The organism is Shewanella basaltis, assembly GCF_023283885.1.
Taxonomy (GTDB): domain Bacteria; phylum Pseudomonadota; class Gammaproteobacteria; order Enterobacterales; family Shewanellaceae; genus Shewanella; species Shewanella basaltis.
Map to the genome: position 1 here is coordinate 1 of NZ_JAKILA010000027.1, position 57,671 is coordinate 57,671.

At 42.6% G+C, this 57,671-nt stretch carries 55 protein-coding genes (1 of these 55 running past the window's edge); 36 read left to right on the forward strand and 19 right to left on the reverse strand.

What is annotated here, in order from left to right; genetic code table 11:
- Window positions 1–107: 107 nt before the first annotated feature.
- Complete coding sequence (locus L2703_RS16565) at window positions 108–305, reverse strand: hypothetical protein (protein ID WP_248972179.1); 198 nt, start codon at window positions 303–305, stop codon at window positions 108–110.
- 92 nt (window positions 306–397) lie between these two features.
- Between L2703_RS16565 and L2703_RS16570 the strand changes: the two genes are divergently transcribed.
- Window positions 398–604 carry a hypothetical protein gene (locus L2703_RS16570; protein WP_188920142.1) on the forward strand — a complete coding sequence of 69 codons (207 nt, stop codon included), beginning with the start codon at window positions 398–400 and terminating at the stop codon, window positions 602–604.
- Window positions 605–650: 46 nt separating this feature from the next.
- Here L2703_RS16570 and L2703_RS16575 read toward each other — a convergent pair whose 3' ends face one another.
- Entirely contained in the window at window positions 651–1,328 is a 678-nt protein-coding gene (locus tag L2703_RS16575) for an SDR family NAD(P)-dependent oxidoreductase (protein ID WP_248972180.1), read from the reverse strand.
- A 402-nt stretch (window positions 1,329–1,730) separates the two neighbouring features.
- Between L2703_RS16575 and L2703_RS16580 the strand changes: the two genes are divergently transcribed.
- The 4 genes from L2703_RS16580 (at window position 1,731) to L2703_RS16595 (ending at window position 9,160) form a co-directional block, all read left to right on the forward strand.
- A complete protein-coding gene (locus L2703_RS16580; protein ID WP_248972181.1) occupies window positions 1,731–2,492 on the forward strand; it encodes a TSUP family transporter in 762 nt (253 codons plus the stop codon).
- Window positions 2,493–2,552: 60 nt separating this feature from the next.
- Window positions 2,553–3,872, forward strand: coding sequence for an exonuclease subunit SbcD (gene sbcD / locus L2703_RS16585; protein WP_248972182.1), 1,320 nt, complete (start codon window positions 2,553–2,555; stop codon window positions 3,870–3,872).
- The gene (locus tag L2703_RS16590) at window positions 3,869–7,567 is read left to right on the forward strand and encodes an AAA family ATPase (protein WP_248972183.1); all 3,699 of its coding nucleotides are present in this window, start codon (window positions 3,869–3,871) and stop codon (window positions 7,565–7,567) included. Before sbcD ends, L2703_RS16590 begins: the two co-directional genes overlap by 4 nt.
- Before the next feature lie 318 nt (window positions 7,568–7,885).
- Entirely contained in the window at window positions 7,886–9,160 is a 1,275-nt protein-coding gene (locus L2703_RS16595; protein WP_248972184.1) for a peptidoglycan DD-metalloendopeptidase family protein, read from the forward strand.
- 244 nt (window positions 9,161–9,404) lie between these two features.
- Here L2703_RS16595 and L2703_RS16600 read toward each other — a convergent pair whose 3' ends face one another.
- Entirely contained in the window at window positions 9,405–10,670 is a 1,266-nt protein-coding gene (locus L2703_RS16600; RefSeq protein ID WP_248972185.1) for an MFS transporter, read from the reverse strand.
- 660 nt (window positions 10,671–11,330) lie between these two features.
- Here L2703_RS16600 and L2703_RS16605 point away from each other — a divergent pair.
- Both L2703_RS16605 and L2703_RS16610 read left to right on the forward strand, forming a co-directional pair.
- On the forward strand, window positions 11,331–11,768 hold the full coding sequence (locus L2703_RS16605) for a GNAT family N-acetyltransferase (protein WP_248972186.1): 438 nt from the start codon (window positions 11,331–11,333) through the stop codon (window positions 11,766–11,768).
- On the forward strand, window positions 11,769–12,143 hold the full coding sequence (locus L2703_RS16610; protein ID WP_248972187.1) for a VOC family protein: 375 nt from the start codon (window positions 11,769–11,771) through the stop codon (window positions 12,141–12,143). It abuts the gene before it with no gap.
- A 78-nt stretch (window positions 12,144–12,221) separates the two neighbouring features.
- Here L2703_RS16610 and L2703_RS16615 read toward each other — a convergent pair whose 3' ends face one another.
- The 3 genes from L2703_RS16615 to L2703_RS16625 all read right to left on the reverse strand — a co-directional run bounded on the left by L2703_RS16615 (window position 12,222) and on the right by L2703_RS16625 (window position 14,851).
- On the reverse strand, window positions 12,222–12,821 hold the full coding sequence (locus tag L2703_RS16615) for a M48 metallopeptidase family protein (protein ID WP_248972231.1): 600 nt from the start codon (window positions 12,819–12,821) through the stop codon (window positions 12,222–12,224).
- 131 nt (window positions 12,822–12,952) lie between these two features.
- Window positions 12,953–13,390: a DUF3010 family protein gene (locus L2703_RS16620; RefSeq protein ID WP_248972188.1), complete on the reverse strand. Its 438-nt coding sequence runs from the start codon at window positions 13,388–13,390 to the stop codon at window positions 12,953–12,955.
- Window positions 13,391–13,495: 105 nt separating this feature from the next.
- Entirely contained in the window at window positions 13,496–14,851 is a 1,356-nt protein-coding gene (locus L2703_RS16625; RefSeq protein WP_248972189.1) for a DEAD/DEAH box helicase, read from the reverse strand.
- A gap of 170 nt (window positions 14,852–15,021) precedes the next feature.
- Here L2703_RS16625 and rssA point away from each other — a divergent pair, with 170 nt between their 5' ends.
- The 3 genes from rssA (at window position 15,022) to nrdG (ending at window position 18,832) form a co-directional block, all read left to right on the forward strand.
- A complete protein-coding gene (gene rssA, locus L2703_RS16630) occupies window positions 15,022–15,978 on the forward strand; it encodes a patatin-like phospholipase RssA (protein ID WP_248972190.1) in 957 nt (318 codons plus the stop codon).
- 266 nt (window positions 15,979–16,244) lie between these two features.
- Window positions 16,245–18,362, forward strand: coding sequence for an anaerobic ribonucleoside-triphosphate reductase (gene nrdD / locus L2703_RS16635; protein WP_248972191.1), 2,118 nt, complete (start codon window positions 16,245–16,247; stop codon window positions 18,360–18,362).
- The gene (nrdG, locus tag L2703_RS16640; RefSeq protein WP_248972192.1) at window positions 18,362–18,832 is read left to right on the forward strand and encodes an anaerobic ribonucleoside-triphosphate reductase-activating protein; all 471 of its coding nucleotides are present in this window, start codon (window positions 18,362–18,364) and stop codon (window positions 18,830–18,832) included. Before nrdD ends, nrdG begins: the two co-directional genes overlap by 1 nt.
- Here nrdG and L2703_RS16645 read toward each other — a convergent pair.
- Together L2703_RS16645 and L2703_RS16650 are read right to left on the reverse strand one after the other, a co-directional pair.
- Entirely contained in the window at window positions 18,819–20,057 is a 1,239-nt protein-coding gene (locus L2703_RS16645) for an NADH:flavin oxidoreductase/NADH oxidase family protein (RefSeq protein ID WP_248972193.1), read from the reverse strand. The two genes, nrdG and L2703_RS16645, sit on opposite strands and share 14 nt — an antisense overlap.
- A 637-nt stretch (window positions 20,058–20,694) precedes the next feature.
- Entirely contained in the window at window positions 20,695–23,142 is a 2,448-nt protein-coding gene (locus L2703_RS16650; protein ID WP_248972194.1) for a TonB-dependent receptor, read from the reverse strand.
- Between the two features lie 400 nt (window positions 23,143–23,542).
- Here L2703_RS16650 and L2703_RS16655 point away from each other — a divergent pair, with 400 nt between their 5' ends.
- The 3 genes from L2703_RS16655 to L2703_RS16665 all read left to right on the forward strand — a co-directional run bounded on the left by L2703_RS16655 (window position 23,543) and on the right by L2703_RS16665 (window position 25,468).
- On the forward strand, window positions 23,543–23,899 hold the full coding sequence (locus L2703_RS16655) for a YibL family ribosome-associated protein (RefSeq protein WP_248972195.1): 357 nt from the start codon (window positions 23,543–23,545) through the stop codon (window positions 23,897–23,899).
- Between the two features lie 37 nt (window positions 23,900–23,936).
- Window positions 23,937–24,545 (forward strand): GTP cyclohydrolase II, encoded by a 609-nt coding sequence (gene ribA, locus L2703_RS16660; RefSeq protein ID WP_248972196.1) that lies wholly within the window; start codon window positions 23,937–23,939, stop codon window positions 24,543–24,545.
- A gap of 110 nt (window positions 24,546–24,655) precedes the next feature.
- The gene (locus L2703_RS16665) at window positions 24,656–25,468 is read left to right on the forward strand and encodes a hypothetical protein (protein WP_248972197.1); all 813 of its coding nucleotides are present in this window, start codon (window positions 24,656–24,658) and stop codon (window positions 25,466–25,468) included.
- Between the two features lie 110 nt (window positions 25,469–25,578).
- Here the strand turns inward: L2703_RS16665 and L2703_RS16670 are convergent, their stop codons facing one another.
- The 9 genes from L2703_RS16670 to suhB all read right to left on the reverse strand — a co-directional run bounded on the left by L2703_RS16670 (window position 25,579) and on the right by suhB (window position 33,195).
- Window positions 25,579–25,941 carry a VF530 family protein gene (locus tag L2703_RS16670; protein ID WP_248972198.1) on the reverse strand — a complete coding sequence of 121 codons (363 nt, stop codon included), beginning with the start codon at window positions 25,939–25,941 and terminating at the stop codon, window positions 25,579–25,581.
- 265 nt (window positions 25,942–26,206) lie between these two features.
- Entirely contained in the window at window positions 26,207–27,667 is a 1,461-nt protein-coding gene (locus tag L2703_RS16675) for a carbon starvation CstA family protein (RefSeq protein ID WP_248972199.1), read from the reverse strand.
- A 165-nt stretch (window positions 27,668–27,832) separates the two neighbouring features.
- Window positions 27,833–28,543: a two-component system response regulator BtsR gene (gene btsR / locus L2703_RS16680; protein WP_248972200.1), complete on the reverse strand. Its 711-nt coding sequence runs from the start codon at window positions 28,541–28,543 to the stop codon at window positions 27,833–27,835.
- Entirely contained in the window at window positions 28,540–30,216 is a 1,677-nt protein-coding gene (locus L2703_RS16685) for a sensor histidine kinase (protein ID WP_248972201.1), read from the reverse strand. Before L2703_RS16685 ends, btsR begins: the two co-directional genes overlap by 4 nt.
- A 59-nt stretch (window positions 30,217–30,275) precedes the next feature.
- The gene (locus L2703_RS16690) at window positions 30,276–30,620 is read right to left on the reverse strand and encodes a ribbon-helix-helix domain-containing protein (RefSeq protein ID WP_248972202.1); all 345 of its coding nucleotides are present in this window, start codon (window positions 30,618–30,620) and stop codon (window positions 30,276–30,278) included.
- Window positions 30,607–31,275 carry an AAA family ATPase gene (locus L2703_RS16695; protein ID WP_248972203.1) on the reverse strand — a complete coding sequence of 223 codons (669 nt, stop codon included), beginning with the start codon at window positions 31,273–31,275 and terminating at the stop codon, window positions 30,607–30,609. The genes L2703_RS16690 and L2703_RS16695 overlap by 14 nt, the downstream gene beginning before the upstream one ends.
- Window positions 31,276–31,377: 102 nt before the next feature.
- Window positions 31,378–31,680 carry a PilZ domain-containing protein gene (locus L2703_RS16700; protein WP_248972204.1) on the reverse strand — a complete coding sequence of 101 codons (303 nt, stop codon included), beginning with the start codon at window positions 31,678–31,680 and terminating at the stop codon, window positions 31,378–31,380.
- 141 nt (window positions 31,681–31,821) lie between these two features.
- Window positions 31,822–32,232, reverse strand: coding sequence for a phosphate-starvation-inducible protein PsiE (locus tag L2703_RS16705; RefSeq protein ID WP_248972205.1), 411 nt, complete (start codon window positions 32,230–32,232; stop codon window positions 31,822–31,824).
- 159 nt (window positions 32,233–32,391) lie between these two features.
- Complete coding sequence (suhB, locus tag L2703_RS16710) at window positions 32,392–33,195, reverse strand: inositol-1-monophosphatase (RefSeq protein WP_248972206.1); 804 nt, start codon at window positions 33,193–33,195, stop codon at window positions 32,392–32,394.
- 150 nt (window positions 33,196–33,345) lie between these two features.
- Here suhB and trmJ point away from each other — a divergent pair, with 150 nt between their 5' ends.
- From trmJ to L2703_RS16770, 12 genes are all read left to right on the forward strand, one after another.
- Window positions 33,346–34,068, forward strand: coding sequence for a tRNA (cytosine(32)/uridine(32)-2'-O)-methyltransferase TrmJ (gene trmJ / locus L2703_RS16715; RefSeq protein WP_248972207.1), 723 nt, complete (start codon window positions 33,346–33,348; stop codon window positions 34,066–34,068).
- Between the two features lie 17 nt (window positions 34,069–34,085).
- Entirely contained in the window at window positions 34,086–34,907 is an 822-nt protein-coding gene (gene cysE / locus L2703_RS16720; RefSeq protein WP_248972208.1) for a serine O-acetyltransferase, read from the forward strand.
- A gap of 230 nt (window positions 34,908–35,137) precedes the next feature.
- Window positions 35,138–35,599 carry a Fe-S cluster assembly transcriptional regulator IscR gene (gene iscR / locus L2703_RS16725; RefSeq protein WP_160054303.1) on the forward strand — a complete coding sequence of 154 codons (462 nt, stop codon included), beginning with the start codon at window positions 35,138–35,140 and terminating at the stop codon, window positions 35,597–35,599.
- Window positions 35,600–35,681: 82 nt separating this feature from the next.
- The gene (locus L2703_RS16730) at window positions 35,682–36,896 is read left to right on the forward strand and encodes an IscS subfamily cysteine desulfurase (RefSeq protein WP_248972209.1); all 1,215 of its coding nucleotides are present in this window, start codon (window positions 35,682–35,684) and stop codon (window positions 36,894–36,896) included.
- A 32-nt stretch (window positions 36,897–36,928) separates the two neighbouring features.
- Window positions 36,929–37,312, forward strand: a complete 384-nt coding sequence (iscU, locus tag L2703_RS16735) for a Fe-S cluster assembly scaffold IscU (protein WP_248972210.1) — start codon at window positions 36,929–36,931, stop codon at window positions 37,310–37,312.
- Between the two features lie 14 nt (window positions 37,313–37,326).
- On the forward strand, window positions 37,327–37,650 hold the full coding sequence (gene iscA, locus L2703_RS16740) for an iron-sulfur cluster assembly protein IscA (RefSeq protein ID WP_248972211.1): 324 nt from the start codon (window positions 37,327–37,329) through the stop codon (window positions 37,648–37,650).
- 49 nt (window positions 37,651–37,699) lie between these two features.
- Window positions 37,700–38,224 (forward strand): co-chaperone HscB, encoded by a 525-nt coding sequence (gene hscB / locus L2703_RS16745; protein WP_248972212.1) that lies wholly within the window; start codon window positions 37,700–37,702, stop codon window positions 38,222–38,224.
- 68 nt (window positions 38,225–38,292) lie between these two features.
- Window positions 38,293–40,152 carry a Fe-S protein assembly chaperone HscA gene (gene hscA / locus L2703_RS16750; RefSeq protein WP_248972213.1) on the forward strand — a complete coding sequence of 620 codons (1,860 nt, stop codon included), beginning with the start codon at window positions 38,293–38,295 and terminating at the stop codon, window positions 40,150–40,152.
- Between the two features lie 8 nt (window positions 40,153–40,160).
- The gene (fdx, locus tag L2703_RS16755; protein ID WP_248972214.1) at window positions 40,161–40,496 is read left to right on the forward strand and encodes an ISC system 2Fe-2S type ferredoxin; all 336 of its coding nucleotides are present in this window, start codon (window positions 40,161–40,163) and stop codon (window positions 40,494–40,496) included.
- Between the two features lie 146 nt (window positions 40,497–40,642).
- Complete coding sequence (gene rimK, locus L2703_RS16760) at window positions 40,643–41,554, forward strand: 30S ribosomal protein S6--L-glutamate ligase (RefSeq protein ID WP_248972215.1); 912 nt, start codon at window positions 40,643–40,645, stop codon at window positions 41,552–41,554.
- Between the two features lie 123 nt (window positions 41,555–41,677).
- Complete coding sequence (gene ndk / locus L2703_RS16765; RefSeq protein ID WP_188737586.1) at window positions 41,678–42,109, forward strand: nucleoside-diphosphate kinase; 432 nt, start codon at window positions 41,678–41,680, stop codon at window positions 42,107–42,109.
- A 1,376-nt stretch (window positions 42,110–43,485) separates the two neighbouring features.
- Complete coding sequence (locus L2703_RS16770) at window positions 43,486–46,014, forward strand: TonB-dependent receptor plug domain-containing protein (protein ID WP_248972216.1); 2,529 nt, start codon at window positions 43,486–43,488, stop codon at window positions 46,012–46,014.
- Between the two features lie 109 nt (window positions 46,015–46,123).
- Here L2703_RS16770 and L2703_RS16775 read toward each other — a convergent pair whose 3' ends face one another.
- Together L2703_RS16775 and dusC are read right to left on the reverse strand one after the other, a co-directional pair.
- Window positions 46,124–46,489: a TraR/DksA C4-type zinc finger protein gene (locus L2703_RS16775; RefSeq protein ID WP_248972217.1), complete on the reverse strand. Its 366-nt coding sequence runs from the start codon at window positions 46,487–46,489 to the stop codon at window positions 46,124–46,126.
- A 141-nt stretch (window positions 46,490–46,630) separates the two neighbouring features.
- The gene (gene dusC / locus L2703_RS16780; protein WP_248972218.1) at window positions 46,631–47,575 is read right to left on the reverse strand and encodes a tRNA dihydrouridine(16) synthase DusC; all 945 of its coding nucleotides are present in this window, start codon (window positions 47,573–47,575) and stop codon (window positions 46,631–46,633) included.
- A 349-nt stretch (window positions 47,576–47,924) separates the two neighbouring features.
- Here dusC and L2703_RS16785 point away from each other — a divergent pair, with 349 nt between their 5' ends.
- The 11 genes from L2703_RS16785 to htpG form a co-directional block, all read left to right on the forward strand.
- Window positions 47,925–48,290, forward strand: coding sequence for an HvfA family oxazolone/thioamide-modified RiPP metallophore (locus L2703_RS16785; RefSeq protein ID WP_248972219.1), 366 nt, complete (start codon window positions 47,925–47,927; stop codon window positions 48,288–48,290).
- Between the two features lie 114 nt (window positions 48,291–48,404).
- Window positions 48,405–49,268, forward strand: coding sequence for an HvfB family MNIO-type RiPP peptide maturase (locus tag L2703_RS16790; RefSeq protein WP_248972220.1), 864 nt, complete (start codon window positions 48,405–48,407; stop codon window positions 49,266–49,268).
- The gene (locus tag L2703_RS16795) at window positions 49,268–50,032 is read left to right on the forward strand and encodes an HvfC family RiPP maturation protein (RefSeq protein WP_248972221.1); all 765 of its coding nucleotides are present in this window, start codon (window positions 49,268–49,270) and stop codon (window positions 50,030–50,032) included. The genes L2703_RS16790 and L2703_RS16795 overlap by 1 nt, the downstream gene beginning before the upstream one ends.
- A gap of 372 nt (window positions 50,033–50,404) precedes the next feature.
- On the forward strand, window positions 50,405–50,770 hold the full coding sequence (locus L2703_RS16800; protein ID WP_248972222.1) for a YbaN family protein: 366 nt from the start codon (window positions 50,405–50,407) through the stop codon (window positions 50,768–50,770).
- 132 nt (window positions 50,771–50,902) lie between these two features.
- Window positions 50,903–51,454, forward strand: a complete 552-nt coding sequence (gene apt, locus L2703_RS16805) for an adenine phosphoribosyltransferase (protein WP_188737660.1) — start codon at window positions 50,903–50,905, stop codon at window positions 51,452–51,454.
- Window positions 51,455–51,603: 149 nt separating this feature from the next.
- Window positions 51,604–54,381 carry a DNA polymerase III subunit gamma/tau gene (gene dnaX, locus L2703_RS16810; protein WP_248972223.1) on the forward strand — a complete coding sequence of 926 codons (2,778 nt, stop codon included), beginning with the start codon at window positions 51,604–51,606 and terminating at the stop codon, window positions 54,379–54,381.
- Window positions 54,382–54,524: 143 nt separating this feature from the next.
- Complete coding sequence (locus L2703_RS16815) at window positions 54,525–54,857, forward strand: YbaB/EbfC family nucleoid-associated protein (protein ID WP_248972224.1); 333 nt, start codon at window positions 54,525–54,527, stop codon at window positions 54,855–54,857.
- A gap of 712 nt (window positions 54,858–55,569) precedes the next feature.
- Window positions 55,570–56,067: a hypothetical protein gene (locus tag L2703_RS16820; RefSeq protein WP_248972225.1), complete on the forward strand. Its 498-nt coding sequence runs from the start codon at window positions 55,570–55,572 to the stop codon at window positions 56,065–56,067.
- Window positions 56,060–56,293 (forward strand): helix-turn-helix transcriptional regulator, encoded by a 234-nt coding sequence (locus tag L2703_RS16825; RefSeq protein WP_248972226.1) that lies wholly within the window; start codon window positions 56,060–56,062, stop codon window positions 56,291–56,293. The genes L2703_RS16820 and L2703_RS16825 overlap by 8 nt, the downstream gene beginning before the upstream one ends.
- Window positions 56,294–56,466: 173 nt before the next feature.
- The gene (recR, locus tag L2703_RS16830) at window positions 56,467–57,066 is read left to right on the forward strand and encodes a recombination mediator RecR (RefSeq protein WP_248972227.1); all 600 of its coding nucleotides are present in this window, start codon (window positions 56,467–56,469) and stop codon (window positions 57,064–57,066) included.
- Between the two features lie 260 nt (window positions 57,067–57,326).
- A protein-coding gene (gene htpG / locus L2703_RS16835) for a molecular chaperone HtpG (RefSeq protein ID WP_248972228.1) crosses the window boundary here: on the forward strand, window positions 57,327–57,671 show its 5' portion. It continues 1,569 nt past the right edge of the window; only the first 345 of its 1,914 coding nucleotides appear in the window; its start codon is at window positions 57,327–57,329; its stop codon lies beyond the right edge, outside the window.

Below are 57,671 nucleotides of genomic sequence, written 5' to 3' on the forward strand. Positions count from 1 at the left end.
CAAGGCGAATTAACGCGTCAATAGCTAGCCTATTGCAAGTTAATTCAACGCAGTGAGGAAGGCAAAGGACTGCTTGAAAGGCGTTTGTTATCCAGAGCTGAGGTTGATTATTCTTTGATTTCTTCTACCACTTCTTTGGTTTCTCGGCCAATGGCTTTTACTGTGTCACGTGTGCCGTGCCCAATTGCCGTGGTGACCTTTTTGGTTGTGTGGCCAATTTCTCTGCCAGTTTGCTTTAATTCTGCACATGCCGATAAGCACAGCATCATACCCAGCGCTAATATTAAGATGATTTTGTTATGCATTTTAGTAACCTGTTAATTAGAAAATGTTAACCATGTCTTTAGCTTATTGAAAAAATTCGTTCAATGATTACAGAGTCAAATAAGGGAATATTATGGATGTTAATGCCACAAAAATAGGTCAAATTATCTTTGTTCTCACCATCATTGTGGTGTTTTTTACCTTAAAGTTTGCCAAAGGTAAAACGACAAACTTACCCTTAATTGGCTTTTATGCCATTTTGCTCAATGTTATTTTTGCACCAGCAGGTTGGGTATTTTGCTGGTACTGGTCAACAAAGCCACAGTTACCTAAAAAGTAACGCCTACCAATATCGCAAACTATTATTGTGCAATATCAGCATGAGATTAACCACGGTTAATGGTTAAATCAGACACATAACCATGTTCGGTTGCCACTAACGCATTTTTTAGCATCAGCGCTGCTTCATCGGCTGTCATAAAGCTAGATGTGTCAATCTCTTTGCCGCTGGTAGACCAAAAATCGGTCGCCATTCCGCCCGGGTAAGCCGCAATCAACTTCATTGGGCTCGCTTTTAGCTCTAACCTTAATGATTCAACTAACCCTTTTACCGCCCATTTTACCGCGCAATAAGTCGATTCATTTGCTTTACCAGCTTGGGCTGCTGTCGACATCACCACCACTACGTTAACCTTATGATCACGATAACGACTGACGAGTTCACGTAATACCAAAATGCTTGAGGTGAGGTTGTTGCTAATGAGTTGATTAATCCCTTGCGGGCTTTGTTGCTCTATAGGCCCAAAGTAACCACTACCAGCACAATGAATTACCGTTGTGGGCGGCGTCGACAATTGCGAAAATAAATGACTCACTTGTTCAGCAATACACAAATCAGCGACGTGTGTGGTTACATTCGCTTGCTGCGTTGCGGTCAGTTTTGCTGTCACTGCAGTCAGTTTTTGTTGGCTGCGACCGCTGATCAGCAGTTGGCAATTGTCAGTTGCATATTGATAGGCCAGTGCCGCCCCTAAGCCACTACTGGCGCCAGTAATAACAATCATAATAATCCTTTATGGCAATTTTCACTAAGCTGGTCACTATACCAATGCGTATACAAACCGCAATCATGGCAAGAGTGAATGGCGGATTAAGTCCTCATTCAGTAAGTAACCTCAGCTCTGGATAACAAACGCCTTTCAAGCAGTCCTTTGCCTTCCTCACTGCGTTGAATTAACTTGCAATAGGCTAGCTATTGACGCGTTAATTCGCCTTGTTAGCAAAACAAATCACAAGCTTGACAGTGGATTTTAGTCAATCTATTGATTTATATCGTTATCAATACATCTCTTATCCAGAGTTGAGGTTAAGTATGAATAAATAACGCTTTGTATTTTGGTGTTAAAGATTGTCTAATAACGCCTTGCTTGTAGACATCATATCGATCGCTAATAACGAGAATCTTAATGTTTGAACTTACGCTCCAAATTGCGCTTATCTTATTTGTTGTTGCTTTAATTGCAGGTTTTATCGACTCTATTGCCGGCGGTGGCGGGCTACTGACTATCCCCGCGTTATTGTGGGCCGGTTTACCTCCTGCAGCGGCATTAGGCACGAACAAACTGCAAGCCTGTGGCGGCAGCTTTTTTGCCAGTTTATATTTTGTGCGCAAAGGCATGGTTGATTTACGCAGTATTCGATTATCGTTGATATGTGCTTTTATTGGTGCGGCCATTGGTACCATGCTGGTACAAATGATTGATGCCAAACTCCTCGAACTGGTGTTACCGTTTTTAATTTTAGCGATTGGTTGCTACTTTTTATTTTCTAAAAAAATCAGTGAAACTGACCGCCAACAAGTATTAACCCCAAGTGTATTTGCCTTTACTGCAGCACTGGGAGTGGGGTTTTACGATGGCTTTTTTGGTCCTGGTACGGGCAGTTTTTTTGCTCTGGCGTTTGTGTCTCTTGCCGGGTTTGGCCTCGCTAAAGCCACCGCACATGCCAAACTACTTAATTTTGCCACCAACATTGCCTCGCTTATTTTCTTTTTAATTGGTGGTCAAGTGGTCATCGTTTTAGGGCTCATTATGCTGGTGGGACAATCTATCGGTGCAACCCTTGGCTCACGTTTAGTGGTCACTAAGGGGGTTAAAATTATTAAGCCACTGGTGGTTATCATGTCATTGGGCATGAGTGTCAAATTATTATGGTCGCAATATATGTAACATCTTTGCTCCATACCAATAGAGTTTGCATTCAATGATACTGTTAATTAAAGGGATGTTATGCGCATCATTCACACATCAGATTGGCACCTAGGCCAGTATTTTTATGGTAAAAGCCGCGCGGCGGAACATCAGGCTTTTATGGCATGGTTACTTGAGCAAATTACTCTACATCAGGTTGATGCGTTAATTGTTGCCGGTGATATTTTCGATACCGGTACCCCACCTAGTTATGCTCGAGCACTTTACAATCAATTTATTGTTCAAATTCAACACACTGGTTGTAAGCTGGTAATATTAGGTGGCAACCATGACTCTGTATCAACCTTAAGTGAATCTCGAGAGTTATTAGCTTGTCTGCACACCACTGTGATCCCGGGGGCGTTTGACCGAGTGAGTGAACATGTCATGCCGCTTCATAATCGACAAGGTGAGGTTGGGGCAATTTTGTGTGGTTTGCCGTTCCTGCGCCCACGTGACATCGTATTGAGTGAGTCTGGTGAATCATCGAGTGATAAGCAACATAAACTGGGTGAAGCCATAAGCCAGCTTTACCAGGGGTGTTTTGCGCATGCAACCGAGTTAAATACTTCGTTACCTAAGCCGGTACCTATTGTTGCAACAGGGCATTTAACGACTGTGGGCGCCAGTACATCGGAGTCTGTACGCGACATCTATATTGGCAGTTTAGATGCATTTAATGCCAATTTGTTTCCTGCTGCGGATTATATCGCCCTTGGGCATATTCATCGCGCGCAAGTGGTGGCGAAGTCTGAACACATTCGTTATAGCGGCTCCCCTATTGCATTAAGCTTTGATGAGCTAACAAGCCAAAATGAAGCTCAAAAATCTGTGTTTTTAGTTGAATTTGTTGACACAAAATTGGCGCAAGTTACGCCATTGATGGTGCCGATGTTTCAAGCTATGCAGGTGTTAAAAGGCGACCTGGACAGTATTGCGCAACAACTCAGTACTTTTGAAGATAAACACGCCACAGAACAAACAACTTGGTTAAGCATTGAAGTGTCGCAGCAAGATTATTTATCTGATTTACAGTCGCGTATTGCAGACATGTCTCAAGAAAAAGCAGTCGAAGTCTTACAACTTAAACGTGCTAAAAGCCAACGGCAACAACACATTAAGCAGCTTGATAACGAGACATTATCAGAGTTAAGTGTCAACGACGTCTTTGCCAGACGATTAGCCCAAGAACAGTTTGAAAGCGAGGCACAACAAGCGCAGCTTAGTCGCATCAAACAACGATTTAGCCAAGTGGTGTCTGAAGTCGAGGCGGAAATGCTCAATCAAGATTCTGCTGCCAGCCACATATTGCATGAATCAATAAATGCTAAGCGTGAGCAAGAAGGTCAAGCATCATGAGAATATTAAGCCTTCGTTTTAAAAACATTAACTCTCTTAAAAATGAGTGGAAAATCGATTTTACCCAATCTCCCTTTGCTGAAAATGGCTTATTTGCGATTACCGGGCCAACGGGCGCGGGCAAAACCACGATTTTAGATGCCATTTGCTTAGCGCTTTATCATCGCACCCCAAGATTAAATAACATTTCTAAAACCACCAACGAGTTAATGACCCGTGGCACAGCAGAATGCCTGGCAGAAGTGGAGTTTGAAGTAAAAGGCGAAGCATATCGCGCCTTTTGGAGTCAGCGTCGTTCACGCGATAAGGCTGATGGCAATCTGCAAGATGCACAAGTTGAACTGGCTAAGTTAAGTGATGGTAAAATTCTTGCTAGCCAGATTAAACGCAAAACAGAGTTGATTGAAGACATTACTGGCCTTGATTTTGCCCGCTTTACTAAATCGATGATGTTATCTCAAGGGCAGTTTGCAGCGTTTTTAAACGCCGAGGCGAACGAGCGTGCAGAGCTATTAGAAGAACTCACTGGTACTGAAATTTACAGTTTAATTTCGGCGCGTGTACACCAGCACTTTAGCGATGCTAAAACCAATTTAAAAGTGTTAGAAGCCAAGCTTAGCAGTGTTGAATTATTAGATGATGAGCAGCGTAAAGCGCAAGAGTTGCACATTGAGCAGCTCAACCAAACCTTAAGTGAGCAGCAATCACAGGTGTCCCAATTTAGCGCGTATTTAACTTGGGCCGATAACACACAACAAGCACAAACTGCGTTAAGTCGTGCCAGTGAGCAAAAACAACAAGCCATTGAGCGCCAGCAGCAACATCAAGGTGACCTGACACAATTGGCACACAGCGAGCCTGCTCAGCGCATAGCCCCTTTATTTGAGCAACAACAAAAAGCGCAGCAAAAAGTCACGGCCTTGGCTACCCAAATAACTGAGCTTGATGAACAGTCGCAGTTGGCACAATCTGAGTTATTGGCCCATCAGACACAACATCGTCAACATCAGCAACAGCTTGAACACAAGAGCCAAGCACATAAAGCCTTATTGACTTTAATTGACCAACAAGTCGTGCCGCTTGATCAACAGATCCAACAGGTTAATTATCAGCTATCGCAGGTGTTATCGGGTTATCAGACGACTCAGTCACAACAACACAAAGCGCAACAACAGCTACAACAACTGTTAAGCCAGCAACAATCACTCGGTGCTGATAAGCAAAAGATTGAGCAACAACTTAATGCGCTGCCACAGGGGCAAGATATTGAAAAAGCCTTTGGCGCGTGGCAATCGCAATACGCTCAGGTGCAGCAATTAACTGAGCAACTGACACAGCTTGAACAGCAAAGGCAACAACATCAACTCAGTACCGAGCAGACTCAGGCTTCGTTAGACCAATTGAGTCCACAAATCACGCAAGCGCAATCGTTACTCACTCAACTACGCGCGCAGCAAACAAAGAGCCAACAAGCGTTGGCAAACTTATTGGCCGGTGAAGATGAGTCGCAAATTAGCGCGCAATATCAGCAATGTGTTGACCAACAGGCTGGACGTTATCAGCTTAGCCAACTGTTTACGCAATTTTCGCGCTCACAACAGCAATATCAGCAATTGAGCCAAGAGTCGGCTCAGTTTGGCAATGAACTGCAAACTACCACGCAATCATTAACTGCCGTTCGAGCGCAGTGGAGTGATAAAAATCAACAAGTTAAAGATGTACAAACCTTGTTGCAACAAGAGCAGCAAATCGCTAATTTGACTTTAGAGCGAGCCAAATTAAAAGCAGGCGAACCCTGTGCCTTGTGTGGGTCGACTGAGCATCCATTAGTGGAGCGCTATGAGGCGCTTAATGTGTCAGCCACTGAGCAACGGGCACAACAATTACAAACTGAACTCGACAGCATCCAAAAGCAAGGTGAGCTGCTTAAAAACCAACAAACGGCACTGCAAGTCAAATTTGATCACAGCGCAACGTTACTAAAACAGACACAAGCCGAATTGCTCAATATCGAACAACAATGGCAGCAGCAAACTCATGCCTTATCTGTGAGTTTAGCCCTCGATACTCAACAGCAATCAATGTTGGATGAATACATTGCCACTGCTGACACTGTGCAGCAGCAATTAGCGACAAAGCTCACTGAGCTCAATCAATGCCAAAAAACCTTGCATCAAGATCAACAGCAATGTGTTCAAGCTGAACAAGCCTTGAGCCAGCTGATTAATCAACAAGGTTTGCTGACACAACAACTAGAAAATGCCAAACAAAGTCTTGTGGCACAGCAGCAGCGGATTGACACCCTAACCGAGCAACAAACTGATATGGTTCATCTGCTCACAAAGCACATTACCGCCAATGGCTTGAGCGCGCCAACGCCTCAAGAAGTCTCGCAGTGGTTAGCGGCATTACAACAACAGTTAACAGAGTGGACCGAGGCGCAACAACAAGCTGTCTACAACCAACAACAATTGACAATAACCCGCGAGAAGCTGACCACTCACCAGCAACAACTCACCGAGATAAATGAGCAGTTAACCGTCAAGCAGCAACAGCTTGACCAAGTACAGCAGCAACTTGAAAGCTTACAAGCCAAGCGTCAAAGCCTGTTTGCAGACAAAGTGGTTGATGATGAAAAGCAACTCAGCCAGCAGACGTTAGAGAAAGCTCAGCAACAATTGGCACTAGCAGAACAGCAATTACAAGCGGCAGATAAAAAACATTCAGCGTTAGGGGTTCAGTTGCAAGGTGTGACTCGTCAAAAGGCCGATGCAGTACAAGAGTTACAACAACTGCAAGCACAATGGCAAGATGCATTACAACAGAGTCCATTTACCGATGAAACAGCATTTAATGCTGCATTATTGACGCCACTTGAGCGTGAAACATTACAACAGCTTAAGCAACAGCTCGATAATGATATTGTTAAAGCAAGCACCTTAGTTGAGCACGCTTTAGCAAGGCAAGCAGAGCTGACTCAACTGGGTAAACAGCATGCTTATGATGTGACTCAACAGGAGGTTATTGCACACAAGCACCAAGCGCTCGACGCTGAAATGCAGCAACATAAACAAACCTTGTGGCGTTTAACTCACGAACTCGAGCAAGATGCGGGTAAAAGAGCAGGGCAGCAACAACGGCTAATTGAGCACGCTCAACTGCAACAAGAATACGATGATTTAGCTTATTTACATTCGTTAATAGGTTCACAAAAGGGCGATAAGTTCCGTAAATTTGCCCAAGGGCTTACTTTAGACCATTTAGTGGCGTTAGCAAATCGACAACTAGAACGCCTCCAAGGACGTTACCTATTGGAGCGCAAAGAGTCTGACGCCCTTGAACTACAAGTACTCGATACCTGGCAAGGAGATGCCGTGCGCGATACCAGAACCTTGTCGGGTGGCGAAAGCTTTTTAGTGAGTTTAGCCCTTGCCTTGGCGCTTTCTGACCTTGTAAGTCATAAAACGAGCATTGACTCACTGTTTTTAGATGAAGGCTTTGGTACGTTGGACAGCCAAACATTGGATACGGCATTAGATGCACTCGATAACTTAAATGCGTCGGGCAAAATGATTGGTGTGATTAGCCATATTGAAGCAATGAAAGAGCGAATAAGTGTGCAGATAAAAGTGAATAAAATGAATGGGCTTGGCATCAGTAAATTACAGAATGAATTTGCCGTCAGTGCATTTTGATCGGCTTCAAACTCCCGTGATTACTGTAATCGAGTTCAAATTAAATATTAAATAAATGTCATTTTATATTTGTAATATGACTATTTTTTGATATAAAAGAGCGTTGATATGCAGTTTGAGTGCAAAAGTCCTTGTTTTAAGCAGTTTTACCGGACGGCGTAGTATCAAATATTGGGCCATATTTATGATAAAAACGATGTGAATTCGCAGGTGTACCTCTGCGTTTAACTTCGCAATAACAATTTGCAGTAAAAGAAAAACAATAAATATAAAGCGTCATCTTTTAGGGTGGATTAGACATTGCTAATGAGTAGAATTATGGGCTTTCAAAGGCCAGATGTAAGTTCGTTGAGCTTACCTAACTTGCACAAAAAGTTATTACTTGCCAGTGTGTTTGTTGTCGGAGCCGCATTATTATGGCCAACACAACAAGAGTTTTCATCACAACGTATTCCAGTGGCGATAGACATAGACTCTTTGTTGCCACATATTGCTCAACAAGAGCAAACACCCGTTATCGCGCATCAAGCCACACCGATATTAGACCGAGTGATTGAACCTGGTGACACCTTAAGTCATTTATTCGAGCTTGCTGGTATTGATCAACGCACCATGTATAAAGTGCTTGAGGCCGATTTAGAGGTATTGGCCTTAGACACCTTATTACCGGGTAACCGCATCCAGTTTTGGGATAATGCCAATGGCGAACTTGAAAAATTAGAATTGTATTTCAATCCAGCACATCAAGTTGTATTTACCCGTTTTGACGATGGCAGTTTTGAGGTCAAAGACATTAATATTAACGGTATTTGGCAAAATCGTATTGTTGGCGGTGAAATTAACGGCTCGTTTTATGTGTCTGCTAAAAATGCGGGTTTAAGTGCAGCCGAAATTCAAAAAGTCGAATCACTATTAAAATCGAAACTCAACTTTTCACGTGAATTACGTGCAGGTGATACCTTCTCGGTGTTGGTTAACGATCAATTTGTTGAAGGTGAGCCAACAGGTGCCACCTCTATTGAAGGTATTCGCATTAATACCGGTCGTCGTGAAATTACCGCGTTTCAAAATACCGATGGTAATTTTTACGACATTAATGGCCAGAGTTTAGCGCCAGCATTTCAACGTATTCCTTTAGACCGCAAGGTAAGGCTAACGTCGCGTTTTAACCCTGCGCGTAAGCACCCAATAACAGGTCGCATTCGCCCACATAACGGAACCGATTTTGCCACACCGATTGGTACTCGAGTTGTTGCCCCTGGTGATGGCGTAGTGACCATGGTGACTAAACATGCGTTTGCGGGTAACTACATTGTGATTGAACATGACAATAAAGTACGTACTCGCTACCTGCACTTGTCTAAGTTTTTAGTGAAAAAAGGCCAGCGCGTTACTCGTGGTCAAGTGATTGCGTTATCGGGTAATACAGGTGCTTCCACCGGCCCACATTTACACTATGAATTTATTGTTAACGGTCGCCCAGTTGATGCAATGAAAGCCAACATTGCAGAAGCCAAAGTATTACCTAAAAAGCAATTACAAGAGTTTCAGGCATTAGTGCGCAGCCGCACAATGATGATGGACTTAGGCTAATCACACTCAGTGTAAGTTAACTTACTCATTAAAAAATGCAGCCTAAAAGCTGCATTTTTTATTATCAGTTGTTTATCGTCTTTTTTACCAAACAGCACAAAAACGTGATCATGCTTATTGGTTAACATCGCTTATAACGTCGTTAGACATGTTGAAGTTAGAACAACTCGTTTGCTGCAATTTCTGCCTTGTTTAAACGATTTTTCCTACGCAATGTTTGATCACTTATTTATCCTGATTGGCATTATCGCCTAACATTATCTGCATCGGCTTCGGTTCTGGGGTCCATTTCATAAGCTGTTGGGCTGGCCATATCGGTGACAGCCCGAAAGCTTTCTTTGGTTTCGAGGCTTGCCGGGATTGTGTGGCTTCGGCGTCTTAATAGCACAATGATGAAGAAAACAGCTAAACACAAACTGGTAAAAGCGTATAACCCTTTGGCGCCCAATAATCCCATGGCAAGCGAAGCCATTGGCGCACCTATGGCAGACGATAGGCCAAGCGTAATAAGCATGGCACTGCTTATTTCAACAAAGTCTTCAGCGGTGGCGTTGTCATTAGCGTGGGCTAGGCATATTGCGTATAACGTCATGCAGGTTCCGCCCCAAAAAAAAGCCGATATTGCAGCAGGCCAACCGCCAAAGGATATGATGAAGTAAGGAAGGGTAACAAATAAAAGTGATACTAGGGAGCCGGCAACAGCTGTAAACATCAAGACGCTGCGTCTATCAAACCTGTCAGATAATTTACCTAATGGCACCTGAAAACAAGCACCACCAAGCACTGTTGCAGATAAAAATGCGCCCAATTGAATACTATCAAAACCATTATCTTTAGCGTAGATAGGGGCTAATGCCCAAAATGCACCTGTGACAAACCCTGCCACCACGGCCCCAATCAATGCAACATGAGAGTGTTGCCACACCTTAGGCATATTCAACTTAACTTGTTTCACCACCGCAGGTGCTGATGAACGTGTTAGTGACACCGGAATAATGGCGATAGAGATAAAAATAGCGGCAAGACCAAATAGCATCGATTCACGCTCGCTACCTAAGTTAAACAGCTGTTGACCACACATCACCATAAGTAAATTGAGCGTGGTGTAGATAGACAGTATTGTGCCTCTATTCGTGGCTGTGGATGTGCCATTTAACCAGCTTTCGATGATCATGTATAACCCTGAAATCATCACTCCTATCAAGAATCTTAACAACATCCAACTGTAAAACTCGGGCAGTAAAGGAAACACTAAAATGACCACGGAGTAACAGGTTGCCAACACTGCAAAACTGCGAATATGGCCCACTCGTTTTAACATTAAGGGGGTGGCCAAACAGCCAGAAACAAACCCCAAAAAGTAGCCTGAACCGGTTAATGCCACTTGTGTGTCACTAAAACCAGCTCCACTGGCTGCAATGGGCAGTAATGTGAGCAATAAACCATGGCCAAGAATTAAAAATGCATTCGATATGAGTAATGCTGAAAGTGGGATTAACGCGTTTAACATGTGACTCCAATAGGTTGCTTATGCAGTAAATGATTAATTTACATAGCAAGAACCAAGGTTGATTGTCATAAGATCAGAATGAGCCCTAGGGCCTGTTTGATTACGCTCAATACAGCGCTGCGTGCGACATAACACAGAACAGGGCGATGATGTTGCAATACACGCCAGTGGTTATTGCTATAGCCTGTGATAGCTCATTTCAGTGCGACATAAAATGAAAGGAAGATTTATGCCAAATCTAGGGGTAATATTTTTATATTGTAAATCATGGTCTTGAGGTTTTTTTAGTGATTTATTTGTGCAGAGGTCTATGACAATGGTGTAATGTTGAGCAGCATTGCACCGAAATCGAACAATATTGACCCTTTATATCTATCAACATGGCTAAATTAATTGTTGTGATTAGATTTGTTCACAAAGAGGTTAAATCGTAAGTTAATTCGGGCTATGTTTGCCTATATTTGATCTGCTGAGTTGAAAATAAAGTGCAAGCCTAATCACGTATCGTACCGTTTTAAGTCGTTACTATGCCTGTTTGCCAGGGCGTGAAAATTGCGCCCTGGCAACTGATTTTGATACTCAATTATTGCTTGGCTGCGTATTTCTATAGGTTAGCGATTAAACTCAACTTTACTTATGTGCAATTAGAGGGACTCGGTTTTGAACATTGAAATTATTGACCAAGAAGCCAACGATGTGGTGGGGCAACTCACTGCTGGTTTGCGTCAATTTAATGTTGAACATTTAGGTGATGAGGCAACACAACCACTGACAATCGTTGCAAGAAACACTACAGGTGACATTATTGGTGGCGTAGCAGGGCGAACTATTTACAAAAACTTGCTGATTAATTTGGTGTGGATTGATGCACATTATAGAGGGCAAGGCTTAGGTCAAAAGTTGATGCAGGTAGCACAAACGCAAGCCATTAAGCGGGGGTGTCTGATTGCACAACTTGATACCCTGGATTTTCAAGCGCCAGGGTTTTATCAAAAATTAGGTTTTATCATCATAGGCACTGTGCCTAAATTTCCGGGTAGCCCTGAGCGTTATTTTATGATGAAACACCTGTCTTGCAACGAAACCAACGAGGGTTAAATGGATCTTAATCAAGTCACTTTACCTGTATTAGACATGAAAAAATCGGTGGCCTTTTATCACGTTTTGGGATTTACCTTAATCGTTGATACGCCACATTATGCGCGCTTTGAATGCCCGATGGGGCAGAGTACGTTTTCGTTGTCACTTGAACCAGAACCGATAGGCAATGGCGCGGTGATTTACTTTGAACATGCAGAGTTAGATAGCTGGGTAAATGACTTGCTAGCAAAAGGGATTGAGTTTGCTCAGTTACCCACAGATGAAGCCTATTTGTGGCGAGAGGCGGTATTATTTGACCCCAGTGGCAATAAGTTAAAGCTTTATTGGGCGGGAGAGAATCGTTTAAATCCGCCTTGGCGGGTAAAGTCTTGAGTTAATTTTTCGACAATTCAGTGTCGTTTTAGGGTGCAGAGTCAATCAAGAATCAAATTGCCGTGCACTCACTGAAGTTTAAGCGTAGGGAGATTGGCCTGCTGCTTCTGCAACTAACCACACACGCATATCAAACTCGAGCTGGTGATAGTCTGGCAACATAAAAGTGCACAATTGATAAAAGGCTTTGTTGTGATCTTTTTCGCGCAGATGGGCGAGTTCATGCACCACCACCATTTGCAATAGTTCAAACGGGATCTGCTTTAAGCGTGAAGATATACGGATTTCATTTTTAGCTTTCACTTTGCTGCCCTGGCGTCGATTGACATAAGAATGTAATCCAAGCGCATGATGGCTGACATTTATTTTGTCGTCAAAAATCACTTTTGCGAGTGGATCCGATTGACGCATAAAGGTATTTTTTAACTTAATGGTCATATCGTACAAGGCTTTATCGGTACGAATATCATGCACGCGCGGGTAGCGACTTAAAAAGTGTGCCCCTAATGCTTGGGTGTCAACCAACTGTTTGATCTGTTCAACCACTTCTGCACGGTAGCCACTTAAATAACGTAATGCACTGAGCTCACTTTGACGCTGCTTAATATCAGCGCTGGTGACGAGTTTAGTTATGTCAGTTTTAGGTTTTAATGTCTGGCTTGCCAGTTTTAATGGCATTTTGGGCGGGGCTTGACGGCTTTTAGGTTTACTGTCTGACATGTAGGCAACTTGCGTGCAAATGTAAAGTGAATGATAAAGACATAATAGTGGCGTTACTGATTATTGCAGTAACGCCAAAACGTGGCGGTTTACGCTTTACCAAAAATAATACGGTTGTGTTGCACATAAGCCACATCAAACGCGTTTTGCTGAACACGCTTAAGATCCAGTGATTCAAAATCAACCTGTGGTGGGTTACGCTTTAACTGCTCTTTAATGGCAACAGGAGAAATAAGGCTAACAGGCAGATCGGTTATTTGAATGGCAGCTTCAAGTTTAAAGCTTGTTGCACTACCGGCTAATTTACCTTTTTGTTCACGCTCAATAATGGCGATTTGATCGACCTTGTAATCTTCCATCAGCTTATGAAACGCAAAATGAAACTCACGAATACTTTCAGTTTCGTTGGAGTTTGACACGCTAAATGACACTTTACGGCACGCAGGCACGTTATAGGTTTCACCTTCATAGGTGAGTAAACTGATAATGGCTTCGCCGCCTTTTAATTCTACACCACAAATTTTCATGTTAATCCTTACTGTTTTTGCTGCACGTTGGCTTGCTAACGTGTCGTTGTTCAATCGATTACGCTAATGCGTCATCATTTATATGGTTTGTGTTAAAGACATCATTTAGTCTTCAGCGCTATTGTCTTCTTCAATAATTTGAATCGGTTTAGCTTTGCGGCGTATAGGTGCATCACCTACGTCAACACTGGTGATAAAGCGTTTATCACGTTTGGGCGCCGTTTTAGGTTTTTTAGTCGCTTGAGCCGTATTTTTTGCCGCGCGGCCTTGTGGGGCACTACTTATTTTGCCTGCACCTGGCTTATCTTTAAGGCCACTGAATTTAGCTTCCATGCCCTCAATCACTGTGGGCTCAAAGTTTTTACGTAAAAACAGCTGCACTTTTTTAAAGCTGTCCCAGTCTTTAGGGCCCACAAAAGAGATGGCATCACCTTTAGCGCCCGCACGACCGGTACGACCGATGCGATGGACGTATTCTTCAGCAAACTTTGGCATATCAAAGTTAATTACTAATGACACGTTTACTAAATCTAACCCACGTGATGCCACATCTGTGGTGACCAATATTTGCGATTGACCACGAGCAAATTGATCCATGATTTGATTACGCGCAGATTGCTTTAAATCACCGCTAAGCGCTGATGTCGCAAAACCTTGCGAGGCAAGTAACGTGGCTAAACGGTCTGTGTCGGAGCGGGTTGCTGTAAACACTATGACTTGCTTGTGTGCTTCCTGGGTTAAAATATGCTGCAATAGCGCTTGTTTATGGTCTAAATGGTCAACCAAAATAATGCGTTGTTCAATGTCTTTATGTTCTGAATATGACTCACCAATTGACACGTGGTTAGGTGATTTGAGTAACGTGGCAGCTATGTCGTTGATGCTGTCATGATCTAACGTGGCAGAAAACATCAAGGTTTGACGTCGTTTATGATCGGCTGCGTCATTGATTGCTTTTAACTGTGGCGCAAAACCAAGGTCAAGCATGCGGTCTGCTTCGTCAAGTATCAATAACTCCAGCCCATTTAAAAACAAGTGGCGCTGCTGTAAGTGGTCTGCAATACGACCTGGCGTAGCCACAATAAAATGGGGATCTTTTGCCAAAGCTTTAGCCTGATCGTTAAAGTTTTCACCGCCTAAGACGCTAATGGCCTTGTACTGAGTGTTAGCCACAAGTAAACGCAGTTGGCCGTATACTTGTTGTGCCAGCTCGCGTGTGGGCAATAAAATCAGTACTCGCGGGTCTTTTTTAGACAAAGCTCGAGTTGAGATAACCCGTTGCATGGCCGGTAATAAAAATGCCAGGGTTTTTCCCGAACCGGTTTTAGACGAAGCCATTAAATCTTTACCAGATAAGGCAATGGGCAGAGCTTGCGCTTGAACATCGGTAGGCGTGGTAATGCCAAGGTGCTTTAAACTGTCAAGCAGGCGCTTGTCCAACTGAAAATCGGTAAATTGCAAAGGTAAATCCCCTAAAAAATGTAAGCCAAGGATTATAGCTGTTTCACTGTGCTATAGCCAACAAGAGTCGCTTTAGTTATGCTATTTTTTAACATCTTTTATTTGCTTAGTATGTGCAAATTTATGATGTTGATTGAATGGTAATGATGCCTCGTTTAAAAGGAATAAACATGACACAACCTACCGTAGGATTAGTGCTAGGCAGCGGAGCCGCAAAAGGCTGGGCACATATTGGGGTGTTAAATGGTTTAGCATCGTTAGACATTTACCCAGATAAAATTGCGGGTTGTTCTGTTGGTGCGCTAGTAGGCGCGGCTTATGCGAATGAGCATTTAGCTGAACTTGAAACCTGGGTGAGTGGTTTTTCAAGCTGGGACGTACTTGGCCTGATGGATTTAGGCTGGCGTAAAGGTGGTTTAATCAGTGGCCAAAAAGTATTTGATGTATTGGCCAATCGTATTGGCGATCTTAATATTGAGCAATTAAAGAGGCCATTTGCGGCCGTGGCAACCGATCTCTACTCTGGTCAAGAAATATGGTTTAGAGAAGGTAATTTACGCCATGCCGTGCGGGCATCTTGTTCAATGCCAGGTTTTTTACCTCCCGTGCAACAAGATAATCGTTGGTTAGTTGATGGTGCCGTCGTAAACCCTGTGCCGGTTTCGTTATGTCGTGCCATGGGCGTCGATATAGTGATAGCGGTTGATTTAAATGGTCATCGTCGCGGTCATATGCACATGTTGCCAGAGCAATTGAAAAGTCGCGAACCTAAGAAAGCTCAACCTATCAATGAGAAGCCTCAATTAGAGTCAGGTTTTATGGATTTATGGGGTAAGGGTAAGGATTACATGAGTGGCCTCACTGACAAGTTTTCCCTTGGTGGCAGCAAATCTCACCCTGGCATGATTGCGGTGATGTCGCAGTCAATGGACATTTTAGAACAAAGACACAAACGCTCACGATTAATGGGGGAACCACCTGATATTTATATCGTGCCTGATGTGGTCGATATTGGCACCATGGAGTTTCACCGAGCCAAAGAGGCCATTAAAGCCGGTGAGGCTGCAGTGCAAGATATTGCTCACTTGCTCAAGGCGACGTTGTCGAGTCGTAATAGCAATATATAACGACGCCTAAATCTAAAACGGCTTAAAACCTCCTGAGTGGCCATGTATTAATATCTTTGGCAGGCCTATGGCCTGCTGCTTACCATTTAAGCCTAAGTTGACTGAGCTAAATGCAATTTTACTGTTATACCAAACAGACTACTTTCTTATGATCTGGATCAAAGACGCCTAGGCCATAATAGCGCCTAATACACAGCATATAGTGTTAAATTTTTATGCTGCATCGATATATGGTGTTTTTGCAGTATTCACAAAAGGTGAATTGTATGCTGGTTGTGGTTAAAAGGGATGGATGCCGGACTGGGTTTGATGTTAATCGGATCAAAGATGCGGTGTTAGCTGCAATGGATTCTGCGGGGCAAGCAGATGAGCAATATGCACTTGAATTAGCTAAAACGATTCAAATGCAAATGGCCGAACGCAAAGAAGTAGATATCCATGAACTGCAAGATGCGGTCGAAAATTTACTCATGTCTGGGCCATATAAATCTGTTGCTCGCCATTATATTGAATATCGCCACGACCGTGATAAACACCGTGAAGCGCAAAGCAAATTAAATTGTGCGATTCGGGGGTTAGTGGAGCAGTCTGACAGCGCGATTTTAAACGAAAATGCCAATAAAGATGCCAAAGTCATTCCGACTCAACGGGACTTGCTAGCCGGTATCGTGGCCAAGCATTATGCCAAAACCCATTTGTTACCTAAAGAGGTGGTTGGTGCACATGAAAAGGGCGAAATCCATTATCACGATTTAGACTATGCGCCTTTTTTCCCAATGTTTAACTGCATGTTAATTGATTTAGCAGGCATGCTGACCCACGGTTTTAAAATGGGAAATGCTGAAATTGACACCCCTAAATCGATCTCTACCGCGACAGCCGTCACTGCGCAAATTATTGCCCAAGTGGCGAGCCATATTTATGGTGGCACAACCATTAACCGTATCGATGAAGTGTTAGCTGAGTTTGTGCAAAAGAGTTATCAAAAGCACCTTAGCGTTGCTAAAAAGTGGCAAGTAGCAGACGAAGAAGGGTTTGCGATGACGCAAACAGAAAAAGAATGTCACGATGCCTTCCAGTCTCTAGAGTATGAAGTGAATACTTTGCATACCGCCAACGGGCAAACACCCTTTGTGACCTTTGGTTTTGGCTTAGGTACCTCATGGGAATCGCGATTAATTCAAAAGTCGATATTGACTGTTCGTATGGCTGGTTTGGGGAAAAACCGTAAAACCGCGGTGTTTCCTAAACTGGTTTTTGCAATTAAAGACGGGGTAAACCATAAAGCCCAAGACTGTAATTACGACATTAAAAAGATGGCGCTCACGTGTTCAAGCATGCGCATGTACCCCGATATTTTAAATCATGAACAAGTGGTAAAAGTCACGGGCTCATTTAAAACTCCAATGGGATGTCGCTCATTTTTGGGTGTTTATGAAGAAGACGGTCAACTCGTACACGAAGGGCGCAACAACCTAGGGGTGGTGAGCTTAAATTTACCGCGTATTGCGTTAGAAGCGGGTAATAATGAGCAACGCTTTTATCAATTACTTGATCAACGCTTATTAATTGCTCGCAAGGCGCTTGATACCCGTATTGCGCGTTTAGAAGGGGTTAAAGCACGCGTAGCGCCGATTTTATACATGGAAGGTGCATGCGGTGTGCGCCTAAATGCCGATGATGACATTAGCGAGATTTTTAAACATGGCCGTGCGTCTATTTCATTAGGCTTTATTGGGTTACACGAAACCATTAATGCCATTTATGGCCACGATAAGCATGTGTTTGATGATGCCGCTTTACGTGAAAAAGCGGTGGCAATTATCAGTAAACTTAAGCAAGCCACTGACGCGTGGAAACAAGAAACCGGTTACGGCTTTAGCTTATACAGCACCCCAAGTGAAAATTTATGCAGTCGTTTTTGCCAGCTTGATACCGCGCAGTTCGGGGTTGTTGCAGGGGTGACCGATAAAGGGTACTACACCAATAGTTTTCATTTAGATGTTGAGAAAAAAGTGAACCCGTTCGATAAAATTGATTTTGAACAACCTTATCCCGCAATCGCCAATGGTGGGTTTATTTGCTACGGCGAGTACCCCAATATGCAACATAATATTGAAGCATTAGAAAACGTGTGGGACTACAGCTATAGCCGTGTGCCTTATTACGGCACCAATACACCAATTGATGAGTGTTATGACTGCGGCTTTATCGGCGAGTTTAATTGTACCAGCAAAGGGTTTGTGTGCCCTAAATGTGGCAACCATGAGCCCAGTAGAGTGTCGGTTACTCGCCGGGTATGTGGTTATTTAGGCAGCCCAGATGCACGGCCATTTAACTTTGGCAAACAAGAAGAAGTTAAACGCAGAGTGAAACATTTGTAATGCATTACAGTGCTTATCATAGTGTTGATGTGGTAAATGGTGAGGGCACCCGCTGCACCTTATTTGTCAGCGGTTGCGAGCATGCATGCAAAGGATGTTATAACCAAAGCACTTGGCGAGCAGATGCTGGCCATTTGTATATTCAAGCGCTTGAAGACCAAATTATTGCTGATTTAAATGATGAGCGTATAAAGCGGCGTGGATTAACCCTAAGTGGTGGCGATCCGCTGCATCCGGTGAACATAAAGACCATACTTCAGTTAGTCAAAAGAGTGAGATGCGAATGTCCTACAAAGGACATTTGGCTTTGGAGCGGTTATCAACTTGATGAACTCAATGAGCAACAAATGCAAATCATCAAACTGGTTGATGTATTGATTGACGGTAAGTTTGAACAAGATAAAGCCGATCCCACGCTATTATGGCGTGGAAGCAGCAATCAAGTTGTTCATCGTTTTAAGCGGGAGTGATCCCAAGGTTTTTGCGATAGCGCTGGGTTCTTTTCTTTATGTTAATTTGGTCAAGCACTAGGCTCCACAATGGTGAGTCGTTTGTTTGCGGTAGTTGGCCTTTGCTCATTCGTCTTAACTGGCGTTTAATGATGGCCATTGTAGCAAGACCTGCGAGTGGTTTGCTTTGCCAGTTTACGTTTGGTATTGCCGGCGCAAACTCTGCCTGAGTTTGCCAGATGTTTGGTAAATGAGGACAAAAGGCTAGGGCGCTAGCCATGCCGCATAGGGCAAAGCCTGTATTAATGACTTGTTCTGCAACGGCTTTACGGCGTATTCCGCCAGTGAGCATTAATGGAATGGGCGAGCGGCCAACCAATTGCTGGGTAAGTGTTAAAAAGTAAGCTTCTCGGGCGAGGGTGCGCTCATCTGCGCTTCTTCCTTGCATTGCCGGTGCTTCATAGCTGCCGCCAGACAATTCAACCATATCGACACGATATTGGGCTAATAAGTTGATCACTTTTTCGGCATCATCTATATCAAAGCCACCGCGCTGAAAATCGGCAGAGTTTAGTTTCACGGCAATATCAAATTTATCACCACACTGCTGCCTCACCTGTTTAGTGATTTCAAGTAATAATTTTGCTCTATTTTCAAGGCTTCCGCCCCATTCGTCGGTGCGTTTATTGGTGAGCGGAGACAAAAATTGTGCCAGTAAATAGCCGTGGGCGGCATGGATTTGTACACCGTCAAACCCGGCTTGCTTGGCTAAACTTGCCGTGGTTACAAAACGATGAATAACATCAACAATATCATCGTGAGTCATGGCTTGTGGCTTGGAGAACATTGACGAGTGCTTGCCTAAATCTAATGCGATAGGCGATGGTGCTAAATTTTTACCGCCCATGGCTTTAAACACTTGTCTGCCAGGATGATTAATCTGCATCCATATTCTTGCTTGGTGCTGTTTGGCGATTTGTGCCCATTGTGTAAAAGGAGCAAGGTCACTACCCGCCTCGAGAGCAACCCCTCCAGGACCTGTCATGGCATAACGATCGACCATCACATTTCCTGTGATCATTAGGCCAATGCCACCCTTAGCCCAAGACTGATAAAGTGAAAATAATGCCGAGTCTGGTTGCTGAGCCCCATTAGCGAGGTTTTCTTCCATTGCTGCTTTTACTAGGCGATTAGGAATGATTGCCCCATTGGGTAATGTGTATGCTGTGTATAGTGTGTCAGCCATAAAATAATGTCCTTGTGTACGGTACTCGTTTATTTATTCACGTAATGTGGTTATAGCGATAGTGTGTCAAGCGTGAGGGTATTTTATCCTCATTCGCATTATCTGAATGCATCGAGTCTTTTTAAGGCATTGCGATGCAGTAATGGCGCTGCCTTTAAATGAGCATAAAACAGACTCAAAGAGGCTGGGGCATTCCTTTGAGGCTGAGTTAAAAGAGCTAACACTGTATGGCGTGACTTCGAAATAGAACCATTTGGGCCAACCATTCGCTGCAAAAACAACCTTGAAAGTTAGTTAACCTCAGCTCTGGATAACAAACGCCTTTCAAGCAGTCCTTTGCCTTCCTCACTGCGTTGAATTAACTTGCAATAGGCTAGCTATTGACGCGTTAATTCGTCTTGTTAGCAAAACAAATCACAAGCTTGACAGTGGATTTTAGTCAATCTATTGATTTATATCGTTATCAATACATCTCTTATCCAGAGTTGAGGTTAGTTATTCAGTTATTTGCCTTGTTTAAGCTTTTTTACACACTCGCTGTGCCCTCACTGATTAACGTGTGTCATGTTTGGTAAACAAGCAAAAAAACACCGCAGTATCGCGGTGTTTGTTAATACGCAATGTGATGACAAATACCTTAAATTCGGTATGTGACAGTCAGTTTTGCATTTCGTTCTTCGCCAGGAAGACCGCCCAAAAACATGGCTTTTTCGTAGTAGGATTTATTGAACAGGTTATTCAAGTTTAATTGAATTTTATAGCGCTCAACATCGTAGCTTATTGCCGAATCAACAACGGTATAGCTAGGAACATAACCATCAGGAATACCAAACGAGCTTGAATTTGTGCTGCGTTCGCCCACATGTTCAGCCCCAAGGCTTATCGAGATAGGAGCCGGTAAACCAAACTCGGCAGCGTATGTCACCCAAGTGCTTGCGGTAACGTACGGCACACCTTTTTGGTGCTGACCATAATCGCTACTGTTTGGATTTTGGTTGTCTCTGGCGTCTTGGTAAACCGCGTTAACATTGACTTTCCACTGCTCACTTAAATAGGCGTTTAAGTCGATTTCGACCCCTTCGGTGTCTTCGCTGCCATCGTAAAAGTAAGGCTCTACATCCGGTGTGGTGCCGCTGCTGTCGTAATCTGGATTACTGTAGGCGATATTGGTGCGCGATGACTTGAAAAATACCAATGATGCCAGAAGTTGATCTTCAAATGCTTTAAAGCGCACGCCTAAATCGTTACTGATTGATTCAGAATCGTCTCGATCCGCTTCTGTACCTGTTACATCACCTAAGACACTGTATGCAGTACGGCCTTTTGAGTGGTTAACAAATATCGATATATCATCTGTTGGCATGTACGTTAAGCCAAGGTTGTAGGTAATACCGTTGTCTGTGGTATCTGCTTCTGGTTGAGGTTCTGCAAGGCTACTACTGTAGCGAGCGTCAACACCAAGATGCTGATAAGTTTGCTTAATTTCGTTAAAGGCAACACCCACTCGGCTGGTAAAGCCTGCCCCTAAATACCCCACATGCTGTACCCCAAGACCCCATGCACTGACAGATTTGTTGTAATTGCTGGTGACCAGTGGGTCGTAATCTTCAAAATCACCTTCTGCCCAGTTAGGATCTCGTATGTCGTAAATATAAGGGAGTGTACCCTGGTAGCTGACATTACCACTGCTGTCTTTAAGGACATAGTCGGCATCCCAAATCGAAGATTGTTTAAAGTCGATGGTGCGATCTTCAAAGTTGGCATTGACTAATAATTCGTTTTCAATGTTACCAATGTCAAAGTCGTAACGAAGATCGGCAAAATATTGCCAAGATTGTTCATCTGCCGTGACTTTTCGGTACTCTTGGCGACGTGCGGCATAAGGGTACAATATGTCATCTTCTACGAGTGGGGCGCGAGGATTGGCATTTATCACTCCGCTGCGTTGCCAGTAAACATAGTTGTATGCCCCAGTTTGACGAGCAAAACCAGTTTCATAATTACGGTATTGCAATTGTTGGTTCAAAAACAAGTTATCTGTTAAATAAATATTATGGGTTAGCTTAAAACGAAGCTCTTCGCTTTCGTTGTCTTTTGCCATTGGAGAAATTAAGCCATTATGACCAAAGTCGTAAGGGGTTTGGCCATCGTTAGCGCTAAGTGAGTTGGCTAATTGTTGACGTTGTTCATCTGTAAGCTGTACGCCGCTGCTTGTTGGGTCATTAACAAGATCTTCCCAGCTCACTTCTGCGGCGGTTTTTCCGTCAACCGATGCGGCATTATAAATACGTATTGGGTGACCAATAGAATCAACCGGAATTGCGTCGTTAATATAAGCGGTAGATAACATTAGATTTTGATTATCATCTAACACAAATTTGAGTGAGCCGTAGACTTCATCTCTGTCTGTGCCAAGATCTCTATAGCCGTCACTGCGAGCACTTTTCGCGACAATACGATAAGCAACATCATCTGTGATGCCACCCGTGCTGTCTGCCATCATAGAATAAGTGTCCCATTGTCCTACTTCTGCTTCAATGACATGTTTGCTGACAAATTCTGGTTTTTTCTCAATTAAGTTAATCACACCGCCAGCGCTGCCCATACCGTATAAGCCTGTTGCCGGGCCTTTTAATACTTCAACAGAGTTAACGTTTGTTAGTGAGCGGGTAGGGTTAAAGGTGTTACCAAGGCCCGCGCCACCGTACATGCCATCATAAGTGTAGTTGGCTCCTAAACCGCGGATGACAAGATTATCGCCGATGCCATAGTTATTGCCCGCCTGAGTAACGCCACTAATATTACGTACTAAATCTTGCATATTGCTAATGCCTTGGGCATCAATTAAGGCTTCGTCGACAATGACAACCGCAGCAGGTGTTTCCATTAACGACATGTCTGATTTTGTCGCTAAACCTGAGTTCATTACAACCTGGTTTTGACGGCCGTATACTGTAATGCGCTCATATTCTTCACTTGATTGTACCTTTGTACTGGACTCTGCAGGAGATTGAGCGTGTGCATAAATTGGAAACAAAATACTGTTGCAAGCTAGAGCAAGCAAAGATAGACGAAGTGTTGTCATAATATGGATACCTTTGTTGAAATTGTTGCGAATGATAATGATTATCATAAATATTGCAATGTAATTTACGTCAAATAGCGAGCTAAATAACACTTGTTGGCGTGTTTGAGTTTTTTTTAATCATATTGAGGTAACAGCATGCTTAAACGCTGAAAAATGATGAGCATCGCTTTTTTATGGTTGAGTTGATTTCATCACATTGGTTCTATTTTTTTGGGGGTGCTTTCTCATCTATGCAGGGCGCAAACAATGATAAAATGACTGATGGGGCGATATATGCGTGGTTTGGTTGTCGCATATTAGGTGGGTTTGGGTATATAATCTGCCTCCGAAAAGGTGTTGTGAGGGATAGCATAGCGTCGCCTCTTCAATAACACACCAACGCATTTAAGGTAACCAAATGAATTTAAAGCAAGAACTGCAAACATTAAATGATAAATTAGACAAGTTTCGTCGCAAATTGGCGGCGGCTGAACAACGTGGCGATGCTACCGTTATCATGCAGTTTAAGAAAGAAATCGCGACTGTCACTAAACGTATTGCCAGTGTGAAAGGTCAACAGTCTCGTGAGTTAAGCAAAGAAGGCGTTGCGCTAAAAGCGATGGGCTTTAAGCGTGTCTTAACGAAAGCTGAACAAGCCGATATGGGTAAATTAAATAAATCAGTTAAAGGCTTGGTTGTGGTACATCCTTTAACAGCCCTTGGCCGTGAAATGGGCATTAAAGAAGTGACAGGTTTTGCTCCTGCAAAGTTTTAATATTTTCTTTTACAGTTAGTTGTCGTAAGGTTAATTCATGTCGATAAAATATATCGCAACCTCTAAATTACCTACCCCGTGGGGGGTGTTTGACATGCACGGTTTTGAAGAAACCGCTACAGGTAAAGAACACGTTGCGTTGACATTTGGTCAGCTTGAGCCAACAAAACCTATGTTAGGCCGTATTCATTCAGAATGTCTTACCGGCGATGCTTTGTTTAGTTTACGTTGTGATTGTGGTTTTCAATTACAATCTGCAATGCAAACCATTGCTGAAAAAGGCCAAGGTTTTTTGTTGTATTTACGCCAAGAAGGCCGTGGTATAGGTTTATTAAACAAAATCCGAGCGTACGAATTGCAAGACGCTGGTGCCAATACAGTAGAAGCTAATGAGCGCTTAGGCTTTGAAGCCGATATGCGTAAATACGATATGATTTTGCCTATGTTAAAACATATCGGTGTCGAAAAAGTGAATTTAATGACCAATAATCCACGTAAAGTATTGGCAATGCAAAATGTGGGTATTGAAGTGTCTGAACGCATTCCACTGCAAGTGGGTAAAAATAGGTATAACGAGTCATATTTAAAGACTAAATCAACCGAACTTGGTCATATGATGTCTGAATACCATTTTAACAATGATTAATTCAATCCAATAGAAACGGTATGGTGATGGAGCTAACGCAGCACAACTGTCTTGTGGGGTTATCATCGTATCGTTTTAATTGTTTCGCTTGGCTTGTTTTCACAGTTGTTTTGCTTGCCTCATTACCTTTCCAATTTGCTGTCGCTAACGAAATCAATTCTGAACCCGATGCATCACATTATGCCTTTGCTAATTATTTAGGGAGCGGTATTTATCGTACCGCGGGACAAAGTGCTGCGGTCGTGAATGTGCCGTTAGGTTTTGATCTTGAACAATCAGACAAACACCTTTTAAGGTTACGTTTAGCTGCATCGTTTGGCTTTTTTGACTATTCTTTTAACGATTTGCCCGGGGGTAGTCTGCCTGAAAGCGTTGGTACGTTAACTATTACCCCTGGTATTGAGTATCACTGGTTAGTAGACGAGCAACTGACACTCGAATCCTATATTGATTTGGGTTATGGACATAACTTCTCTACCCACAGCCATGTAGGTATTTATTCAACGGGCTTATCAAGTTTGTATCGTTTTGGTTCTGCCGATTACAGTCCAATTTGGGTGAATCGGATTTACTATGCAGGATACAAAAGCAATCAGAATGACGGCACAGAAGGCTATTCTGTCCTGAAAACGGGCATTGATTTTGGCGTTAATTACGATTGGCACTGGGATGATATTCGGGTTGAGCCACGGTTGTTTGTTGCAGGTCACTGGTATTTTAACCAATTAAAATTTGTTACGCCTCGTGGTAAAGATGTACTGACCTCTTATACCTACGAAGTCGGAACCACGCTGGCTTTTTCTAAACCGATAACACTCGCTGCAATAGGCCTAGACAGCATTGAAATTGACCATGTGGGTTTAAGTTATCAAGTGGGTGGTGGTTTAAAAGTGTGGCGATTAATTTTTGAGTTTCCGCTATAACACAATGTTAGTGCATGCTTTAAAATAATATGTGCTGAATTATCAGCACATTTTTTAGGCCTGTTGATATTTGTTGCAAAACAACCTTGAAAGATCAGCAGGCTTTTATATTAGCCCTTTCCCCAAATATCTGCATTGACTGGTTTTGTTGGCTCGTCGCTGCTTTTTGAGGCAGTTTGTTTAACTGAGAGCGGTTTTTTGGCAGCATGTTGTGATTTTGCTGTGCTACTTCGAGAATTATCTTTTGGTGGCGGTAAGGGTAGCTTGTTTGCCTTGAGGTACAAGTATTCAACTTTGTCACGCGCCCACTGTGTTTTGCGTAAAAACTTTAAGCTTGATTTAACGCTAGGATTGTCTTTAAAACATTGAATGTTAATTCGAGCGCCTAACTCTTCCCAGCCGTATTTTTCAACCAGTTCGGTTACGATAGTTTCTAGTTTTATGCCGTGAAGCGGATTGTTTGCTTGTGTCATGGACCGTGCGTGCTAAATAAATTTGTTCATATTATACCTCCATTATTGCTAAAGAGATATCAACACAAAACGGCAAGCTTAGGCTTGCCGTTTTGTTGTGAACTTAAACCAATCAGCACAAAATGTGATCATGCTTACTGGTTTACATTGCTTATAACTTCGCTAGAAATTTTGAAGGTAGAATAACTGCCTCGTTGCAACTTCTGGCTTGTTCTAAGCGATTATTCCTACGCAATCTCTAATAATTTATTTATCCTGATTGGTATTATTGATCGTTAGTTAATATAGTGTTGTCTTCTTCGTCAGAATCAACATCCCCTTTGCCTTTGGTCTTGATGATAATAAGAGCGGCAATAATCACTGTGGTAACCACACCTGCAACAGTTGATACAACCATAGGTAAACCCGCTCCTAGGGTTGATGAATTAAGCATAAAACTGATTACCACGCAGGTCATAAACATGGCTGGTGCGGTGCAGATCCAGTGGAATTTACCATGACGTAGTAAATATGCCGCTGCTGTCCACAGCATTAGTACCGCTGTTGTTTGGTTGGCTACACCAAAGTAGCGCCAGATGATGCCAAAGTCGACTTGGGTGAGTACCGCACCTATTGCAAATAAGGGCAGAGCTAACATAAGGCGTTTAGGTAACTCAACTTGGGTAATGTTAAAGAATTCAGCCAAGATTAAGCGTGCAGAGCGAAACGCAGTATCGCCAGAGGTAATAGGGAGAACAATGACCCCCAATATTGCTAAAAAACCTCCAAATGCACCGAGCAAACCATTAGAGGCTTCGTATACAACGTTTGCCGGATTACCCGCCATACCTGCATTTAGGCCTTCTACACCACCAAAGAATGATAATGCGATAGCACACCAAATAAGTGCGATAATTCCTTCGCCAATCATGGCACCAAAAAACACAAAGCGGCCATTTGATTCGTTTTCAACACACCTTGCCATTAAAGGGGATTGGGTTGCATGAAACCCTGATATAGCACCACATGCAATGGTAATAAATAGTGCTGGCCATAGCGGCATGTCGTTAGGGTTTAAGTTGCTAAAAAAGTCACCCATGACAAAGCCTGGTAACATTGTGTGTTCACTTGAAAGCATCAGTGCGATGGTTAATCCAAGTGACATAAAGACTAACAAGGCACCAAAGAACGGATAAAAACGGCCAATAATTTTATCGATTGGCACAATAGTGGCGACGAGGTAGTAAATAAAAATAACCCCAACAAAAATGGCAACATCAACCCCGGTCAGTTTACTCAACAGTCCCGCAGGGGCCGAGATAAACACGACACCGACAAGCAGTAATAGGATAATCGCAAACAAGTTCATAAAATGTTTGGCATTTTTACCTAAGTATTTGCCGGCTAAATTGGGCACCGATTGACCATGGTTACGCACTGACAACATGCCAGAAAAGTAATCGTGTACTGCACCGGCAAAAATACAGCCAAGGACAATCCATAACATGGCCGCAGGACCATACAAGGCTCCTAATATAGGGCCAAAAATTGGACCGACGCCCGCAATGTTTAACAGTTGAATTAAATAGACTTTACCTTTTGACATCGGCACATAATCGACGCCATCTGTTTGTGTAAATGCAGGTGTTTTTCGTTGAGTTTTGATGCCGAATACTTTTTCGACAAAAGCCCCATAAATAAAATACCCACCAATGAGTAAACCCACACAGAGTAAAAACCAGGTCATTTTTGTATCTCCCCCATTTATATAGTGCCGCTATTGTAAAGTGCACAAGCGTGATAAAGCGGAGTAACTCAGTGACAGGTTGAAATGACCGTTTAAGCGGTTAATAGAGGCGGTGAAATATTTTACTCATGTAAAAATGTGCTGAATATCACTTGCTACGCCATGTTACACAAAACCAAGTAACTGCTTTAAATCTTTAAGGTATCGGCGTGAGACTGGCACTTTAGCACCAAGATGGGTAGTGACTTCGGCGCCAGTGTCTGTGATGTCGATTTCTGAAATGGCATTGAGTGACAGCAAATATTGTTTATGGCAACGAAATAACATGGTTTTTTCTTCAAGGGCTTTAAGGGTTAATTGCGTGTGGCTAACACCTTTAGCACTGTAAACATGGATCCCGCCGACATCACTGACAATAAATTCTACATCTGCTGTTGCCACGACTTTGAGTTTGCTGCCACTGTAGCAAGGTAAGTGAGGTAGTTGACTCGGTAATATATTTGCCATTGGCTGCGGTGTCATGTTACTGCGCACTTTATCGAGGGTTCGATTAAAACGAGTTTCATCTATTGGCTTTAATAAATAGTCAAAGGCATTATTGTCGAAGGCTTTTGTGGCGTATTCATCAAAGGCTGTTATAAAAACAGCGCGGGGTGTTTGCTCGGGATTTAGCATGGCAATCAACTCCATCCCATTGATCCGCGGCATTTGAATATCAACAAATATCAGGTCTGGTTTTAACAGGTTTATTTGTTGCAGTGCTTCAATTGCATTTGCGCATTGGCCAAGAATGCTTATATCGTCATGTTTGTCCAGCAGGTCGGCCACTTCTTGGCGAGCAAACGGTTCATCATCAATAATTAAACATGAAATCATGATGTGATCTCCTCAACTGGAATGCGTACACATACACAGGTATAGGTGTCTGCCTCGCTTTTTACTGTAATACCATAGGGTTCACCATAGAGATTTTGTATACGCTTGTGTACTAGGTTCATGCCCAGCCCTTCAGTGTTATTTGCGGGGCGGTAAAGACCTGCATTGTCTGTGACGCTGAGCAATAAATCCTTGCCTTGTGTTTTAGCTTCTACTGTGATCACGCCAGCCTCAAGCATGCGGGAAGTACCATGCTTTACCGCATTTTCTATTAGCGGTTGCAGAGTAAAAGCGGGCATTGTGTGATGATGATATTGCGCAGGTATGTTGATATTTACCTTGAGTTTATCGATAAATCTGGCGTGTTCAATCGCGAGGTAGGCGTCGATATGCTCAAGTTCATCTGCTAGTGTGACTAAACCTGTAGTGCGGGTAAGGTTAATTCGCAAAAATTGTGATAGTTGTTGAATGAGCTTTTTCGCCATAGCGGGATCACGGTTAATAATGGCGCTAATGGTATTTAAGGCGTTAAATAAAAAATGTGGGTTTACCTGTGCTTGCAACAACTTGATTTCGGCTTGCATCAATAAATTTTTTTGTTGTTCAAAACGGCCATATAAAATTTGATTTGACAGTAATCGGGCAATACCTTCACCCAAAGTACGATTGATGTTAAGAAACAACTTATTTTTGGGTTCATACAATTTAATGGTGCCAACCACCTCGTCGTTACTGCGCAAGGGAATGACTAAACTTGAACCTAGATTACACTGGCTTGATAGTGAGCAGGCGTATGTGTTGTCTACTCCGTCGGCAAACATAACCTTATTTTGAGCAATAGCATCTAAGGTCATTGTTGAGGATATCGGTGTATTGGGCAGATGATGGTCAGCACCAATCCCGATAAAGGCCAATAGTTTGTGTCGGTCTGTGATAGCAACGGCGCCAACTCGGGTTTCTTCAATGATGATTTGTGCCACTTTTTGGCTCGACTGTTCATTAAACCCTTTTGATAAAATGCCCACACTGCGCTCGGCAATTTTTAAGGCATTGGTTGAAAAACTTGAAGATAATTTGTCTAACATGGTTTTTTGGTCGCGAACGATACTCATAAACATCGCTGCGCCCAATGAGTTTATCAGTAGCATTGGTGGGGCGATAACATAAACCAATGCCCATGCCTGTTCAAAAGGCTTGGCAATTAACAGGATGAGGCTCATTTGTAATAATTCTGCAGCAAATGTCACCATAAACACTCTTGCTGGGTGATATAACGACTCTGCTTTACCGGTTTTTTTTAGGTAATGGCTATATAAGCCCGCTGATAGACCTTCGAACGTGGTAGAAATTGCGCAAGCTATATCGGTAAAACCTCCCATGGTATAACGATGCAAACCGCCGGTTAAACCAACAAAAAAACCTGTTACAGGACCGCCGAGTAAGCCGCCTAATACCGCCCCCATGGCGCGCGTGTTAGCAATAGCGCCAGAGGTCTGTTCACCAAAATATGTCGCGAGAATACAAAACAGTGAAAACACAACGTAAATAAAGACTTTATGAGGTGCTCGTTTTGAGCTTTCAGTAAAGAGCTTAAATAATGGTGTTTTACTGACTAAATAGACAATAACCAAATACACACACATTTGTTGCGTGAGTAACAATATCAGTGACATGAATGCTCACCAGTTAGGTCCTAGGGCATGTGAATGATATTAAGGCAATTTGGATTGGGTTAACGTGATGACTTGCTCAATCTGGTTAATTGATCGGTGTCGTGTTGTTGATAAAATTCATCTATCAACATTCTGATAATTTTTGACTTGGCTACGTTAGTGGATTTGGCTATTTCGTCAAGTTGAGCAATGCTTTTTTCGGTTAAGGTGAAGGTCGCATGACGATAAATTTTTGTGCTTTTTTTATCAAGACCTTTCAAAAATTGCGCTGTGGTTTGCCTAGGCGCAACTTGGTCTGACGTTTTACCTAATGCATAGTTGTTAGCATCTTCGATAAAGTCGTCTACCGATACCTTTTTACGAGTACCTTTAGGCGCTTTGCGCTTGAGATCAGTTAAACTCATAACGATTTTCAGGCGGTATGGCAAAAAGCTCATCTGCAATGGCACGAATTTCATCTGCAGCTTTACCGTCTGGCTCTATTTCTAATACAGAGGAGCCACTCTCTTCACTGTCATCATAAATGTTGCGGCTAAAGGTAACAGAGTCAAGTGCACGTAAACCAAAAGACTGCACGACTTCTTTGGCTTCAAGAATGCGTTTAACTTGCGAGGGCAGAGAAGGGCATTGGGTAATCACAATGGTAGCGACCATTTTGGGATTGACCATTTTACAGGTACTTAGCATGTCTTCCATGTGGGGTAATGTTTTAAGATCGCGGCGTTTTGGCCTTAATGGGATAACCACATACGTGGCCACAGACATAGCCGCTCGCATCGCTAAGTTATCTTGGCCACCACAATCGACGATAACATAGTCAAAACGTTCATCTAGGCTTAATAAGTCATTTCTAATCTTGCCATAAAGCTGTATGCAATTAATGGCCTTTAGACTTGGGTCATTATTACGTGCTTGGATCCAGTCTGAGGTTGTGCGCTGTGGGTCACAATCTACCATCAATACATTGGCATTGAATGTTTGGGTAATGTAAACCGCGAGGTTTTGGGCTAAACAGCTTTTACCACTGCCACCTTTTTCGCCACCAACGAGCAATATCATGTCTGGATCCTCTGTACGTAAGGTCTTGTCATGCTGTTAGTTACCATGACGCTCTATTGAGTATAGAGCAGCCTGTTGAGGCTGCATAATATATTCAGCAAATTAAATGAGTTGAAGCGCAACATGAAAGCTTTGAGGTGAACATTCGGTACAGCGGCAAACTTGGCCTTTGATGGTATTCTGTTTGGGGGTGTTTTCGTTAAACGTAATGGCGATTAAATCACCTAATTTAAAGGCTGCTTTAAAATCAAGTAACACCCCTTTGCGGGCTAAATCGATACAAATGCCATGGTCTTGGCAAGATTCACCTTTGGCGTTAATCCAGTCTAAACGGATCCGCTCAGCTTCCATATCGACTCGAAGTGAACCCCGTTTTTCGTCAAATCCTGTTGGCTCTTGGCCCATACTGTCGCTCCTTGATGATCAAAACTTTGATTTTAAATGCTGACTGTTATATCACGTTTAATGTTATTTTTAGCATAATTGCTTTGTTAAGCAAGCGCTAAGAATGCGAATCTTGTTTTATCTTTTGCAATAGTACAAAGCTTAATTGTCGTAATCCTGGTTTTTAGGGTAGGGCATTTTTAACTGACCCCATCGGATCACAATCACGGTACATGCTAATAAGATGGTCGATATTGATATGGCTAAAATACGCCAGTCTTCCATCGCCTTCATGTCTAAAATCAGGTATCGCGCTAATGCTACAATGGCAATATACAGCGGCATGCGGATTGGTAGCTTACCTGACTCAATATAGTTCACCACCATGGCAAGTACTTCGAGATAAATGAACAGTAAAAGTAAGTCTGCTAATTCCACCGTCCGAATCGCAATCATGTGGAGTATTTCTTCGCCTATAGCAAACAACGTCGCTAAGGCAATAATAAACAACACTAAGTGTTCAATACTCTTTAAAGATTTGATGCTTAAGTCTTTCGCTTTAGTTAATGGCATAATCGTAATTCTGGAGGCAAATGGAACAACATTATCGACGACTTAGACTGATTTGCCCAGTGATCTAATTCACCTTTAGCAACTTCAGACACAAAAAAACCGCTAAGGGTTATAATACCATTAGCGGTGTTAATCACGTGTTGCTAAGAAAATATAAGCTTAGCGCTTTAATCCTTCGTTTAACAACGGACGCATAGTTTTTACAAGCTGTGTGGTGACTTTTGGACTACCAGCAACAATGTTGCCTGAAGTCATATAATTGTGAGCACCCATAAAGTCAGTTACAGTACCGCCAGCTTCACGACAAATTAAGTCACCTGCAGCGATGTCCCATGGTTTTAAGCCGATTTCGAAGAAACCGTCTAAACGACCAGCTGCAACGTAGGCAAGGTCTAATGCTGCAGAACCTGCACGACGTAAATCAGCACATTGTGGGAACACTTCAGCTAAAATAGCCATGTAGCTTTCGGTGTGTTGACGAGCCTTAAATGGGAAGCCTGTACCAATGATGGTGCTACTCAGTTCGTTAACATTGGTAACACGCAGACGGAAATCGTTTAGTTTAGCGCCCTTACCACGAACGGCTGAGAACAGTTCTTCGCGGACAGGATCGTAAATAACAGCAACTTCAATTTTGCCTTTATATTGTACGGCGATAGAAACTGCGAAATGTGGAATACCGCGAACGAAGTTATTCGTGCCATCCAAAGGATCGACTATCCAGACGTAATCTTTATTTTCGCCACGGTTTTCACCGCTTTCTTCGCCCACAATCGTATGATCTGGGTATGATTTACGAATTTGATACGTGATAGTTGCTTCTGCTTCCTTGTCTACGCTAGTCACAAAATCATTAATACCTTTACTGCTTACCTCAACACGGTCAAGTTCAGTATAGGCGCGCATAATAGTTTGGCCCGCAGCGCGTGCAGCGCGCGTGGCAATAGTCAGCATCGGATGCATTGCAATCCCCTGGATGTTAAAGAACGAGTAAAATAGCGCCCGCATTATACTTAATTTAACGATTATATCAAATGCAGATTTTCATATAACGTAATAAACAATGACTGTGTTAATATGCGCGCAATATTTTTTGTTTAAAGAAAGCCGTACATGCTCAGTAATATTCGTGTTGTTTTAGTTGGAACCTCTCACCCAGGTAATATTGGCTCTACAGCCAGAGCGATGAAAACCATGGGGTTATCAAATCTGTATCTTGCCGAGCCTCGGGTAGAGCCTGATGGTCAGTCAATTGCACTTGCTGCTGGTGCGTCAGATATTTTGAAAAATCTTACGACAGTTGACTCCTTGCAAGATGCCATTGCTGACTGCCGTTTGGTGATAGCCACCAGTGCTAGAAGCCGCACATTAGATTGGCCAATGCTAGACCCGCGTGAAGCCGGGCAAAAACTGACACAAGAGTGTTTAAATGGCCCTGTTGCCATTGTGTTTGGCCGCGAAAATCATGGCCTGAGTAATGAAGAGTTACAGCAATGCACTTACCATGTGGCAATACCTGCTAACCCTGAATACAGTTCGCTTAATTTAGCGCAAGCGGTACAGATTATTTGTTATGAAACCCGTGTGGCCCATTTAGCCCAAACAGAAGCACCAGCAGAAACTGAAGAATATCCGCTGACAGTTGAACTTGATCGATTTTTTGTGCATTTAGAGTCAACGCTATCTAAAACCGGTTTTGTTATCAAAAATCATCCTGGCCAAGTGATGACTAAACTGCGCCGTTTATTCACTCGAGCACGTATTGAGGCTGCAGAAATGAACATTTTACGTGGTATTTTAAGCTCCGTTGATAAAAAAATGGATAAGCAAGATTAAGTCGTAAGGAACACACCATGGGCGTCATTGCTAGAATTAAAGAAGACATCGAGTCGATTTACCATCGCGATCCAGCTGCAAACAGTACCTTAGAGATTTTATTTAATTATCCAGGTATGCATGCCATTTGGATCCATCGAGTAAGCCATAAACTTTGGCATGCTAAGTGGCATTTTACCGCTCGTTGTTTATCGACATTTTCGCGGTGGTTAACCGGCGTTGAAATTCACCCAGGTGCGACCATAGGTCGGCGTTTTTTTATTGACCATGGTATGGGCGTTGTGATTGGTGAAACCGCCGAGATTGGTGATGACTGTACGCTTTATCATAGCGTGACCCTAGGTGGTACCACGTGGCAAGCGGGTAAGCGCCATCCCACATTGGGTAACAATGTGGTGATAGGTGCTGGCGCAAAAGTATTAGGTCCAATCACAATGCACGATGGTGCAAGGGTTGGCTCTAATTCAGTTGTTGTTAAAGATGTGGCCAGCGATCACACTGTCGTTGGGATCCCCGGCCGAGTTGTCGCATCACCGACCAATCAATCGAAAGAAAAAAACGAACGCCGTACCGAAATGGCCAAAAAGTATGGCTTTGATGCCTATGCAGTGTCACCCGACAACCCTGATCCTGTGGCAAATGCCATAGGTCAAATGCTTGATCACATGCACTTAATGGACTCTAAAGTCCAAGAGCTATGCCAAGCTATTCAGCAAATGGGGGGGGAGGTGTGTACCAAAAAGTTGCCAGAGTTAACTGTTGATGCCTTCGATGAAGCTGAACGAAATGCTGCGAATAATCGTAAACAAGACATCGACAAGTTTGACCCAAGTATTTAACCATGACTAAGTCATTGTAGATTCAAGTCAAAAAAATGGCCGATAATGCGATTAATTGCCTTGTCGGCATTGAATTTTTGGCGATAAAAAGGTTAAATACCCCCGCGAAAAACGGAACCTTTTGTTATAAGAAATACCATAATACTTGAGTGATTTAGTCGGACTTATACTTGACTAATTTAGTCAGGTATGATGAAATTACTGCATACTTTTTGGGAGCAGTACAAGTTATGAAACTTACATCAAAAGGTCGCTATGCAGTGACAGCTATGTTAGATGTTGCTATTCACTCAGCTGCTGGCCCAGTGCCCTTAGCCGATATTTCTGAAAGACAAGGGATCTCTTTGTCTTATCTTGAACAACTCTTCGCAAAGTTACGTAAACATGGTCTAGTGTCGAGCGTTCGCGGACCCGGTGGTGGTTATCGTTTAGGCTTAGAAGCCGTCGATATTTCAGTAGGTATGGTCGTGCATGCCGTTGATGAATCTGTAGACGCCACTCGTTGTCAAGGACAAGGTAACTGCCAAAGTGGTACTCGTTGCCTTACCCATTCGTTATGGGGTGACTTAAGTAAACAAATTTCTGAGTTTTTAGATGGTATTTCGCTTGCTGGCTTAATGCAAAAACGAGACGTTCAATTTATCTCGCTTAAACAAGACGAAATGCAAAAGGAACATAGGGTGAGTTTGTAACTCCGCTATGTTGATTGATATATAATTATTATTTGTACGTTGTATGTAGCCTCATCTGAGACTGCTAAGTACGGAGTGTGTTATGAAGCTTCCTATCTATTTAGATTATGCCGCAACAACCCCTGTAGATCCGCGTGTCGCAGAAAAAATGGTGCAACACATGACAATGGACGGCGTGTTTGGTAACCCTGCATCGCGTTCACATCGTTATGGTTGGCAAGCTGAAGAGGCGGTTGATGTCGCCCGTAATCAAGTTGCCGATTTAATTAATGCTGACCACCGCGAAATCGTTTTTACCTCGGGTGCAACAGAGTCTAGTAACCTTGCTATTAAAGGTATTGCCCATTTTTATCACAAAAAGGGTAAGCACATCATCACCAGTAAAACTGAACATAAAGCAACGTTAGACACGTGCCGTCAGTTAGAGCGTGAAGGTTACGATGTTACCTATCTTGAACCAGAAGCCAATGGCATTATCCCAATGGAACGTTTAGAAGCGGCCATGCGTGATGACACCATACTTGTTAGCATTATGCATGTTAACAACGAAATTGGCGTGGTCCATGATATTAATGCCATCGGCGAGTTATGTCGTTCAAAAGGGGTTTTCTTCCACATGGACGCTGCGCAAAGCGCAGGTAAATTACCTATTGATGTGCAAACCACCAAAGTCGATTTGATCTCTATTTCTGGCCATAAGATGTACGGCCCTAAAGGTATTGGCGCGTTATATGTTCGCCGTAAGCCACGTATTCGTCTTGAATCACAAATGCACGGCGGTGGTCATGAGCGTGGTATGCGCAGTGGCACATTAGCGACGCACCAAATTGTTGGTTTAGGTGAAGCTGCCGCTGTGGCTAAGCAAGACATGGCTGAAGATGGTGCTCGTATTACTCGTCTTCGTGACAAGTTATGGAATGGCATTAAGCACATCGAAGAAACCTATATCAATGGTGATATGGAACAACGTTATAGCGGTATCTTTAACGTAAGCTTCAACTTTGTTGAAGGTGAATCGCTGATGATGGCGTTAAAAGACCTTGCAGTTTCTTCAGGTTCTGCCTGTACCTCAGCCAGTTTAGAGCCTAGCTACGTATTACGTGCGTTAGGTTTAAACGATGAAATGGCTCACAGCTCAATTCGTTTCTCAATTGGTCGTTTTACTACCGATGAAGAAATTGAACATGCTATCAAAACGATAACTGAATCAATCGATAAGTTACGTGAAATGTCTCCACTTTGGGAGATGTTTAAAGATGGTATCGATTTGAACCAGGTTCAATGGGCACATCATTAATCGTATAACGACAAAGATTTTGGAGCAATATCATGGCTTATAGCGAAAAAGTAATCGATCATTATGAAAACCCACGTAACGTAGGTTCATTCGATAAAAACGATCCATCAGTGGTAACCGGAATGGTTGGCGCACCCGCATGTGGTGACGTAATGAAGCTGCAATTGAAAATTAATGCCGAAGGTATTATTGAAGATGCAAAATTCAAAACTTACGGTTGTGGCAGTGCAATTGCCTCAAGCTCACTGGTAACTGAATGGGTTAAAGGCAAAAGCGTTGACGAAGCAGCGACCATTAAAAATGCTGATATCGCTGAAGAGCTAGCGTTGCCGCCGGTTAAAATTCATTGTTCAATTTTGGCTGAAGATGCCATCAAAGCAGCAATTGAAGAGTATAAAACTAAACAAGCTAAATAATGCCTGGAGTATAGATGGCTATTTCAATGACACCTGCGGCGGCAGACCGAGTAAGATCGTTCCTTGCTAACCGTGGTAAAGGCTTAGGTTTACGCCTTGGATTGAGAACATCAGGTTGTTCAGGTATGGCATACGTCATTGAGTTTGTTGACGAACTCAATGACGATGATGAAGTTTATACAATCGATGGTGTTAACATTATCATCGATGCAAAAAGCTTTATTTATCTGCAAGGTATTGAACTGGATTTTGTTAAAGAAGGTCTGAACGAAGGCTTCCAGTTCAATAACCCAAATGCAAAAGGTGAGTGTGGTTGCGGTGAAAGTTTTACCGTTTAATCCTTTACCTGAACCGTTTTATCGAAAACAGTAAGCATGATATCTGCCAATGAATTATTTCGAACTGTTCAATTTAGAACCTGCCTTTGATATCGACACCGCCTTACTTGCAGAGCGCTATCGCGAACTGCAACGGGCGGTTCATCCCGATAAATTTGCCAACGATACTGAGCAACAAAAGCTGTTGTCAGTACAGCGTACCTCGCAAGTGAACGATGGTTATCAAACGTTAAAAAATCCTTTACGTCGTGCTGAGCACATGTTGAGTTTACGTGGTATTGAATTAAGCCATGAAACGACCACACTCAAAGATGGTGCATTTTTAATGCAACAAATGGAGTGGCGTGAAGCCTTAGAAGATATTCAGCATAGCCAAGAGCCACAAGATTTAATTAATGAGTTGTACGACTCTTTTGGCGAGTTTGAGGCCAGTTTATCAAACAAATTAACCCTGCTTTTAGCTTCAACAGATCAAGCTGATGCATTATTAGCGGCAGATCAAATTCGCAAGCTGAAGTTTATGGCAAAATTGCAAGATGAGTTAGCCCGTATTGAAGATGGCTTGCTAGATTGATTGCTTGATACATTCAAATTTATTGATGATTAGCCCAGCTAATCAATAACAAAACAAGTTGGAACACTATGGCACTGTTGCAAATTGCAGAACCTGGCCAAAGCGCCGCACCACACCAACATCGTTTGGCTGTGGGTATCGATCTTGGCACCACAAACTCGTTAGTGGCGACAGTGAGAAGTGGCCTTGCATCAACACTCGCTGATGAAGCTGGTCGTCATTCACTGCCCTCGGTGGTGCACTATGGTAAAGACACTGTGCAAGTGGGTTATGAAGCTCAAGCTAAATCAGCTTTAGATCCGCAAAATACCATTGTATCTGTGAAACGTTTTATGGGCCGTAGTCTGGCAGATGTGCAATCTGGTGTACACAAGTTACCCTATGCATTACATGCCAGCGAAAACGGCTTGCCCGTGTTTAGTACGCCTATGGGGGCGGTTAATCCTGTGCAAGTGTCGGCTGAAATCCTTAAGCCATTAATTGCTCGTTCTCAAGCGACTTTAGGCGGTGAATTACAAGGTGTCGTGATTACCGTACCTGCGTATTTTGATGACGCTCAGCGCCAAGGCACTAAAGATGCGGCAGAGTTATTAGGCGTTAAAGTATTACGTTTATTGAATGAACCTACCGCCGCTGCGATTGCTTACGGGTTAGACTCTAAGCAAGAAGGTGTGATTGCCATTTACGATCTTGGTGGCGGCACCTTTGATATTTCTGTGCTTCGTTTAAATCGTGGTGTTTTTGAAGTGCTCGCAACCGGTGGCGATTCGGCCTTAGGCGGTGATGACTTTGACCATCTGTTAGTTAGCCACTTACAACAGGTGTGGAACATCAGTGAGCCTAACAATCAGTTGGCGCGCCAGTTATTAATTGAGGCTCGTCGCGTCAAAGAAGCGCTAACTGACAATGACAGTATTGAAGCAACTGTGGTCATTGATGCAAAGCCATTAACAACAACAGTTGATAAATCTTTATTTAACGACCTGATTGGCGCGTTGGTGAAAAAAACCATTAGCAGTTGTCGCCGTACTCTTCGTGATGCCGGTGTCGGTGTCGATGACGTCATTGAAACCGTGATGGTGGGTGGTTCAACCCGTGTTCCATTGGTACGAGAGCAAGTGGAAGCTTTCTTTAAGAAAACGCCGCTTACATCGATTGACCCTGACCGCGTAGTGGCAATAGGTGCAGCGATTCAAGCTGATATTTTGGTTGGCAACAAACCAGAATCAGACTTGTTATTGTTAGATGTGATCCCGTTATCATTGGGTGTTGAAACCATGGGCGGATTGGTTGAAAAAGTGGTTACCCGTAACACCACCATTCCGGTTGCGCGAGCACAAGAATTTACCACCTTTAAAGATGGTCAAACTGCCATGGCGTTTCATGTGGTACAGGGTGAGCGTGAATTGGTTGAAGACTGCCGTTCGTTAGCCCGTTTTACATTACATGGTATACCTGCAATGGCAGCAGGGGCAGCACACATTCGCGTCACTTTTCAGGTAGATGCTGATGGCTTATTAAGTGTCACGGCGATGGAGAAATCCACCGAGGTGAAAACCACCATTCAGGTTAAACCCTCATTTGGTTTATCTGACACTGAAATTGCCACCATGCTTAAAGATTCAATGAAGCATGCAAAAGAGGACATTACACGTCGTATGCTTGCGGAGCAAAAAGTTGAGGCGGCACGTGTCATCGAGTCATTAAATGCCGCATTAGGCAAAGATGGTGATTTGCTTGACGCCCAAGAGCGTAAGCAACTGACTGATGCAATAGCGCTACTTGACATGACGGCACAGCAAGACGATGTTGATGCCATTGAAAAAGCCATTGCTAACCTTGATGAACAAACTCAAGATTTTGCGTCACGACGCATGGACAATTCTATTAGAGCGGCGCTAAAAGGGCAGTCGGTCGACAACATATAGGTGAAATAATGCCACAGTTAGTATTTTTACCCCATCAAGAACTTTGTCCTGACGGCGCTGTACTTGAAGCTGAAGTAGGCGAAACCATTTTAAACGTTGCATTACGTAATGGTATCCACATTGAACATGCTTGCGAAAAGTCATGTGCATGTACCACTTGCCACGTGGTTGTGCGTGAAGGCTTTGACCAACTAGAAGAAAGCGATGAGCTTGAAGATGACATGCTAGACAAAGCTTGGGGTTTAGAACCTGAAAGCCGCTTGTCTTGCCAAGCTAAAGTTGTCGACTGTGACATGGTGATTGATATTCCAAAATACACCATCAACATGGTGAGCGAAGGCTAATCTTTCATCGAGATTGCCCCTGATAGAGCTAAAAATTGAGAGTCAATCGTCAAGATTGACTCTTTTTTTATTTCTGGTCATTCCTGTCATTGATTTTAAATAAACTCAGCGTATGATGCGCGAAAATTCCTATTTTGGAGCACTCTGTGCGCATCGCAATACTGTCTCAAGGCCCGCAATTATATTCTACTCGTCGCTTAGTCGAAGCCGCTGTTGCCCGAGGACATGAAGTTAAAGTCATTAACCCATTAAAATGTTATATGAACATCAATATGACTAAGCCTAGCATTCATATGGCTGGTAAAGATCTTGGCCATTTTGATGCCGTGATCCCTCGAATTGGTGCTTCTGTGACGTTTTATGGTTCAGCAGTGCTGCGTCAATTAGAAATGATGGGCGTGTATGCGGTCAATAGCTCTATTGGTATTGCTCGCTCACGCGATAAATTGCGTTCAATGCAGTTATTATCGCGCAGAGGAATTGGTCTGCCTATCACAGGTTTTGCTAATAAACCCAGTGACATTCCTGATTTAATTGACATGGTGGGCGGAGCTCCGTTAGTGGTTAAATTGCTTGAAGGTACCCAAGGTATTGGTGTTGTACTTGCTGAAACACGTAAAGCGGCTGAGAGCGTGCTAGAAGCTTTTATGGGATTAAAAGCAAATATCATGGTGCAAGAGTATATTGCAGAGGCGCAAGGTGCTGACATCCGTTGTTTTGTGTTAGGCGATAAAGTGATAGCCGCAATGAAACGTCAAGCTAAACCTGGTGAGTTTCGCTCGAACTTACATCGTGGTGGCAGTGCAACGTTGGTTAAGTTAACGCCACAAGAACGTTCAGTTGCGCTTCGTGCCGCCCGCGCTATGGGACTGAATGTGGCGGGGGTAGATTTGTTACGCTCAAACCATGGGCCTGTGGTGATGGAAGTCAATTCATCTCCTGGGCTTGAAGGGATCGAAGGCGCCACTCAAAAAGATGTTGCAGACGCGATTATTTGTTTCATCGAAAAAAACGCAGCCAAAACGACTCGATCAAGCAACGAAATAGCGGCTTGTTAATATTAATGACCTAAATATATGCTCAAATGTTACTGCGTATGCTGATAAGGCTAGGCATTTTCAGTTTAATTACGTATAATCCGCGCGAATTTTTTAAACTTGCTCACATTAAGGAAGCTAGTTATGGCGATCGAACGCACATTTTCTATTATCAAGCCAGATGCAGTTGCTAAAAACCACATCGGTGCAATCTATAACCGTTTTGAATCAGCTGGTCTAAAGATCATTGCTTCTAAAATGGTACACCTTTCTAAAGAACAAGCTGAAGGTTTCTACGCTGAGCACAGCGCACGTCCTTTCTTTGGTGCTTTAGTGTCTTTCATGACTTCTGGTCCAGTGATGGTTCAAGTGTTAGAAGGCGAAAACGCTGTTCTTGCTAACCGCGAAATCATGGGTGCGACTAACCCAGCTGAAGCTGCTCGTGGTACTTTACGTGCTGATTACGCAGCAAGCATCGACGAAAACGCAGTTCACGGTTCTGATGCAGTTGAATCTGCAGCTCGTGAAATTGCTTACTTCTTCAGTGCTGAAGAAGTGTGCCCACGCACTCGTTAATCTTCTCGCAAGATCTCTAAAAGGAGCCCTAGGCTCCTTTTTTGTTATCTATTTTCTTTAAATGCACTTTCTAACCTATCGTCGTGATTGTTTATATGGCGATGAGGCTACCGTCATTGTCTCTTTGATCATTAGCGCAAAGGGCCATATGTTACTTTCTTTACCGCACCTAGCGTGTATTGTCCCTTCCAATGTAATACTTAATCAGATCGATAAGCATGTAGTCGAAGCGTTTTTGCGCATTTAGCGCTCTAAATACAGTTCGTTAACTGACCGTGTTAGCCATGTCATAATACCATTGCGCATTAATAAGTGACCACTGTGAATGCGTCCAGCGGTTTTTGATTAAGGCGTCGCTATGCAGTAATGGTTGTTTCCTTTCAAATAGCGAGAACGTAAAGCAAAAGCGGCTGGGGCATTCCTTTTTGGCGAGTTTTAAAAGGGCTTACACTGCGTTGCATGACTTCGAAAGAGAATACCTATACATTCAGTCATTCGCCTTGTTTAAGCCCTTTTAAATTCTCGCAAAGAGATCACTTGCTAACGCGGAATGGTATAAATACTGATATCAGAGGGGCTATGTCGATCTTTGAGTCGTGCAACCGCGATATAAAACAAGATCCAGCTAGACGTCGAGTCAGCATGGTCATAAAACTTAGCTTTTATCGCCCCATGATTACCAGTTTTTAAGACCGACTTGGCGTAAAAGTGTCGTATGGATGACCCAGTCTGCGTTGTAACGAGTTGCTCCACATAAAGCGAGTGAGTGAAGGTTTTTATAGGCCGTTTTAAAGATGATTTTATCCCAGTTTTGGTATTTTATAAGCCTATACAATTAATTTTTGATTATTTATTGTACTAAGTATGGGGTGTTTTTTACCGAGTTCAATACATTTAATTGCATAGAAAATAACGTATGTTATTCGTTTAAGTCATTATTTGAATAATTAACCATTAAAAATGAAAGGACATTCTGATGGTTTTTAATCCAAATAAAAAAATAAATAATAAAATTTACAAAAGTTGAATATGTTTGTTTTTTGGTTTAGTTGTTTTGATTTTGTTGTCTATGTTTGCTTTGTGTTTTTGTTGGGTGTGAGAACTGTGGTTTTTAAGGTTTTTATTTGTGCATGTTTTTTGGTTTTAAATAACAATAAAGTAACAATAATTATCGATATTTTTCATGATGTTGATTTTAATGGTTTTTTTAAAGTCAAATTAATTATTGGCTTTACATTGGCTTGCAATGTTGTATCCAGGTAACCCTTATTGACGGATTGTTTTTATTTCATTATTAATGTTTCAGTAATTGGCGATGCCAATTCTTAATAATTAAAAAAATAACAACTTGTTAATATTTCAAGTAAGGGAGTTTTATGAGAGCAACAACATTAACAGCTAAAGCTGTACGCAGTAGTTTATTTGCTGTGGCAGCAACTAGTGTCGCGACTACTGGTTTATTTTCATCTGCTGTAATTGCAGCTGATGAACAAAAATTAGAACGAATCGAAGTCACTGGTTCACGTATTCAACGCCAAGATATGGAAACCGCTTCACCTGTGACTGTTATTTCTTCAGAAGCTATTCGTGCTGAAGGTTTCACATCGGTTGACCAATTACTTCAAGCACAAACTTCAATGGCAGGCGCTGCGTTAGGTTCTAGCTCAAACAATGGTTCAGATGGTGTCGCACAAGTAGACTTACGTGGTATGGGGTCGCAGCGTACATTAGTGTTATTAAATGGCCGTCGTATGGTGAACTCAGGTTCAGGTGCAGACAGTTCTGTCGATTTGAACTCTATTCCCGTGGCTATGATTGCACGTGTTGAAATTTTGAAAGATGGTGCATCCGCTGTTTACGGTTCAGATGCAATTGCTGGTGTAGTTAATATTATCACCAAAAAAGATTTTGATGGCCTTCAATTAGATCTAAACGGTAGCACTACAAGCGAAAGTGACGGTGAAACGGGTGAAATAAGCGGCTTGTATGGCTTTAATACTGACAGAGGGAATTATACTTTTGGTGCAGCTTATTCTAAGCGTGAAAGTGTAATTCAGTCAGACCGTAGCTGGACAGAACCTGGTTATAGCTCATTTTTGCCAACAGGTTCATTAGGCGGAAAAGTACAAAACGATGCTGGCCAATGGGTAGCACGTAGTACAGGTTACGATTACACTACAAGCAGTTATTATCAAACTCCAAATGAGCGATACAGCTTGTTTGCTAATATGGTTCAAGAATTAGACAATGATCTAGTATTAACAGGTGATATGCTTTACACCAAGCGTAAATCTAACCAACAACTTGCGCCACAACCCGCTGATGTGATGTTGAATGTGTGTGGTGCTGATGGTGTTGCCGCTGGTGCATCTTGTATTACGTTGAGCGATGCCATGATCGCGGGCGGTATTGCTGCGGATGATACTGGCCGTGTTAACTACCGTCGTCGTACAACAGATGCTGGTCCTCGTATTTACTCTCAAGATACTGATACATTCCGTGTCTCTGCAGCACTTGCTGGTGAACTTGACATTAATAAAGGTATGAACTGGGATCTCGCTTATACCTTCGGTAAAAATAAAGCGGATACTAGTGTTGATAACTCAATCAATGCAACAAATCTAATAGAATCAGTATACGCCAATGAAGATGCTTGGTTCAGTGGTGTACCATTAACGGGTGATATCGTTAATGATATTAGCTTTACTGACAACGCGAATGGCGGCAACGAACAACACACTGTTTCTGCGGGTTTAAACGGTGATTTATTTGATGTAAGTGCTGGCACAGTTGCATTTGCTATTGGTGCTGAATATCGTTATGAAAGCGGTTATTACAATCCTGATCCTGTGACAGTGGCTGGTGACAGTACTGCTGCCCAACAAGATGCGACCGATGGCGATTACAATGTCATTTCTGTTTTCCAAGAAGTGAGTGTACCTTTCACTGACAAGCTTACTGGTGAATTTGCTCTCCGTTATGACGATTACTCTACATTTGGTAAAGCGTCGACGTGGAAAATCGGTTTAACTTATGAAGCAACTGATGATTTAATGCTTCGTGGTGTTGCCGCAACAGGTTTCCGTGCCCCGAGTATTAGTGAGCTATTTGGTGGTGATACTGGCTCTTATGATTACTTGGATGATCCATGGGGAAATGCACAAGATCCACAAATCCTAGTACGTTACACTTCGGATGATGACCTTAAAGCAGAAGAGTCTGACTCATATACTGCTGGTTTAGTTTATTCTCCAAGTTTTGTGGATGGTTTATCGCTAACAGTTGATTATTGGCGCTTTAAAGTGACAAACGCTATTACTCGCTTAGATGTTCAAGCGGGTTTAGATGAATGTTTTGCTAATGCATCTGCTGAAGCATGTGAAACGTTTAATATTGGTGTTAACGGTGATTTATCTAATCTTACTAACTCGTTAACCAACGTAGGTAGCCAAGATACTAGCGGTATCGACTTCAACTTAGCGTATAACTTTGAAGCACTAACCTTAGATTGGAAAATCAGCAATGACACAACTTACCTGCTGAACTTCGAGCAAGAAGGTAACGATTACACCAACTATATCGACGGTAACTTTGGTGCTTATGCCGAAGTGCGTAATAACTTTAGTATTCAAGCTGGCCAAGATAGCTGGAATGTTAACTATTTCAACCGTTACATTGGTGAAATGGACGACCTAGGTACTGGTGATAAAGTTGACGCAGTGCTATACCACAACATCGCTGGTACTTACTTCGTGACTGACACGATTACTCTAAGTGCTGGCGTGAAAAACTTCACGGATGAAGAGCCATCAACTGTATCTAACGGTAGCGATGGCGGCACTGTCCCAGAAGTGTATGACACTATAGGTCGTCAATACTACGGTGGCGTAACTGTTAAGTTCTAATACTTGCAATAGTAATCAATGCCAATAACACTTATCGGCATGTTAAAAAAGCCTACACAAATGTAGGCTTTTTTGTGTCGGTATCTAGGAAAACTTTATTCATAGATGTTTAGTGATTTAACCTAAGCTCTAATCTATGTTCATTTAAATATTTCTGTTGGCAACTACCGCAGCGTTGTTCTGTTGGATCGCGCTGTAATCTATCAAGTTCGATGTCCAGTTCACAGTCTGAACACAGGCCATATAAGCCTAAGTCGAGTTGGCATGATGCGGCATCAAGCTTCATCAGTTGAGTGAATAAGTCCGAATCGGCCAATTTTATTTGCGGTAGATAATCGATAATATCGCCCAATGTCGCGGTATGGGACAATTGATAAGCCTCTGGTGTTATATCCTTAATAACCAAAAACAACTCGTTTCTCAACTTGATTTCAAGTTGTTGTAGTTTATGCAATATGTCCTGATAATTGTGCAATTGGATTAACCTTAACTGATGGTGTCACTTGAATGTCTATTCTAGGGACAAAAAAAGAGTAGGTTATGACGAAGATCAATTCTGAGGTAGATTTTTGTACTCAGGCCCAAATGATGCAGCCTGAGCCAGTTATGTTGTTATCTAGCTTAACGATTGATGAGTTTGTTGCAGTACGTTGACTATCTCTTCAGTGGTTTTGTAGACACGTAACTCTCGAAACAATGCATCGGCTTCGGGGTATTGACGATTTAGGTAACTAAACCATTGTTTTATACGTGACGGATAATAATCTGACTTACGGCCACTGAGTTCTTTTTCGGTATAAGCCATGAGTAACGACAAAGTTTGCAGCCATGTGTAAGGTACTGCACCGGTTTTTATCGTGTCGCCAAGGTTAGGCAATGAAATGGCACCGCGGCCAATCATCACGCTGTCACAGCCTGTGATAGCCATACAGCGTTGTGCATCAGCAGCATTCCAGATCTCACCATTGGCAATAATAGGGATGGGTAAACGCTTACGCACTTCAGTAATGTATTCCCAATATGCTGGAGGTTTGTAACCATCTGTTTTACTGCGGGCATGAATCGCTAATTCAGATGCCCCGGCTTCGTACACCGCAAGGGCGTTTTCCATAAATAGGGATTTGTCTTCATAACCCAGGCGGATCTTAGCCGTAACGGGCTGATGACTTGGCACAGCATCCCGCATGGCTTTGACAATATTGTGTACATTTTCGGGGTACTGCAATAATACTGCGCCCCCTTTACTTTTATTGACGGTTTTTGCCGGGCAGCCAAAATTAGCATCAACCCCATGGGAGCCTAATTCAACCGCCCGAATGGCATTTTGTGCCATCCATTCTGGTTCTTGGCCAAGCAGCTGTACGCGAACAGGTGTACCAGAAGGGGTTAATCCATGGTTAAGAAGTTCGGGGCATAATTTGTAAAAGACTTTATCTGGTAATAATTGGTTTACCACTCGTACAAATTCAGTGACGACTAAATCAAACGGATTAATGGCAGATAAAATATCACGCATATGGTCATCAACCACACCTTCCATTGGAGCTAAAATAACGCGCACAGGACACCTTGCTGAATAAAAAAGTGCGTTATTTTACCGTGTTTATGTGTCGATAACAGCATTAAGCATAACTTTAACGGTTTAGCATGGCCTAGATTTTTTATTGTGTATATTTATCAAGGGTATAATACGTTTTATGTGGGTACGAGTCTGGTGTCGATATTTCTTGTTAGGTTAAATCTGTGCTACTTTTATTGTGTCCTAGCAAGTTTATTTATCGCATAAAATGTTTTTTTTCACATTTTTTACATTTTGTTGAAATAAAATTCAAAGGTCGCGGGTCTTATTATGCAAGCCGGCAATGATGTTGGTCACCTTACCCAAACAAGATACGAGGAAGACAATAATTATGAACTCAATCAAACAAACTACTGTAGCTGTTGCATTAGGTGCTGTTGTAATGACTGCAGGCTTTACTGCAGAAGTGCAAGCCAACCCTTTTGGTTTTGAACAATTAACCGCGGGTTATCAATTAGACGGCGGCGAAGGCAAGTGCGGTGAAGGTAAATGCGGTGGCGACATGAAAAAGTCTGCTGAAAAAGCAGCAGAAGGTAAATGTGGCGAAGGCAAATGCGGTGGCGACATGAAAAAGTCTGCTGAAAAAGCAGCAGAAGGTAAATGTGGCGAAGGCAAATGCGGCGGCGACATGAAAAAGTCTGCTGAAAAAGCCAAAGAAGGTAAATGTGGTGAAGGCAAATGCGGTGGTGCTAAGTAATAGCGGATGCCTATTCGTCATAACCATTTGATAATGCTTCGGCTTATCTGACAATATTAAGGCCTGAGTTTCAGGCCTTAATTTTATCTCAAATTTATGGTTTAAGGATACATCATGCCTACAACCCAACACCCTGTAATAAGCCGTGCCAGCGTCGGTTTAGGATTACGTCGTGAAATGTTAGATGAGTTTTGTCAGCATGTTCCAGACGCAATTAACTTTTTTGAAGTCGCACCAGAAAATTGGATGACGTTAGGCGGAAAATATGGTCGCCAATTTTCACAATTAACTGAGCAGCATCGTTTTTTTTGCCATGGTTTATCTTTATCTATTGGTAGTCCTGAAGTATTGGATATTCAATTTGTTAAAAACATTAAGCAATTTCTGGATGCTCATCATATTGATATTTATTCAGAGCACTTAAGTTACTGTTCAGGTACAGGGCACATGTATGACCTAATGCCAATACCGTTTACAGATGACGCTGTGGTTCATACTGCTAAACGAATTAAACAAGTGGAAGACATACTTGAACGGCCATTTATTTTAGAAAATGTGTCTTTTTACGCTGCACCAGGCGCACAAATGAGTGAGCAAGAGTTTGTCAACGCAGTATTGCAAGAAGCCGACTGCAAATTGCTACTTGATGTGAACAACATATATGTTAATTCAATCAACCATCAATATGATGCCAGTGAGTTTTTAGCGGCAATGCCAAGTGATCGCATTGCTTATTTGCACATTGCCGGGCATTACCAAGAAGATATTGATTTGATGGTTGATACCCATGGTGCCGATGTAATTGATCCTGTGTGGACATTATTGCAGCAATGTTATCAATTACATGGTGTGCACCCAACTCTGCTTGAGCGCGATTTCAATATTCCTAAAACTGACATACTCCTTAATGAAATAAATCAAATTCATCAATACCAAAATAATGCCTTATCGCAACAGTTAACATTGAGGAATGCATAATGGGATTTATGGAAATTCAACAACAGTTTATGGATTATATCCGTGATCCCAGTTTACCGCTGCCTGAAGGCATTGAACCTAGGCGGATGCAGGTTTATCGAGAGTTGTTTTTTAATAATATTTCTGGGTTTGTTTCTAGCGCATTTCCGGTGTTAAAAACACTCTATAGCGAAGCGCAATGGCGAGCATTAATTCAGCAGTTTTTTGTCAGCCATGACTGTAAAACGCCCATTTTTGTTGAAATAGCAGGAGAGTTTTTGGCCTTTTTGCAACACGAATATACTCCATTAGAACATGATCCTGTGTTTATGTTGCAATTAGCTCATTATGAGTGGTTAGAGCTATGCGCCGCCGTGGCGCCAGATACCATTGAGTCTCAACTTATTACTACAGACGAGTTAGAACATTATCATCTGTGTTTAGCCAGCCATGCAAAAATTGCTCAATATTCATTTGATGTACAGCATATCTCGATAGACTACCAACCGATTGAGCCGACGGCACAAGCGCATTTTTTTTGCGTCTATCGTGATAGTGATGACCAAGTTGCCTTTTTAAAACTGACCCCACTAAGTGCACAAGTCCTTGCCTACATTGAACAAATGACACATTTGCAACAAGGCATTGTTGTTGCAGATATCCTTTGTTGGTTACATGAACATTATCCACAAATGACCCATGACACTCTATTATCTGGCTGTTTGCCTTTGTTACAGCAGTTAAGCCAAAAAGGGATTATTATTTCGCGGGAACATCGAAAGTAGACTTAGTTAATTTGTGGTTTTTATTTTTCTGATATGTGTCTAAAATGAGACAATTTTTGTGATGTGCTTCACGCAAAATAAACGTATTAAACACAGGCTAAAGCGTGTTAATACGTTTTATCTTGGGAAGTAATCACAGCCACGATAAACTTTAATGCAGGAAATATCATGAGTCAGCCGTTTAAAGACCCGTTTAACATTGTTTACTTTATTGGTTTTATTTTGGTTTTATTAATTCCTACATTACCAGCTAGTCTTTCATGGCTAAAAGTTTCTGGATTAATTTAACGTTTATTTCAGATTAATCCGTCAAGATATTGCCTTACTAAACCACTCTGATAGAGTGGTTTTTTGTTTGGGGCGAGGGTTGTTATGGCGCTAAAACGTGGTTTTTTTCTTATCATTGGCCTGTGTAGTCTGATATTAGGTTTAATTGGTATCGCATTACCGTTATTACCGACCGTGCCGTTTATTTTGTTGTCTGCTTTTTGTTTTGCGCGCTCAAACGATCGTTTACACAATTGGCTTGTGACGCACCCTTGGTTTTCAGAAGGCATTCATCAATGGCAGTCTAAACGGGCATTGAGCAAGACGTTAAAACGCAGAGCGATGTTGATGAGCTGTCTAAGCTTTACGATTAGCATCGTCATCGTGCCGTTGGTGTGGGTTAAAATCATGTTGTTTACCATGATGCTTATTTTGGTGTTTTTTTTGTGGCGGATCCCAGAGTTAGAATAATAAATCGCCAGTTAATGCTTGATGGTTGCAACTGAGATCAAACGGGCATAAGATCACCCCAGTATTTTTACCAGAGTCCACCAACTACGTGGACTTTTTTATTGCGTAATCACTTTTAAACAGAGTTAACTAATTATGATGAACCAAGACAGTTTAGCGCTTATCAAGAACAGCATAAAAACCATTCCTGATTATCCAAAGCCCGGCATTATGTTTCGTGATGTCACAAGCTTGTTAGAAAGCGCTGAAGCGTACAAAGCAACGATTGCAATTTTAGTTGCTCACTACCAATCAAAAGGGTTTACGAAAGTGGTTGGCACAGAAGCGCGTGGTTTTTTATTTGGCGCTCCGCTAGCGCTAGAGTTAGGTGTTGGTTTTGTTCCTGTGCGTAAGCCAGGCAAATTACCGCGCGAAACCATTAGCCAAACTTATGAGCTTGAATACGGTAAAGACACCTTAGAAATTCACACCGATGCCATTAATGCAAACGATAAAGTGTTGGTAATTGACGACTTACTTGCCACTGGCGGTACCATTGAAGCAACCGTTAAACTTATCCGTCAACTTGGCGGCGAAGTCGCTCATGCTGCATTTGTGATTTCATTACCTGAAATTGGCGGTGAAAAGCGCCTGCAAGATTTAGGCATAGAAGTATTGAGCTTGTGTGAGTTTGAAGGTGAATAGCAAGATTAAAATAACTGCTAATTAATTAAGCAGTTAACTGCTTTAAAGCATATCTAAAGTCCGCTCAGCAATAGCATGCCAGCCCTTGGCATGCTATTGTTATTCCCTTTAATGGGATTGACTCCCGATAGCTCTCTGTGGGGATTTTCATGTCTTATCAAGTGCTCGCCCGCAAATGGCGTCCTGCAAAATTTGAACAAATGGTTGGTCAGTCCCATGTGTTAATGGCACTCACTAATGCCTTAAGCCAACAGCGTCTTCACCATGCTTATTTATTTACCGGAACCCGTGGGGTAGGTAAAACCAGTTTGGCTCGTCTGTTTGCTAAAGGGCTTAATTGTGAAACCGGTGTTACGGCGAACCCTTGTGGTGAATGTTCAAGTTGTATCGAAATTGCCCAGGGGCGCTTTGTTGATTTAATCGAGGTTGATGCGGCGTCAAGAACCAAAGTTGATGACACGCGTGAGCTGCTTGATAACGTGCAATATCGTCCATCTCGTGGCCGCTTTAAAGTGTACCTTATCGACGAAGTCCACATGCTGTCGCGCAGCAGTTTTAATGCGTTATTAAAAACCTTAGAAGAGCCTCCAGAACACGTTAAATTTTTGCTGGCGACCACTGACCCACACAAATTACCGGTAACGGTATTGTCTCGTTGTTTGCAATTTAATTTAAAGAGCTTGTCACAGCAAGAAATCAGCAAACAACTCGAGTACGTCATCACCCAAGAGCAATTACCTTTTGAGCCACAAGCATTAAATGTGTTGGCTAAAGCGGCAAATGGCAGTATGCGAGATGCATTGAGTTTAACCGATCAGGCGATTGCTTTTGGCAGTGGTCAGGTGATGCTTGAACAAGTACAAACCATGCTCGGTAGCATTGATGAGCAGCATGTTATCGCGTTATTAAAAACCTTGTGCGATGCCGATGTTGCGCCTTTGATGCAAATGGTTGCAAAAGTATTGGCATTTGGCGCAGATGCTGAAGAAGTGCTGCGCAGTTTACTAGAGCTATTGCATCAAATCACCTTAACTCAATTTGCTCCTGCCGCCGCGCAGCAATCGTTGTTTAGTGACCAAATATTGGCTTTTGCTCAACAATTGGCGCCAGAACAAGTGCAGCTTTATTACCAAATGTTACTCAATGGTCGTAAAGATCTAGCCTTTGCTCCAGATCCTAAATCTGGGCTTGAGATGGCATTGCTGCGTGCAGTGGCCTTTACCCCAGAAAAACAAGTTAAGCGTTGGGTAACCAACACGCCAGCTGTTATTGATTTAACGCCAAGCCAAGAGGTCATTGATACAAGCCCAAAGCCTGAAGTTTTGGTGTCAAAACAAGACATCAGCGAGCCAGTCTCTTCAATCCATATTCACGACACGGCTGAAGTAAGTGAAGCAAGTGTCTTAAAGGATGGTGCCGAATCGAACAAGGTCGTGCAACAAGGTGACAGTGATGCTTTGTCCGTTGACGCGATTGACACAGATGTACCAACGCTTGATGAATCTGAAAGTGCTGACGATGCGTTGACAGACGCAGCATTAATTGCGCAGCAGCAGGTCATTATAAGCCAGGCCGAAAGTTTTGGTTATCATGATCCTTCGTTACAGCATCAAGACAGCGCTCAACCTGAGCCCAAAGGCGAAGATGATGATCTTAGCCCTATAGAGACTCAAGCATCTGATTGCACTGACACAAACGATATCAGCCTTCAAGCTTCTTTTACCGATGCCTTGAGCGCGGATTTCGATGGATACTCCTACAATGATTATGATGTTGAAGGCGATTATCAACCATCGGATCACGATGATTATTTAATGTTTTCAGCGCAATCAGATACAAGTCAATCAACTGCAACATTACCGGCGGCGTCAGCTGGTGCAGGAGAAGAGCCTGAGCCACACACAGTTGTTACGCCGTCAGAACCTACTGATAGCATCGAGGATCCGTTAGATTTTCTTAATGTGGTGTTGGCCAGTCGCGACTCCTTGATGGCTGATATTGGTGCGTTGCAGCAAAAAGAAGCGGCTACTGCCAAAACGGCCCCAGTAGTAAATCCGACTGTTAAAACCGGCAAATCTGTTGTTGAGCCTAAACCGGCAGATGTTACAGGTTTATCGGATGAGCTTGATGTGAATACAGCCACATCGAGTTTCCAGGAGTTGCAGCCACAAAAGCAGACACTTGTAACAGATACCATTGCAACAGATACCGTGGCGAATGATGAAAGCCCTGGTGATGAGAGTACACAAACAGATGCAGAGTATGACAGGCCGCCGTGGGTAAAACCTGCACCCGATGAAGCATTTACACGCTTTACTGACATTGCTCAGCCTCAGGCGAGTGTTACAGCCCAAGCGCTAGAGACAAGCGATCGTGGCTCAAGTGCTTTTGCAGCATCGCCCCCTGCGATAACCGCAGAGCCATTAGTCAAAGCCGCTGGCGTTACAGCGTCAACACCAATTCAACCGTTAAGCCCTCATCGTATTGAGGGCAACGCGCTTGATTTACATTGGTACAAAGTGATGACCAATGTTTCTGTTGGTGGCAGGGTGAGGCAATTGGGGGTTAACTCTGTGTGTCAGGCACAAACTAATCCATTGGTTTTGGTGCTAAAACCGGATCAAAAACACCTTTCGGCACCCATTGCAATCGATCAACTGCAAGTGGCATTAACTGACTACTTACAACAGCCTACACAAGTGCAAATTCAAATTGGTATTGTTCCTAACAGGGAAACCCCATTAGAATTGCGCAAGCGATTTCATCGTGAATTGATTGCTCAAGCAGAGCAGTCTATTTTGCAAGATGAAAATACTCAGTGGATGATCCAACGGTTATCTGCACAGTTGGACAGCGATAGTATTGAATACCCGTCTGAGCAATTGGCACAAATCGCCCAAGATATTGCTCAAATCAGTGCTCAATAGCTTTTCGTAACAGGTAATTTAGGCTGAAATGAACATATCTTCATCTCAAAAATGCACAGCCTAGATTGCTAATCGATTTTATTTCAGTAAGATTAGCGCCACTATGGCGACTTGCTAGCAACCTTAATTAGAGAGAGACGACTATGTTTGGTGGAAAAGGCGGTATGGGCAATTTGATGAAACAAGCCCAAATGATGCAAGACAAAATGGCAAAAATGCAGGAAGAGATTGCGCGTACAGAAATGACGGGTGAGGCGGGTGCTGGCTTGGTTAAAGTCACCATGACGGGTAATCACAGTGTACGTAAAGTTGAAATCGATCCAAGCTTAATGGAAGACGACAAAGAGATGCTTGAAGACTTAATTGCAGCCGCTTGCAATGATGCTGCACGTCGTTTAGAAGAAAATCAAAAAGCAAAAATGGCTGAAGTGACAGGTGGAATGCAATTACCACCAGGAATGAAAATGCCGTTTTAATCGTTGTTTGCTACAACACACAAAAGCTCAAGCATTATGCTTGAGCTTTTTTGTTATGCGTCTGAGTCAGTCTGTACCGCGTCCAATACCACATAACCTTGGGCTTGATAATCATTAATACATTGCTGAATTTGTTTTCGAGTTTGATTTCATCAAAAAAACAAAGGCATACGAGTCACATTTCACTTTCATTTTTTGATCGTAAATAAGAGACTGTTGAGCGTTCAAGGTTGTTTTTACGGCCAATTATTGGCCATTTCACCTATATACAACTGTACGGTACAGACGTTGAGGTTTCTATTCGCTTTGATGAGCCGTTTTAACTCGAACAACAGTTAATATTATTGCGCATTAATAAGTGATCACTGTGAATGCGTCCAGCGGTGTTTGATTAAGGCATCGCGATGTAGTCAATAGCGAGAACGTAAAGCAAAAGCGGCTGGGGCATTCCTTTTAGGCGTGTTAAAAGGACTTACACATGCGTTGCATGACGTCGAAAGAGAATCATTATTCAATCAGTTATTCGCCTTGTTTAAGCCCTTTTAAATTCTCGCTGAGAGCACTTACTAGTGCGCAATGGTATAACCTGCAAAGATCAACAAGGCCTAGTACATAAAAACTAACTTTAGGTATAAAATATTTGACATTTGACGGCAACGTATTACGCTAGGTGAGGTTAAATATTTTATACACAAAGTAAGTTGAGGTTAACATGGATAACAAGCAAAAACTTATTCAATGGTTGCAAGAAACCAGTTTTAGGGAAATCACGTTACTGGTCGACTTTTTAGTCACGGCTTTTATCGGTTACCTGTACATAAACCAGCTAATAAATGCCACACCTGAGCAATTAGCCTCAATGACGTGGCTATCAACATTGTTACTTGAGGTGATTGTTTATTCTATTGTATTAATGGTTGTGAGTTATGTTGTATTAGCCATGATTAGTGATGATGAGCTATCAAAGCCAATGGATGTAAGAGAAAAACAGATAAACCTGGTGGGTTATAAATACAGCGCGATTATTTTACAAGTCGGCGTAGTGCTTGGGATTGTGCAATACAATCTTGATGTGCAAGGTTTTGCATTCATGCCGCAATCTATTCCACATTTACCATTACATGTACTGCTTGTGGCGTTTTTACTGGCAGAACTGGCACATTATGGCGTGCAATTATACAAGGGGCGAACTGGAGATATTTATGAATAATCCTGATGACGGAAAATTGGGTATTTCAAATTGTATCCGGACATTACGTTTTTTAAATAATGAAATGACCCAAAAACAATTAGCAGAACAAATTGGTGTAACACGTCAAACTGTTATGGCAATTGAGTCTAATAAATACTCACCCACCCTTGAGGTTGCGTTTAAAATAGCCAATGTATTTAATTTACCGCTTGATCAGGTCTTTACATATCGCTCTGAACAATAAGCGTTGAAGTAAATTGTTGTGCTTATTACGACAACCCTTGTTTTAATCTTTGCATTCGAGCCCGTCACAGACAATAATCGCCTGCATTGAATGGAGTAATGAGTAGCTGTCATAGGCAGATAGGTTTGTGATAATCGCTCAAAGTATAGTTATTTAAGGTATTGGCAATTTTTATGAAATTTAGTCCTTTGGTCGATGAGTTAATTCAGTCTTTACGTGGTTTACCTGGTGTCGGTCCTAAATCGGCACAACGTATGGCATTTCAACTATTGGAACGTGAGCGTAAAGTGGGATTAAAATTAGCCGATACGTTACAAAAAGCGATGTCTGAAGTTGGCCATTGCCAAAGTTGTCGTACTTTTACAGAGCAAGAACTTTGCCCCATTTGTAGCAGCCATCGTCGAAAAAGTGCTGGGATTATCTGCGTGGTAGAAACCCCCGCGGACGTTTTGGCCATTGAAGCTGGTGGTCATTTTAACGGCCGCTATTTTGTGTTACTTGGGCATTTATCACCACTGGATGGCGTTGGACCTGAAGAACTCGGCCTTGCGCTGCTTGAAAGCCACCTTGCTTCTGAAGACGTCAACGAGCTGATATTGGCAACTAACCCAACCGTTGAAGGCGACGCCACAGCACATTTTATTGCTGATATGGCAAGGCGTCATGAGGTGGTCATCAGCCGCATTGCACATGGCGTTCCAGTGGGCGGCGAGCTTGAATATGTTGACAGCACCACGTTGGCTTTATCGTTTAACGGCCGCATTCAGCTTTAAACGGGTCAATTTAGGTTTTATTGTTTTTGCAGCAAATTGTTGGCCAGTTAACCCTTTTTTATGTTTATTAAAACCCACCTAATGCCGCGATGGGTATTTTTGGGGGTAGTGATGCATTTATTGATGAATAATTGGCCAATAAAGTTCATCAGCCCTTGAAAACAGTTTAAAGCCCCCCATTTCTTGGTTAACGAAGATTTTAATACGAGTGGAACTCTCAACTCGTTTTTGTATTAACGTAACACCAAGGGAAATTATTCATGTCTCAACAAGAAACTCATGGCTTTCAAACCGAAGTAAAACAACTATTACATTTGATGATCCACTCTTTATATTCTAATAAAGAGATTTTCTTACGTGAATTAGTCTCAAATGCGGCCGATGCTGCAGACAAATTACGCTACCTCGCATTAACTGATGATGCGCTATATGAAGGCGACGGTGAATTACGCGTACGAGTCAGTGCTGATAAAGAAAAAGGCACGGTGACGATTTCAGACAACGGGATCGGTATGACCCGTGACGGTGTGATTGAACATCTAGGAACGATTGCCAAATCAGGTACAAAAGATTTTTTCAATAACTTATCTGGCGAAGCCTCAAAA

Bases quoted from the DNA above. Each gene is read 5' to 3' on its own strand.
- L2703_RS16565 (WP_248972179.1), bottom strand. From the start codon at position 305: ATGCATAACAAAATCATCTTAATATTAGCGCTGGGTATGATGCTGTGC.
- L2703_RS16570 (WP_188920142.1), top strand. From the start codon at position 398: ATGGATGTTAATGCCACAAAAATAGGTCAAATTATCTTTGTTCTCACC.
- L2703_RS16575 (WP_248972180.1), bottom strand. From the start codon at position 1,328: ATGATTGTTATTACTGGCGCCAGTAGTGGCTTAGGGGCGGCACTGGCC.
- L2703_RS16580 (WP_248972181.1), top strand. From the start codon at position 1,731: ATGTTTGAACTTACGCTCCAAATTGCGCTTATCTTATTTGTTGTTGCT.
- sbcD (WP_248972182.1), top strand. From the start codon at position 2,553: ATGCGCATCATTCACACATCAGATTGGCACCTAGGCCAGTATTTTTAT.
- L2703_RS16590 (WP_248972183.1), top strand. From the start codon at position 3,869: ATGAGAATATTAAGCCTTCGTTTTAAAAACATTAACTCTCTTAAAAAT.
- L2703_RS16595 (WP_248972184.1), top strand. From the start codon at position 7,886: ATGGGCTTTCAAAGGCCAGATGTAAGTTCGTTGAGCTTACCTAACTTG.
- L2703_RS16600 (WP_248972185.1), bottom strand. From the start codon at position 10,670: ATGTTAAACGCGTTAATCCCACTTTCAGCATTACTCATATCGAATGCA.
- L2703_RS16610 (WP_248972187.1), top strand. From the start codon at position 11,769: ATGGATCTTAATCAAGTCACTTTACCTGTATTAGACATGAAAAAATCG.
- L2703_RS16615 (WP_248972231.1), bottom strand. From the start codon at position 12,821: ATGCCATTAAAACTGGCAAGCCAGACATTAAAACCTAAAACTGACATA.
- L2703_RS16620 (WP_248972188.1), bottom strand. From the start codon at position 13,390: ATGAAAATTTGTGGTGTAGAATTAAAAGGCGGCGAAGCCATTATCAGT.
- rssA (WP_248972190.1), top strand. From the start codon at position 15,022: ATGACACAACCTACCGTAGGATTAGTGCTAGGCAGCGGAGCCGCAAAA.
- nrdD (WP_248972191.1), top strand. From the start codon at position 16,245: ATGCTGGTTGTGGTTAAAAGGGATGGATGCCGGACTGGGTTTGATGTT.
- nrdG (WP_248972192.1), top strand. From the start codon at position 18,362: ATGCATTACAGTGCTTATCATAGTGTTGATGTGGTAAATGGTGAGGGC.
- L2703_RS16645 (WP_248972193.1), bottom strand. From the start codon at position 20,057: ATGGCTGACACACTATACACAGCATACACATTACCCAATGGGGCAATC.
- L2703_RS16650 (WP_248972194.1), bottom strand. From the start codon at position 23,142: ATGACAACACTTCGTCTATCTTTGCTTGCTCTAGCTTGCAACAGTATT.
- L2703_RS16655 (WP_248972195.1), top strand. From the start codon at position 23,543: ATGAATTTAAAGCAAGAACTGCAAACATTAAATGATAAATTAGACAAG.
- ribA (WP_248972196.1), top strand. From the start codon at position 23,937: ATGTCGATAAAATATATCGCAACCTCTAAATTACCTACCCCGTGGGGG.
- L2703_RS16670 (WP_248972198.1), bottom strand. From the start codon at position 25,941: ATGACACAAGCAAACAATCCGCTTCACGGCATAAAACTAGAAACTATC.
- L2703_RS16675 (WP_248972199.1), bottom strand. From the start codon at position 27,667: ATGACCTGGTTTTTACTCTGTGTGGGTTTACTCATTGGTGGGTATTTT.
- btsR (WP_248972200.1), bottom strand. From the start codon at position 28,543: ATGATTTCATGTTTAATTATTGATGATGAACCGTTTGCTCGCCAAGAA.
- L2703_RS16685 (WP_248972201.1), bottom strand. From the start codon at position 30,216: ATGTCACTGATATTGTTACTCACGCAACAAATGTGTGTGTATTTGGTT.
- L2703_RS16690 (WP_248972202.1), bottom strand. From the start codon at position 30,620: ATGAGTTTAACTGATCTCAAGCGCAAAGCGCCTAAAGGTACTCGTAAA.
- L2703_RS16695 (WP_248972203.1), bottom strand. From the start codon at position 31,275: ATGATATTGCTCGTTGGTGGCGAAAAAGGTGGCAGTGGTAAAAGCTGT.
- L2703_RS16700 (WP_248972204.1), bottom strand. From the start codon at position 31,680: ATGGGCCAAGAGCCAACAGGATTTGACGAAAAACGGGGTTCACTTCGA.
- L2703_RS16705 (WP_248972205.1), bottom strand. From the start codon at position 32,232: ATGCCATTAACTAAAGCGAAAGACTTAAGCATCAAATCTTTAAAGAGT.
- suhB (WP_248972206.1), bottom strand. From the start codon at position 33,195: ATGCATCCGATGCTGACTATTGCCACGCGCGCTGCACGCGCTGCGGGC.
- trmJ (WP_248972207.1), top strand. From the start codon at position 33,346: ATGCTCAGTAATATTCGTGTTGTTTTAGTTGGAACCTCTCACCCAGGT.
- cysE (WP_248972208.1), top strand. From the start codon at position 34,086: ATGGGCGTCATTGCTAGAATTAAAGAAGACATCGAGTCGATTTACCAT.
- iscR (WP_160054303.1), top strand. From the start codon at position 35,138: ATGAAACTTACATCAAAAGGTCGCTATGCAGTGACAGCTATGTTAGAT.
- L2703_RS16730 (WP_248972209.1), top strand. From the start codon at position 35,682: ATGAAGCTTCCTATCTATTTAGATTATGCCGCAACAACCCCTGTAGAT.
- iscU (WP_248972210.1), top strand. From the start codon at position 36,929: ATGGCTTATAGCGAAAAAGTAATCGATCATTATGAAAACCCACGTAAC.
- iscA (WP_248972211.1), top strand. From the start codon at position 37,327: ATGGCTATTTCAATGACACCTGCGGCGGCAGACCGAGTAAGATCGTTC.
- hscB (WP_248972212.1), top strand. From the start codon at position 37,700: ATGAATTATTTCGAACTGTTCAATTTAGAACCTGCCTTTGATATCGAC.
- hscA (WP_248972213.1), top strand. From the start codon at position 38,293: ATGGCACTGTTGCAAATTGCAGAACCTGGCCAAAGCGCCGCACCACAC.
- fdx (WP_248972214.1), top strand. From the start codon at position 40,161: ATGCCACAGTTAGTATTTTTACCCCATCAAGAACTTTGTCCTGACGGC.
- ndk (WP_188737586.1), top strand. From the start codon at position 41,678: ATGGCGATCGAACGCACATTTTCTATTATCAAGCCAGATGCAGTTGCT.
- L2703_RS16770 (WP_248972216.1), top strand. From the start codon at position 43,486: ATGAGAGCAACAACATTAACAGCTAAAGCTGTACGCAGTAGTTTATTT.
- L2703_RS16785 (WP_248972219.1), top strand. From the start codon at position 47,925: ATGAACTCAATCAAACAAACTACTGTAGCTGTTGCATTAGGTGCTGTT.
- L2703_RS16790 (WP_248972220.1), top strand. From the start codon at position 48,405: ATGCCTACAACCCAACACCCTGTAATAAGCCGTGCCAGCGTCGGTTTA.
- L2703_RS16795 (WP_248972221.1), top strand. From the start codon at position 49,268: ATGGGATTTATGGAAATTCAACAACAGTTTATGGATTATATCCGTGAT.
- L2703_RS16800 (WP_248972222.1), top strand. From the start codon at position 50,405: ATGGCGCTAAAACGTGGTTTTTTTCTTATCATTGGCCTGTGTAGTCTG.
- dnaX (WP_248972223.1), top strand. From the start codon at position 51,604: ATGTCTTATCAAGTGCTCGCCCGCAAATGGCGTCCTGCAAAATTTGAA.
- L2703_RS16815 (WP_248972224.1), top strand. From the start codon at position 54,525: ATGTTTGGTGGAAAAGGCGGTATGGGCAATTTGATGAAACAAGCCCAA.
- L2703_RS16820 (WP_248972225.1), top strand. From the start codon at position 55,570: ATGGATAACAAGCAAAAACTTATTCAATGGTTGCAAGAAACCAGTTTT.
- L2703_RS16825 (WP_248972226.1), top strand. From the start codon at position 56,060: ATGAATAATCCTGATGACGGAAAATTGGGTATTTCAAATTGTATCCGG.
- recR (WP_248972227.1), top strand. From the start codon at position 56,467: ATGAAATTTAGTCCTTTGGTCGATGAGTTAATTCAGTCTTTACGTGGT.